This is a genomic window from Limnobacter sp. (assembly GCF_046297615.1).
Classification (GTDB): Bacteria; Pseudomonadota; Gammaproteobacteria; order Burkholderiales; family Burkholderiaceae_B; genus Limnobacter.
Genome location: NZ_JBKBHM010000006.1, coordinates 1 through 57,425, shown reverse-complemented (window position 1 = coordinate 57,425; position 57,425 = coordinate 1). Strand labels below are relative to the sequence as shown.

Annotated in this window: 54 protein-coding genes and 1 pseudogene (1 of these 55 running past the window's edge); 31 read left to right on the top strand and 24 right to left on the bottom strand. The window is 57.9% G+C overall.

Annotation, left to right across the window (positions count from 1 at the left end; genetic code table 11):
- Both ACK4FF_RS12365 and purN read right to left on the bottom strand, forming a co-directional pair.
- Positions 1-538, bottom strand: partial view of an RsmB/NOP family class I SAM-dependent RNA methyltransferase gene (locus ACK4FF_RS12365; RefSeq protein WP_409709665.1) — the beginning only. Its footprint begins 824 nt before the window's first position; only the first 538 of its 1,362 coding nucleotides appear in the window; the start codon lies at positions 536-538; the stop codon falls past the left edge of the window.
- A complete protein-coding gene (purN, locus tag ACK4FF_RS12360) occupies positions 522-1,196 on the bottom strand; it encodes a phosphoribosylglycinamide formyltransferase (RefSeq protein ID WP_409709662.1) in 675 nt (224 codons plus the stop codon). The genes ACK4FF_RS12365 and purN overlap by 17 nt, the downstream gene beginning before the upstream one ends.
- Before the next feature lie 102 nt (positions 1,197-1,298).
- On the opposite strand from purN, the gene ACK4FF_RS12355 reads away from it, so the two are divergent.
- From ACK4FF_RS12355 to ACK4FF_RS12330, 6 genes are all read left to right on the top strand, one after another.
- Entirely contained in the window at positions 1,299-2,255 is a 957-nt protein-coding gene (locus ACK4FF_RS12355) for a bifunctional riboflavin kinase/FAD synthetase (protein WP_409709659.1), read from the top strand.
- A 5-nt stretch (positions 2,256-2,260) separates the two neighbouring features.
- A complete protein-coding gene (gene ileS / locus ACK4FF_RS12350; protein WP_409709656.1) occupies positions 2,261-5,068 on the top strand; it encodes an isoleucine--tRNA ligase in 2,808 nt (935 codons plus the stop codon).
- Positions 5,061-5,582, top strand: a complete 522-nt coding sequence (gene lspA, locus ACK4FF_RS12345; RefSeq protein ID WP_409709653.1) for a signal peptidase II — start codon at positions 5,061-5,063, stop codon at positions 5,580-5,582. The genes ileS and lspA overlap by 8 nt, the downstream gene beginning before the upstream one ends.
- An 11-nt stretch (positions 5,583-5,593) precedes the next feature.
- Positions 5,594-6,826 carry a bifunctional phosphopantothenoylcysteine decarboxylase/phosphopantothenate--cysteine ligase CoaBC gene (gene coaBC, locus ACK4FF_RS12340; protein WP_409709650.1) on the top strand — a complete coding sequence of 411 codons (1,233 nt, stop codon included), beginning with the start codon at positions 5,594-5,596 and terminating at the stop codon, positions 6,824-6,826.
- Complete coding sequence (gene dut / locus ACK4FF_RS12335) at positions 6,823-7,275, top strand: dUTP diphosphatase (RefSeq protein WP_409709647.1); 453 nt, start codon at positions 6,823-6,825, stop codon at positions 7,273-7,275. The genes coaBC and dut overlap by 4 nt, the downstream gene beginning before the upstream one ends.
- Positions 7,276-7,349: 74 nt before the next feature.
- Complete coding sequence (locus tag ACK4FF_RS12330; RefSeq protein ID WP_409709644.1) at positions 7,350-8,621, top strand: GGDEF domain-containing protein; 1,272 nt, start codon at positions 7,350-7,352, stop codon at positions 8,619-8,621.
- Here ACK4FF_RS12330 and clpA read toward each other — a convergent pair.
- On the bottom strand, positions 8,528-10,852 hold the full coding sequence (gene clpA / locus ACK4FF_RS12325) for an ATP-dependent Clp protease ATP-binding subunit ClpA (protein ID WP_409709641.1): 2,325 nt from the start codon (positions 10,850-10,852) through the stop codon (positions 8,528-8,530). The genes ACK4FF_RS12330 and clpA overlap by 94 nt on opposite strands.
- Positions 10,849-11,157: an ATP-dependent Clp protease adapter ClpS gene (clpS, locus tag ACK4FF_RS12320; protein ID WP_409710193.1), complete on the bottom strand. Its 309-nt coding sequence runs from the start codon at positions 11,155-11,157 to the stop codon at positions 10,849-10,851. Before clpS ends, clpA begins: the two co-directional genes overlap by 4 nt.
- A 352-nt stretch (positions 11,158-11,509) precedes the next feature.
- Between clpS and ACK4FF_RS12315 the strand changes: the two genes are divergently transcribed.
- Positions 11,510-11,734: a cold-shock protein gene (locus ACK4FF_RS12315; RefSeq protein ID WP_409709638.1), complete on the top strand. Its 225-nt coding sequence runs from the start codon at positions 11,510-11,512 to the stop codon at positions 11,732-11,734.
- Between the two features lie 105 nt (positions 11,735-11,839).
- On the opposite strand, the gene icd is transcribed toward ACK4FF_RS12315, so the two are convergent.
- Positions 11,840-13,087, bottom strand: a complete 1,248-nt coding sequence (gene icd / locus ACK4FF_RS12310; protein WP_409709635.1) for an NADP-dependent isocitrate dehydrogenase — start codon at positions 13,085-13,087, stop codon at positions 11,840-11,842.
- A gap of 153 nt (positions 13,088-13,240) precedes the next feature.
- Between icd and ACK4FF_RS12305 the strand changes: the two genes are divergently transcribed.
- Positions 13,241-13,693, top strand: coding sequence for a DUF192 domain-containing protein (locus ACK4FF_RS12305; protein WP_409709632.1), 453 nt, complete (start codon positions 13,241-13,243; stop codon positions 13,691-13,693).
- Positions 13,694-13,758: 65 nt separating this feature from the next.
- Here the strand turns inward: ACK4FF_RS12305 and sodB are convergent, their stop codons facing one another.
- Together sodB and xseA are read right to left on the bottom strand one after the other, a co-directional pair.
- On the bottom strand, positions 13,759-14,340 hold the full coding sequence (sodB, locus tag ACK4FF_RS12300) for a superoxide dismutase [Fe] (RefSeq protein WP_409709629.1): 582 nt from the start codon (positions 14,338-14,340) through the stop codon (positions 13,759-13,761).
- A 65-nt stretch (positions 14,341-14,405) separates the two neighbouring features.
- Positions 14,406-15,776: an exodeoxyribonuclease VII large subunit gene (gene xseA, locus ACK4FF_RS12295; RefSeq protein ID WP_409709626.1), complete on the bottom strand. Its 1,371-nt coding sequence runs from the start codon at positions 15,774-15,776 to the stop codon at positions 14,406-14,408.
- A gap of 310 nt (positions 15,777-16,086) precedes the next feature.
- On the opposite strand from xseA, the gene ACK4FF_RS12290 reads away from it, so the two are divergent.
- The 6 genes from ACK4FF_RS12290 to adk all read left to right on the top strand — a co-directional run bounded on the left by ACK4FF_RS12290 (position 16,087) and on the right by adk (position 20,026).
- A complete protein-coding gene (locus ACK4FF_RS12290; RefSeq protein WP_409709623.1) occupies positions 16,087-16,740 on the top strand; it encodes a MotA/TolQ/ExbB proton channel family protein in 654 nt (217 codons plus the stop codon).
- On the top strand, positions 16,737-17,165 hold the full coding sequence (locus tag ACK4FF_RS12285; protein ID WP_409709620.1) for an ExbD/TolR family protein: 429 nt from the start codon (positions 16,737-16,739) through the stop codon (positions 17,163-17,165). The genes ACK4FF_RS12290 and ACK4FF_RS12285 overlap by 4 nt, the downstream gene beginning before the upstream one ends.
- Positions 17,166-17,169: 4 nt before the next feature.
- Positions 17,170-18,252: a tetraacyldisaccharide 4'-kinase gene (lpxK, locus tag ACK4FF_RS12280; RefSeq protein WP_409709617.1), complete on the top strand. Its 1,083-nt coding sequence runs from the start codon at positions 17,170-17,172 to the stop codon at positions 18,250-18,252.
- Complete coding sequence (locus ACK4FF_RS12275) at positions 18,233-18,412, top strand: Trm112 family protein (protein ID WP_409709614.1); 180 nt, start codon at positions 18,233-18,235, stop codon at positions 18,410-18,412. Before lpxK ends, ACK4FF_RS12275 begins: the two co-directional genes overlap by 20 nt.
- 21 nt (positions 18,413-18,433) lie before the next feature.
- Positions 18,434-19,201 (top strand): 3-deoxy-manno-octulosonate cytidylyltransferase, encoded by a 768-nt coding sequence (kdsB, locus tag ACK4FF_RS12270; RefSeq protein ID WP_409709611.1) that lies wholly within the window; start codon positions 18,434-18,436, stop codon positions 19,199-19,201.
- A gap of 171 nt (positions 19,202-19,372) precedes the next feature.
- On the top strand, positions 19,373-20,026 hold the full coding sequence (gene adk, locus ACK4FF_RS12265) for an adenylate kinase (RefSeq protein ID WP_409709608.1): 654 nt from the start codon (positions 19,373-19,375) through the stop codon (positions 20,024-20,026).
- Between the two features lie 18 nt (positions 20,027-20,044).
- Here the strand turns inward: adk and murJ are convergent, their stop codons facing one another.
- On the bottom strand, positions 20,045-21,604 hold the full coding sequence (gene murJ / locus ACK4FF_RS12260) for a murein biosynthesis integral membrane protein MurJ (RefSeq protein ID WP_409709605.1): 1,560 nt from the start codon (positions 21,602-21,604) through the stop codon (positions 20,045-20,047).
- Positions 21,605-21,678: 74 nt separating this feature from the next.
- Between murJ and rpsT the strand changes: the two genes are divergently transcribed.
- On the top strand, positions 21,679-21,945 hold the full coding sequence (gene rpsT, locus ACK4FF_RS12255; protein WP_409709602.1) for a 30S ribosomal protein S20: 267 nt from the start codon (positions 21,679-21,681) through the stop codon (positions 21,943-21,945).
- Positions 21,946-22,124: 179 nt separating this feature from the next.
- Here rpsT and ACK4FF_RS12250 read toward each other — a convergent pair whose 3' ends face one another.
- The 5 genes from ACK4FF_RS12250 to xseB form a co-directional block, all read right to left on the bottom strand.
- Positions 22,125-22,454, bottom strand: a complete 330-nt coding sequence (locus tag ACK4FF_RS12250) for a DUF3579 domain-containing protein (RefSeq protein WP_409709599.1) — start codon at positions 22,452-22,454, stop codon at positions 22,125-22,127.
- Positions 22,455-22,586: 132 nt separating this feature from the next.
- Positions 22,587-23,396 carry a GTP cyclohydrolase FolE2 gene (gene folE2 / locus ACK4FF_RS12245; protein ID WP_409709596.1) on the bottom strand — a complete coding sequence of 270 codons (810 nt, stop codon included), beginning with the start codon at positions 23,394-23,396 and terminating at the stop codon, positions 22,587-22,589.
- A 7-nt stretch (positions 23,397-23,403) separates the two neighbouring features.
- Positions 23,404-25,326 carry a 1-deoxy-D-xylulose-5-phosphate synthase gene (gene dxs, locus ACK4FF_RS12240; RefSeq protein WP_409710190.1) on the bottom strand — a complete coding sequence of 641 codons (1,923 nt, stop codon included), beginning with the start codon at positions 25,324-25,326 and terminating at the stop codon, positions 23,404-23,406.
- Positions 25,320-26,228, bottom strand: coding sequence for a polyprenyl synthetase family protein (locus ACK4FF_RS12235; RefSeq protein WP_409709593.1), 909 nt, complete (start codon positions 26,226-26,228; stop codon positions 25,320-25,322). The genes dxs and ACK4FF_RS12235 overlap by 7 nt, the downstream gene beginning before the upstream one ends.
- Positions 26,225-26,503 carry an exodeoxyribonuclease VII small subunit gene (xseB, locus tag ACK4FF_RS12230; protein ID WP_409709590.1) on the bottom strand — a complete coding sequence of 93 codons (279 nt, stop codon included), beginning with the start codon at positions 26,501-26,503 and terminating at the stop codon, positions 26,225-26,227. The genes ACK4FF_RS12235 and xseB overlap by 4 nt, the downstream gene beginning before the upstream one ends.
- A gap of 176 nt (positions 26,504-26,679) precedes the next feature.
- On the opposite strand from xseB, the gene ACK4FF_RS12225 reads away from it, so the two are divergent.
- The 3 genes from ACK4FF_RS12225 to ACK4FF_RS12215 all read left to right on the top strand — a co-directional run bounded on the left by ACK4FF_RS12225 (position 26,680) and on the right by ACK4FF_RS12215 (position 29,615).
- On the top strand, positions 26,680-27,807 hold the full coding sequence (locus ACK4FF_RS12225; RefSeq protein ID WP_409709587.1) for an aromatic ring-hydroxylating oxygenase subunit alpha: 1,128 nt from the start codon (positions 26,680-26,682) through the stop codon (positions 27,805-27,807).
- A 90-nt stretch (positions 27,808-27,897) separates the two neighbouring features.
- Positions 27,898-28,695: a GntR family transcriptional regulator gene (locus tag ACK4FF_RS12220; protein WP_409709584.1), complete on the top strand. Its 798-nt coding sequence runs from the start codon at positions 27,898-27,900 to the stop codon at positions 28,693-28,695.
- 35 nt (positions 28,696-28,730) lie between these two features.
- Complete coding sequence (locus tag ACK4FF_RS12215; RefSeq protein ID WP_409709581.1) at positions 28,731-29,615, top strand: DMT family transporter; 885 nt, start codon at positions 28,731-28,733, stop codon at positions 29,613-29,615.
- Here the strand turns inward: ACK4FF_RS12215 and ACK4FF_RS12210 are convergent.
- From ACK4FF_RS12210 to polA, 3 genes are read right to left on the bottom strand one after another with little or no spacing between them, the layout of a single operon-like run.
- Positions 29,612-30,394: a ZIP family metal transporter gene (locus ACK4FF_RS12210; protein ID WP_409709578.1), complete on the bottom strand. Its 783-nt coding sequence runs from the start codon at positions 30,392-30,394 to the stop codon at positions 29,612-29,614. The genes ACK4FF_RS12215 and ACK4FF_RS12210 overlap by 4 nt on opposite strands.
- Before the next feature lie 4 nt (positions 30,395-30,398).
- A complete protein-coding gene (locus ACK4FF_RS12205) occupies positions 30,399-31,301 on the bottom strand; it encodes a dienelactone hydrolase family protein (RefSeq protein ID WP_409709575.1) in 903 nt (300 codons plus the stop codon).
- Positions 31,302-31,331: 30 nt separating this feature from the next.
- Positions 31,332-34,148 carry a DNA polymerase I gene (polA, locus tag ACK4FF_RS12200; RefSeq protein WP_409709572.1) on the bottom strand — a complete coding sequence of 939 codons (2,817 nt, stop codon included), beginning with the start codon at positions 34,146-34,148 and terminating at the stop codon, positions 31,332-31,334.
- On the opposite strand from polA, the gene ACK4FF_RS12195 reads away from it, so the two are divergent.
- The 3 genes from ACK4FF_RS12195 to ACK4FF_RS12185 all read left to right on the top strand — a co-directional run bounded on the left by ACK4FF_RS12195 (position 34,149) and on the right by ACK4FF_RS12185 (position 36,746).
- Complete coding sequence (locus ACK4FF_RS12195; protein WP_409709568.1) at positions 34,149-34,886, top strand: TIGR00730 family Rossman fold protein; 738 nt, start codon at positions 34,149-34,151, stop codon at positions 34,884-34,886.
- 79 nt (positions 34,887-34,965) lie between these two features.
- A complete protein-coding gene (locus ACK4FF_RS12190) occupies positions 34,966-35,928 on the top strand; it encodes a homoserine kinase (RefSeq protein WP_409709565.1) in 963 nt (320 codons plus the stop codon).
- An 8-nt stretch (positions 35,929-35,936) separates the two neighbouring features.
- Positions 35,937-36,746, top strand: a complete 810-nt coding sequence (locus ACK4FF_RS12185) for a BPSS1780 family membrane protein (RefSeq protein ID WP_409709562.1) — start codon at positions 35,937-35,939, stop codon at positions 36,744-36,746.
- Positions 36,747-36,890: 144 nt separating this feature from the next.
- On the opposite strand, the gene ACK4FF_RS12180 is transcribed toward ACK4FF_RS12185, so the two are convergent.
- A complete protein-coding gene (locus ACK4FF_RS12180; RefSeq protein ID WP_409709559.1) occupies positions 36,891-39,137 on the bottom strand; it encodes a UvrD-helicase domain-containing protein in 2,247 nt (748 codons plus the stop codon).
- Positions 39,138-39,329: 192 nt separating this feature from the next.
- Here ACK4FF_RS12180 and leuS point away from each other — a divergent pair, with 192 nt between their 5' ends.
- Genes leuS through ACK4FF_RS12150 form a run of 6 tightly spaced genes read left to right on the top strand, consistent with a single transcriptional unit; the run spans position 39,330 to position 46,684 of the window.
- Positions 39,330-41,972, top strand: a complete 2,643-nt coding sequence (leuS, locus tag ACK4FF_RS12175) for a leucine--tRNA ligase (RefSeq protein ID WP_409709556.1) — start codon at positions 39,330-39,332, stop codon at positions 41,970-41,972.
- Between the two features lie 44 nt (positions 41,973-42,016).
- Positions 42,017-42,517, top strand: a complete 501-nt coding sequence (gene lptE, locus ACK4FF_RS12170) for an LPS assembly lipoprotein LptE (RefSeq protein ID WP_409709553.1) — start codon at positions 42,017-42,019, stop codon at positions 42,515-42,517.
- On the top strand, positions 42,514-43,560 hold the full coding sequence (gene holA / locus ACK4FF_RS12165) for a DNA polymerase III subunit delta (RefSeq protein WP_409709550.1): 1,047 nt from the start codon (positions 42,514-42,516) through the stop codon (positions 43,558-43,560). The genes lptE and holA overlap by 4 nt, the downstream gene beginning before the upstream one ends.
- 54 nt (positions 43,561-43,614) lie before the next feature.
- Positions 43,615-44,871 carry a glutamate-5-semialdehyde dehydrogenase gene (locus ACK4FF_RS12160; protein ID WP_409709547.1) on the top strand — a complete coding sequence of 419 codons (1,257 nt, stop codon included), beginning with the start codon at positions 43,615-43,617 and terminating at the stop codon, positions 44,869-44,871.
- Positions 44,872-44,896: 25 nt separating this feature from the next.
- Complete coding sequence (locus ACK4FF_RS12155) at positions 44,897-45,328, top strand: CopD family protein (protein ID WP_409709544.1); 432 nt, start codon at positions 44,897-44,899, stop codon at positions 45,326-45,328.
- Between the two features lie 3 nt (positions 45,329-45,331).
- On the top strand, positions 45,332-46,684 hold the full coding sequence (locus ACK4FF_RS12150) for a class I SAM-dependent RNA methyltransferase (protein WP_409709541.1): 1,353 nt from the start codon (positions 45,332-45,334) through the stop codon (positions 46,682-46,684).
- A 9-nt stretch (positions 46,685-46,693) separates the two neighbouring features.
- Here ACK4FF_RS12150 and ACK4FF_RS12145 read toward each other — a convergent pair whose 3' ends face one another.
- Positions 46,694-47,182, bottom strand: a complete 489-nt coding sequence (locus ACK4FF_RS12145; RefSeq protein ID WP_409709538.1) for a glutathione peroxidase — start codon at positions 47,180-47,182, stop codon at positions 46,694-46,696.
- A gap of 115 nt (positions 47,183-47,297) precedes the next feature.
- A pseudogene (locus tag ACK4FF_RS12140) lies at positions 47,298-48,332 on the bottom strand (type IV pilus twitching motility protein PilT).
- A 36-nt stretch (positions 48,333-48,368) separates the two neighbouring features.
- On the opposite strand from ACK4FF_RS12140, the gene ACK4FF_RS12135 reads away from it, so the two are divergent.
- Positions 48,369-49,061, top strand: coding sequence for a YggS family pyridoxal phosphate-dependent enzyme (locus tag ACK4FF_RS12135; RefSeq protein ID WP_409709535.1), 693 nt, complete (start codon positions 48,369-48,371; stop codon positions 49,059-49,061).
- A gap of 35 nt (positions 49,062-49,096) precedes the next feature.
- Entirely contained in the window at positions 49,097-49,900 is an 804-nt protein-coding gene (gene proC, locus ACK4FF_RS12130) for a pyrroline-5-carboxylate reductase (RefSeq protein WP_409709532.1), read from the top strand.
- 20 nt (positions 49,901-49,920) lie between these two features.
- Here the strand turns inward: proC and ubiA are convergent, their stop codons facing one another.
- Together ubiA and ACK4FF_RS12120 are read right to left on the bottom strand one after the other, a co-directional pair.
- Positions 49,921-50,787 (bottom strand): 4-hydroxybenzoate octaprenyltransferase, encoded by an 867-nt coding sequence (gene ubiA, locus ACK4FF_RS12125; RefSeq protein ID WP_409709529.1) that lies wholly within the window; start codon positions 50,785-50,787, stop codon positions 49,921-49,923.
- Positions 50,788-50,797: 10 nt separating this feature from the next.
- The gene (locus tag ACK4FF_RS12120) at positions 50,798-51,745 is read right to left on the bottom strand and encodes a LysR substrate-binding domain-containing protein (RefSeq protein ID WP_409709526.1); all 948 of its coding nucleotides are present in this window, start codon (positions 51,743-51,745) and stop codon (positions 50,798-50,800) included.
- Between the two features lie 182 nt (positions 51,746-51,927).
- On the opposite strand from ACK4FF_RS12120, the gene ACK4FF_RS12115 reads away from it, so the two are divergent.
- Positions 51,928-52,311: a RidA family protein gene (locus ACK4FF_RS12115; RefSeq protein ID WP_409709523.1), complete on the top strand. Its 384-nt coding sequence runs from the start codon at positions 51,928-51,930 to the stop codon at positions 52,309-52,311.
- A gap of 19 nt (positions 52,312-52,330) precedes the next feature.
- Complete coding sequence (gene recG, locus ACK4FF_RS12110) at positions 52,331-54,436, top strand: ATP-dependent DNA helicase RecG (protein ID WP_409709519.1); 2,106 nt, start codon at positions 52,331-52,333, stop codon at positions 54,434-54,436.
- Between the two features lie 47 nt (positions 54,437-54,483).
- Here the strand turns inward: recG and ACK4FF_RS12105 are convergent, their stop codons facing one another.
- From ACK4FF_RS12105 to ACK4FF_RS12095, 3 genes are all read right to left on the bottom strand, one after another.
- Positions 54,484-55,536, bottom strand: coding sequence for a DUF475 domain-containing protein (locus ACK4FF_RS12105; RefSeq protein WP_409709516.1), 1,053 nt, complete (start codon positions 55,534-55,536; stop codon positions 54,484-54,486).
- A 181-nt stretch (positions 55,537-55,717) separates the two neighbouring features.
- Positions 55,718-56,569 (bottom strand): flagellin, encoded by an 852-nt coding sequence (locus ACK4FF_RS12100; RefSeq protein WP_409709513.1) that lies wholly within the window; start codon positions 56,567-56,569, stop codon positions 55,718-55,720.
- A gap of 281 nt (positions 56,570-56,850) precedes the next feature.
- Positions 56,851-57,425 (bottom strand): flagellin (locus tag ACK4FF_RS12095; RefSeq protein ID WP_409709510.1); only part of this gene is annotated, 575 nt, incomplete at its 5' end.

Sequence of the window (57,425 nt, the reverse complement as noted above, 5' to 3'; positions counted from 1 at the left end):
GGGCGGCCTGCAGTACGGCCTGCGCGAACGACTCCGCACGCGGCTCGCCAAACTGTTCAGCCACTTTGGTGTACAGCCACTCGGGCAGACAGGTGCGGGGTTCCAGGGCCAACTGTTCGGCTGGCACCTGGATGACACGGCTCAACCATTCATTGTCGGCCTGACGACCGGCAGACCAGATGGGTTCGGGCGCACCGGACCACAACAAGGCCAGCTTGGCTTGGCGCATCAAGGGGGGGCCTTCGCCTGACTGCGCCAAATGATTGATGCGGAAACGGTAACGCAACCAGCAGTAAGCAGCCTCGGCCACCACCGGCCGGTCACGGCCACCAAGTTCGGCGTGGTCTTTGAAAAAGCGGGAAATGGTGGCATCGGCAGGGCCTTCAAACTGATTCAACAAGTCAATCAGTTGGGCCACCTGGCTCAACAAACCCACGCGCGAAACCGCGCCGGTCCTGTCCTGACGAACCGCACGCCCACGGCCTGAGCCTGACTGGGGTTTGCGAAACGGCGTTTTTTTCTCAGGCTTTTTGGCCATAGTGTTCGTCCACCAAGGGAATGTTCATGATCAGCGGCTGACTGGCTGCACCCACCATGGCCAGGCTGCCAGCGTGGGCAACCCGCCCGGCACACAGGGCCTCAATGGCGCGGGGAAACAGCCTGTGCTCCAACGCAAGCACCCGCTCTGCAAGCGTTTGGGGTGTGTCACCGTCCAGCACCTGCACCACGGCCTGGTCCACAATGGGCCCATGGTCTAGTGCAGGCGTCACCAGGTGAACAGTGGCCCCATGTACGCGCACACCCGCCGCGAGGGCTTGTTCGTGGGTTTTCAAGCCGGGAAAAGCAGGCAACAGGGACGGGTGAATATTCACCAAACGCCCGGAGTACCGTTCAACGAAGCCTTCCGTGAGTACCCGCATGAAACCGGCGAGCACCACCCAGTCGGTGGCGTACCCGTCCAACCGTTCGGCCAAGGCTGCATCAAACGCAGCCCGGTCGGTGAAGGTGGTGTGGTCCACCACCTCGACTGGAATACCTGCGTCACGTGCCAAATCCAGGCCACCGGCATTGGGGCGGTTCGAAATGACCACGGCAATGCGATAGGCGGCTGTGCGCTGCGCATGTTCAATGAGGGCCTGAAGATTGGAGCCTCGGCCAGAGATGAGAACGGCCAAGGTTGGAGTCGGTTTTCGCATGGCGCGAGTTTATCACCGGGCAGGGCAAAAAGTCCTGTATTTCTCCGCCACGGACGTATAATGGTGGGTTGTTTTGCAACCATCCACCACTTTGCCACCGGCATGAAAATCATCCGCCGCCCTGGCGCCCTTGCCCCGGGTGCCGGCACAGCCTTGACCATCGGAAACTTTGACGGCGTCCATCTGGGCCATGCCCGCCTGTTCCGTGAAGTGGTGCGCGTGGCCCGCAGCAGCGGTCTGGTGCCCATGGTGGTGACATTTCACCCCCACCCCAAGGAGTTTTTCAGCCCACACGCCAAAGTGGCCCGAATTTCCACCCTGCGCGACAGGCTGTTGTGGATGAAACACTGCGGCATTGAGGCCGTGTGCGTCCTTCCCTTCGACCACGCCATGGCCAGCTTGAGCCCTGAGGCCTTCGCGCGCGAGGTACTGGCCACGCAATTGCAGGCGAAACAGGTTTGGGTGGGTGACGATTTCCGCTTCGGTGCCAAAAGGGCCGGCGACTTCAACACCCTCAGTGAACTGGGGCAGGCCTTGGGTTTTGTGGTGCACGACCTGCCCGAGGTTCAGCACGATGGCCATCGTGTCTCCAGTTCAAGGGTGCGCGAAGCCCTGCAAGCTGGGCAGATCGACCAAGCCAAGGCGATGCTGGGGCACCCCTTGGTCTACTCGGGCAAAATCATTCACGGCAAGAAACTGGGCCGCACCTTGGGGTTTCCCACCATGAACCTGCCAATCGCAGGCCGCGCCAGTGCGCTGTCGGGCATTCTGGCCGTGTGGGTTCACGGCTTGGACGACAAACCCCTGCCGGCTGTGGCCAGCCTCGGTTTGCGCCCTACCGTGGAAGAGTCCTCGGAGATTTTGCTGGAAACCTACATTCCCGGCTGGCAAGGCAACGCTTATGGACGGTGCGTCAGCATCGAGGTCACGGCCCATCTGCGCGCCGAAGCGAAGTTCGATTCGCTGGACGCCCTGGTTGAACAAATGCATCGCGACACCGCCCAGGCCATGGCCCTGTTGGCCCAAACGCACCCCTCTTCACTTCAATCTGTACGTTGAACCCCATGGATTACAAAGACACGCTGAACCTGCCCGATACGCCCTTCCCCATGCGGGGCAATCTGCCGCAGCGCGAACCCAACTGGGTTGAACAGTGGTGCAGCAACGGGCTGTACAAGGCCATTCGTGAGGCCAAAGCGGGCAAACCGAAGTTTGTTTTGCACGATGGCCCGCCCTACGCCAACGGGGACATTCACATCGGCCACGCGGTCAACAAAATTCTCAAGGACATCATCGTCAAATCCAAATGCCTGGCGGGCTGCGACGCCCACTACGTACCGGGCTGGGATTGCCATGGCATGCCCATCGAAATTCAGATCGAGAAAACCCACGGCAAAGGCCTGCCCACGTTGGACGTTCAGGCCAAAAGCCGCGCCTACGCCAGCGAACAGATTGAGCGTCAGAAAAAAGACTTCATCCGCCTGGGCGTGTTGGCCGATTGGGACAACCCCTACAAAACCATGAACTTCAGCAACGAGGCCGACGAACTGCGCGCCTTGGGCAAGATCCTGAAACAGGGCTATGTATTCCGCGGACTGAAACCCGTCAACTGGTGCTTTGACTGCGGCTCTGCACTGGCCGAAGCCGAGGTGGAATACAAGGACAAGCAAGACATTGCCGTGGATGTCGGCTTTCCATTCCACGCACCTGCGCTGGAGAAACTGGCTCAGGCATTCAATGTGCCCTTGGCCACCTTGCAAGCCAAGCCAGGTCAACTGGTGATCTGGACCACCACACCGTGGACTTTGCCCGCCAACCAGGCCCTGAACATGCACCCGGAATTGGTGTACAGCCTGATCGACACGGGTGACAAGTTCTTGTTGCTGGCACAAGAGCGGGTTGCCGCCTGTCTGGAGAGTTATGGCCTGACCGGCACCGAGGTGGCCACCACCACCGGCGCGGCCCTGGAAAACCTGCCCTTTGAACACCCCTTCTACGACCGCCTGAGCCCGGTTTACTTGGCCGATTACGTCAGCACCGACACGGGTACCGGCATTGTTCACTGTGCCCCCGCTTATGGTGTGGATGACTTCGTCACCGCCAAAGGCTATGGCTTGAAAGACGCCGACGTGATCAGCCCGGTGATGGGCAATGGCCAGTATGTGGAATCGCTGCCGTTTTTCGGTGGCCTGCACATTTGGAAAGCCAACCCGCTGATTGTTGAAAAACTGGTTGAAACCGGCAATCTGATCAAGCAACTGAAGTTTGGCCACAGCTACATGCACTGCTGGCGCCACAAAACGCCGGTCATTTACCGGGCCACCTCTCAGTGGTTTGCAGGCATGGACGTTCAACCCCTGGACGGCAGCGGTACCCTGCGTGAAAAAGCACTGGCTGGCGTGGAAGCCACCCAGTTCTTCCCGGCTTGGGGCAAAGCCCGCCTGCACGCCATGATTGCCAACCGCCCTGACTGGACACTGTCCCGCCAACGTCAGTGGGGTGTGCCCATGGCCTTTTTGGTTCACCGTGAAACCGGCGAACTGCACCCCCGCACACCAGAACTGATCGAGCAAGTGGCCGCTCGCATTGAGCAAGAAGGCATCGAGGCCTGGCAACACCTGAAGGTCGAAGACCTGATCGGCGACGAAGCCCGCCACTACGAAAAAAACACCGACACCCTTGATGTGTGGTTTGACTCGGGCACCACCCATGAAACCGTGTTGCGCGGCAGTCATGCCCAGGAAAGCCAATTCCCGGCCGACCTTTATCTGGAAGGTTCAGACCAGCACCGTGGCTGGTTCCACTCCTCCTTGCTGACCAGTTGCATGATCAACGGCGTGCCCCCTTACAAAGCCCTGTTGACGCATGGTTTCGTGGTGGATGGCCAAGGCCGCAAGATGAGCAAATCCGTGGGCAACGTGATTGCCCCGCAGGAAGTCACCAACAAAATGGGGGCGGAAATTCTGCGCCTGTGGGTGGCCAGCACCGACTATTCCGGCGAGCTGACCATCTCTGACGAAATTCTGAAGCGAGTGGTTGAAAGTTATCGACGCATCCGGAACACGCTGCGTTTCCTGTTGGCCAACGTGTCCGACTTCGATTTCGACCTGCAGGCCCTGCCCGTGGAAGACCTGGCTGAAGTGGACCGCTATGCGCTGGTTCGGCTGGCCAACCTGCAAGCTGAATGTGAAGCCCACTACAACCGGTATGAATTCCACCCGGTGGTCAGCAAATTGCAGATCTTCTGCTCCGAAGACCTGGGCGCTTTTTACCTCGACATTCTCAAGGACCGGCTCTACACCACAGGCGCGCATTCCAAAGCACGCCGCAGCGCCCAAACGGCGTTGGTGTACATCACCGAAGCACTGGTACGACTGATGGCTCCTGTGCTCAGCTTCACCGCCGAGGAAGCCTATGAATGCCTGGGCCATGCGGCGCGTACAGGCCAGCCCTCCATTTTCTGTGGCGAGTTTGCACCGACTATCGAGATCGACGGTGCGCAGGCACTGAGCGACCGTTGGGACAGCCTGCTGGGCCTCAGGGCCCGCGTGGTGAAAGAACTCGAAGCGGTTCGCACACAGGGCTTGATCGGCTCGTCCTTGCAGGCCAGCGTCAGCCTCGCCCTGCCTGAAGCACTTTACAACATCTGTGCAAGCCTGGGCGACGACCTGAAATTCCTGTTCATCGTGTCCGAAGTCAAACTCGCCCAAGGCGATGTTGAACTTATTTCGGTAACGCCTGCCGAAGGCAAGAAATGCGAACGCTGCTGGCACGTGCGCACCGACACCGGTGCCGATGAAAACCTGCCAGACATCTGCGGTCGCTGTGTCAGCAATTTGTACGGTGATGGCGAGGAACGAGAACATGTCTAAACCCCAACAAGGACGACTGTGGATTTGGCTATGGCTGAGCCTGACCTGGATCGTTCTGGATCAGATCACCAAACTGTGGGTCCAGGCCCGGCTGGAATTCGGTGCCGTGGTGGAAGTGACCTCCTTTTTCAATCTGGTTCATGTGCTCAACCCCGGGGCTGCATTCAGCTTCCTCGCCAATCAGGAAGGCTGGCAACGGCATTTCCTGTCCGTGGTGGCCGTGGTGGCTTCCATCGTGATTGTGGTGCTGATGCGTGGCTCACGCGGCAAACCGTTTGCCCTGTTTTGCCTGTCCAGTATTCTGGGCGGCGCCATCGGCAACCTGATTGACCGGGTGATGTACGGCGCGGTGGTCGATTTCCTGGACTTTTACTGGCAGACTGTCCACTGGCCAGCCTTCAACGTGGCCGATGTGGCCATCAGCCTGGGCGCTGTTGGCCTGATTGTGAATGAACTGTTCTTCACGCGCACTGACTCGCCCACCAGCAAGGCAGCGCCCCGCAAGAAAGCCTGAGAACCCGAGGGATGATGTCCAACGACCTGCCCCAACTGCCCGGCCTGAAAGGCACACGCATTGTTTTGGGCGTGTGTGGTGGCATTGCGGCCTACAAATCAGCCGAACTGGTTCGACTGTTGACCAAACAGGGCTGTGCTGTGCAGGTGGTGATGACCCCCTCGGCCACCCAGTTTATTGCGCCACTGACCTTTCAGGCACTGTCTGGCCGTGCGGTGGCCGTGTCCCAGTGGCCCGAAGGCCAGGCTGACCGTGGCATGCCGCACATCGACATCAGCCGGGCCTGCGACCACCTGTTGATCGCCCCCTGCACCGCCAACTCACTGGCCAAGTATGTGCACGGTATTGCCGACAACCTGTTGGACAACCTGGTGCTGGCCCGCAATTGCCCGGTGGCTATTGTGCCGGCCATGAATGTGGAAATGTGGAACAACCCGGCCACACAGCGCAATGTTGAACAAGCCCGGCGAGACGGCCTGCAGGTGTTTGGCCCAGCCCACGGCGAACAAGCCTGTGGCGAAGTGGGCCAAGGCCGCATGCTGGAGCCTTGGGAGATCGTCTGGGAACTGGCCAAAGCCCGAAGCACTCAAACATTGACCGGTCAACATGTGGTGGTGTCCGCAGGGCCCACCTTCGAAGCCATCGACCCCGTACGCGGCATCACCAACCGGTCCAGCGGCAAAATGGGCTATGCCATTGCCCAAGCCGCCTGGCTGGCTGGTGCGAAAGTTACTCTGGTGAGCGGCCCCACCGCCCTGGCTACTCCGTATGGAGTTCAACGCGTGAACGTGCAAGGCGCGCGCGACATGCACAGCGCCGTGCTGGGCTTGGTGCCCCAAGCGCAGGCTTATGTGGGCGTGGCAGCGGTGGCCGACTACGGAATACTCAACCCCAGCACCCACAAGCAAAAGAAATCCGACGCATCGCCCACCGGCTTGAACATGGAGTTCACTCTGAACCCGGACATTCTGGCCGAGGTTGGGCAATGGGCCACCGAACACAGCCCACGTTTCAAGGTGATTGGCTTTGCCGCCGAAACCCAAAACCTTGCGGACTACGCCCAGCAAAAACTGGTGCGCAAAAAGGCCCATGCCATTGTGGCCAACTTCGCCCAAGAGGTGTTGGGTGCAGACGAAGCCACCCTTCAGATTTACCGCACAGACCTGCCGCCTGTGACCATTGAGCGCAAGCCCAAACTCGAAGCGGCCCTTGACCTCATTCACCACCTTTTTTCACACCCATGACCATTCCTGTTGAAGTCAAGATTCTGGACCCTCGCATGGCTGAATGCCTGCCTGCGTACGGCACTCCGGGTAGCGCAGGTGTCGACCTGCGTGCCGCACTGAACGAGCCCTTGACCCTGAAACCCGGTGAGGCTCAACTGGTACCCACAGGCCTGTCGATGTACATCGGCGACCCCAACTATTGCGCCACCATCCTGCCCCGCTCCGGCCTTGGGCACAAAAAAGGATTGGTACTGGGTAACTTGGTGGGTTTGATTGATTCAGACTACCAAGGGCCACTCATGGTGTCCGCCTGGAACCGAAGCAGCATTGATGTGGTGATTGAGCCCATGGAACGGATTGCCCAGTTGGTCATCCTGCCTGTGGCCCATGCCGACTTCAAAGTGGTCAGCGAATTTGCCCCGTCTCAACGCGGTGCAGGTGGGTTTGGCAGCACAGGCACCGCCTGACCCAACCAGCAGGGGAACTGTCCCCAACCAGACCACCACTCAAAGGCGTTCTTTCTCTTTGGGTTGCCTTGGCCGTGGACAATTCCCCAGTACATTCCGCTTCCAGCCCCATGGGGGGCTTGGCTCGATGGCCGCTGACCCAGTGGGTTCAGTTTCTGCTGTGGGTGTGCACCCTGGCCCTTTGCGCACTCAGCCTGTTCCAGGTGTTCCGGCTGGGCCACGAAATGCAACGCCAGCAAGTGCTGAACCTTGCTCAGCAAGACTTGGTCCTTCAAAGCCGCCATCTGCATTGGCTTTCAGACCCGCGCACCGGCTTGGCCAACAACACCTTGAGCGTGCATGGTTACGCCACCCCAATGCACCTGCTTGACCAGTTGCACGCCAGGCTATCCGTGCTGGAGCAACTGGCAACCGACAACCGTGAAAGCCAGGAACGCCTTACCGAACTGGCAGGCCTGCGCAAACAACTGGAGCGGCTGATCGACCGCCACAACAACCAGAATTCCGTACTGGCCAACCCGCAAAGCCTCATCGCCAACCTGCAGGACATCGCGGGCTGGCAAAACAGCCTTTACCGCTGGATTCAAACAGCCCCGCCCACCCGCATTCGTGACTTGAGCACCGTCTGGACCCTACTGGCCTTGGCAGTCAGTGCATTGGGCGTCGGGGCCTGCCTTGTGGTGCGGACCGCGTGGTTTGCCCGCCTGACCGACCGCAAAGCCAGACGGCGCCGCCGCTACAGCATGGACCCACTGACGGGCCTGCTGAACCGGGACTCATGGATGAGCCACCTGAAAACCACGCTTGAAGAGGCGCGCCTGCAACCTGGCTCCAAACAACATGGGGTGGTGGCATTGATTCGTGTAGAACACCTCAAGGCCTTTGAGGACACCTACGGGCCCGAGCAAGCCCAGACCCGTCTCGTGCATTTCGCGGAAACCATACAAACCCTGCTTCGGCCCAGCGACCGCCTGGGCTGGATCAACCAAGGGGAGTTTTGTGCCCACCTGAAAGCCTGTTCAGTGGCCACCGGCAAAACCATCATTGAACGTTGCTTGCGGCAGCTCAATGGGTTTGAAGTGAGTTATGGGATTACAGAGATCAAGGGCGAACATACCCCTGAGAGAACCATGGCCTGCGCCGACTTGGCCATGTATGAACAGCACCAAGGCCGCAGCCAAACGCGGCAGAAGAAGCTGGAATTCAGCCGGGGCTCAGAAACCCCGGCCGGTTTCGGCTTATATTCCAGCCATCACTCCACAGCCACTTCAGCACCGCTTTCAGACTCTTCGCCCTTGGTGCCTTCGGTGAATGTGAGGTTGACCCGGTCGGCAGGCTCGTCGTAATCCACAGTGACGCGGCCGCCATTGACCAACTTGCCAAACAGCAATTCATCGGCCAAGGCCTTGCGAATGGTGTCCTGAATCAAGCGCTGCATGGGGCGTGCACCCATCAAGGGGTCAAAGCCTTTCTTGGCCAAGTGATGGCGCAGCTCATCCGTGAAGATGGCATCCACTTTCTTCTGGTGCAACTGCTCTTCCAGTTCCATCAGGAACTTGTCCACCACACGCAGGATGATTTCTTCATCCAGTGCACGGAAGGAAATGATGGCGTCCAGACGGTTGCGGAATTCAGGCGTGAACATACGCTTGATGTCTTCCATCTCATCACCCTGAACTTTGGCTTCCATGAAGCCAATGCCCCGCTTGGTCAGGGCTTCAGCGCCCGCGTTGGTGGTCATGATGATGATGACGTTGCGGAAATCGGCTTTCCGACCGTTGTTGTCGGTCAGGGTGCCGTTGTCCATCACCTGCAACAAAATGTTGAACACATCCGGATGGGCTTTCTCAATCTCATCCAGCAGCAACACGCAGTGTGGCTTCTTGGTGATGGCTTCCGTCAACAGGCCGCCCTGATCAAAACCCACATACCCGGGGGGCGCACCAATCAAGCGGGACACCGCATGGCGCTCCATGTATTCCGACATGTCAAAACGCAGTAGCTCAACGCCCAAAATGAACGACAGTTGCTTGGCCACCTCGGTTTTACCAACGCCGGTTGGGCCACTGAACAGGAATGAACCGATGGGCTTGTCCGCCTTACCCAAGCCAGCACGGGCCATTTTGATGGCCGCCGACAAGGCCTCGATGGCCGGGTCTTGACCAAACACAGTGGCTTTGAGGTCACGATCCAGCGTGGCCAGCTTGTTACGGTCGTCTGTGTTCACAGACTGAGGTGGAATGCGGGCGATTTTGGAGACGATGTCCTCAATGTCGGCCTTGGTGATGGTTTTGCGCTGTTTGCTCTTGGGCAAAATGCGCTGGGCCGCGCCGGCTTCGTCGATCACGTCGATCGCTTTGTCGGGCAGATGGCGGTCATTGATGAATTTGGCGGACAACTCAGCGGCGGCAGTAATGGCGCCCGCCGAGTATTTCACACCATGGTGTTCTTCAAAACGGCTCTTCAGACCGCGCAGAATTTCGATGGTCTGCTCCACAGTGGGCTCGGCCACATCAATTTTCTGAAAGCGACGAGAAAGAGCGTGGTCTTTCTCGAAAATGCCACGGAATTCGGTGAACGTGGTGGCACCAATGCACTTCAACTGGCCCGAGGACAGCGCTGGCTTAAGCAGGTTGGACGCATCCAGAGTGCCGCCCGATGCAGAACCCGCACCAATCAGGGTGTGGATTTCATCAATGAACAACACTGAATCGGGGTTGGCTTTCAACTGTTTGAGTACTGCTTTCAAGCGTTGCTCAAAGTCGCCACGGTACTTGGTGCCCGCCAGCAAAGCGCCCATGTCCAGAGAATGCACTTGGGCAGTCTCCAGGATCTCGGGCACATCGCCCTTGACGATGCGCCAGGCCAGGCCCTCAGCAATGGCCGTTTTGCCCACACCGGCCTCACCCACCAACAGCGGGTTGTTTTTTCGGCGGCGGCACAGCACTTGAATCACACGCTCCACTTCAGCCTCACGGCCAATCAGCGGGTCGATCTTGCCGTCGCGCGCCAAGGTGTTCAGGTTCTGGGTGTACTGGTCCAGCGGCGATTGTTTGTCGCTGGCGGCCTGCCCACTTTCTGACTCCTGCTCCTGATTCTCGTTCTGCTGGGCCTCGGGCTTGGGTGCCGGGGCTTGGGGCGTCTTGGTAATGCCGTGGGAGATGTAATTGACCACGTCAAGGCGTGTAATGCCCTGCTGATGCAGGTAATACACGGCGTGGGAATCCTTCTCGCCGAAAATGGCCACCAGCACATTGGCACCGGTCACTTCCTTTTTGCCATTCGATGTGCTTTGCACATGCATGATGGCCCGCTGAATGACCCGCTGAAAGCCCAAGGTGGGCTGGGTGTCCACTTCGTCCTGACCAGACACCACCGGGGTGTTGTCCTTGATGAACGTCTGCAGGTTCTTGCGAATTTCTTCAATGTCGCAGGAACAATTTCTCAACACTTCGGCGGCCGAAGGGTTGTCCAGAAGTGCCAGTAGCAGGTGTTCAACCGTGATGAACTCGTGCTTTTGTTGACGTGCATCAACAAAGGCCATGTGCAAACTGACTTCCAACTCTTGCGCAATCATGTTTCCTCCATCACGCATTGCAGCGGATGTTGATGCTGCCTCGCGAAACCACTCACCAACTCAACCTTGGTTGAGGCAATATCTTTGGGGTAGACCCCGCACACGCCCTTCCCTTCGCGATGCACCTTCAGCATGATCTGGGTAGCCTGCTCACGGCCCTTGCCAAAAAACTTCTGCAAAACAAGCACCACGAACTCCATGGGCGTGTAGTCGTCGTTCAAGAGTACGACTTGGTACATCGGGGGAAGCTTGGCTTTCTGGGCCTGAGATTCCAGTACTGTTGATGGGCTGTTTTGCGAACTCATGACTTTATTGTAATCACTTCCAAAGCGGCTGCAACACGGATTAGCGTGCATTACACCAGCTTAATTCCACGCTGTCGGCAAACAGGCACGAGCCAACATCGACGACTTGGAAAAGCGTTCGAAGAATCAGCACTTTGCAGGTGGGGGAAAACAGGCGTCAATCACTCAGGGCAGCGAGAAACCGGGGTGGGGGTGGGTGAACACTGGGTAAACCCTGAATTTGTATTAAATGTATTGTTGACCCAGACAGGAAGTAAACCAACAATAAGCCTTAAGCCACTCAGACTGGCGATTGGTCGGAAAGTTCAAACAATATCCGGCAGAAGTGTGATTTTTGGAAGGAGGTCTCGCAATGGCGACCGGTAAAGTAAAATGGTTTAACGACGCAAAGGGTTTCGGTTTTATCACTCCCGACCCTGAGTTCGGCAGCGAAGAGCTGTTCGCACACTTCTCGGCCATTCAGGCCTCAGGCTTCCGCTCTCTGAAAGAGGGCCAGGCCGTGACTTTCGACATCGTGAATGGTCCGAAAGGCAAACAAGCCCAGAACATCGTGGGTGTCGAGGCTGAAAACGCCTGAGGCAACCCGCACCACTCAAACACTTCAAGTGTTTGAGTGGCCATAAAAAAAGCCAGCATTTGCTGGCTTTTTTTATGGCTGGGCCCGCCAAGCGGGCCATGGCACTTACATATTGCTGATCATGACCTTACCGAAGCCGGAACAGCTGACTTGGGTCGCGCCGTCCATCAGGCGGGCGAAGTCATAAGTCACCTGCTTGGAGGCAATGGATTTCTCCATGGAGGTGATGATCAAATCGGCAGCCTCTGTCCAGCCCATGTGGCGCAGCATCATTTCAGCCGACAGAATCTGTGAACCCGGGTTCACGTAATCCTTGCCAGCGTACTTGGGCGCTGTACCGTGGGTGGCTTCGAACATGGCGATGGAATCGGACAGGTTGGCACCGGGGGCGATACCAATACCACCCACCTGTGCGGCCAGCGCGTCAGAGATGTAATCGCCGTTCAAGTTCATGGTGGCGATGACGCTGTACTCGGCGGGGCGCAGCAGAATCTGCTGCAGGAAGGCGTCCGCAATCACGTCTTTGATGACGATGTCGCCATGGGCCGCCTTGATTTTCATCCAAGGACCGCCATCCAGCAATTCAGCGCCGAACTCATTCTTGGCCAAAGCATAGGACCATGAAGCAAACGCGCCCTCGGTGTACTTCATGATGTTGCCTTTGTGCACGATGGTCACGGAAGGCTTTTTGTTGTCGATGGCGTACTGAATGGCCTTGCGGAACAGCCGCTCGGTGCCCTCTTTGGAAATGGGCTTGATGCCGATACCAGAGGTTTCAGGGAAACGGATTTTGGTCACACCCATTTCTTCGCGCAGGAACTTGATCAGTTTCTGGGCTTTGTCAGTCTGGGCTTCGTATTCAATACCGGCGTAGATGTCTTCGGAGTTTTCACGGAAGATCACCATGTCGGTTTTGTGAGGTTCTTTGACTGGGCTGGGCACACCCTGGAAGTAACGCACCGGGCGCAGACAGACGTACAGGTCGAGTTGCTGACGCAGGGCCACGTTAATGGAGCGAATACCGCCACCAACCGGGGTGGTCAGCGGGCCTTTGACCGACACCACGTACTCTTTGAGCACTTCCAGGGTTTCTTCAGGCAACCAGACATCGGGGCCATACACTTTGGTGGATTTTTCACCAGCGTAGATTTCCATCCAGCTGATTTTGCGCTTGCCACCATATGCTTTGGCGACAGCGGCATCCACCACATCAATCATGACGGGCGTGATGTCAAAACCGGTGCCATCACCTTCGATGAAAGGGATGATGGGCTGATCGGGCACGTTCAGTGAAAAGTCACTGTTCACGGTAATTTTCTGGCCAACGCTGGGCACTTTGATGTGCTGATACATGCTCTCTCCAAGTGTTCTTCGAGTTAGAAGAAGGGCTCTATTTTAGCTCCTCGGGTCGCAATCGACTACGTTTATTTCATGATGTGAAAGCGTATTCCTTATTGCGCTAAAGCCTATGATACTCTCTTCTTCTTTCAGTTCTCTGACTTGATCATGAAGTGGCGCCTGTTTTACTCAGCAGTTTTACTGATGGCCAGCGGCTGCGCATTCAGCCAGAGCGCCCCCCTTCCCTCGCAGTCAGGTCTGCCCCAAGCAACGGTGGACTTGGGCGGCCAAAGCATTCAGGTTGAGCTGGCCAACACGTTTGACAGCCGGCGCATCGGCTTGATGGGGCGACCCAACCTGCCAGACAACGGCGGCATGCTGTTTGACTTCGGCGAGGACAGCACCCAGTGCATGTGGATGAAAAACACCCTGATTGACCTGGATGTGGCCTTCATTGACAAGCAGGGCCGAATCCTGAACATTGAGGCCATGCGCGCGGGCACCACGGACATTCATTGCTCAGTCAAACCGGCCCGATATGCCTTGGAAATGAACCTGAACTGGTTTGCCAACCGGGCCATTAAGCCGGGGCGAACCCTGAAGATCACGTCCAAGCCTTAACTTCCCCCACCGCAAACAAAAAAGCCACCCGAGGGTGGCTTTTTGCTTCAGTACCGCCCAAGTGATCAGGCAGCGAAGTTGGCTTCTGCAAACTTCCAGTTCACCAAGTTGAAGAAGGTTTCAACATACTTGGCGCGCAGGTTGCGGAAGTCGATGTAGTAGGCGTGTTCCCACAGGTCGCAGGTCAGCAAAGGCACATCAGCCGTGGTCAGGGGTGTTGCGGCATTGCTGGTGTTCACAATGTCCACGGAGCCATCAGGCTTTTTGACCAGCCATGTCCAGCTGGAACCGAAGTTACCGATGCAAGACTTGGTGAAGGCTTCTTTGAAGGCTTCAAAGCTGCCGAACTTGGCATTGATGGCATCGGCCAGTGCACCGCTGGGTGTACCACCGCCGTTGGGGCTCAAACCATTCCAGTAGAAGGTGTGGTTCCAAATTTGGGCTGCGTTGTTGAACACGCCGCCAGTGGATTTCTTGACGATCTCTTCAAGGGTGGCGTTTTCAAACTCAGTGCCTTTGATCAGACCATTCAAGTTGGTCGCATAGGCTTGGTGGTGCTTGCCGTAGTGGTACTCCAGCGTCTCTTTGGAGATGTGGGGGGCCAGTGCGTCCATGGCATAAGGCAGTGGGGGCAACGTGTGTTCCATTTTTTGATTCCTCTCGCAGCAACAGTGAACAGCCGATTCTAACGTGAAAAAGCGACAAGACCGAGTCAGGAACCAGGTTTGGTGAACGGATCGGGGTCTGCGCCTCCGTGTTTCTTCACTGCTGTCACGCCCAAGCTCAAATGCCCGTCTTTCAAGGTGGCTTTCACAGCCTGACCGGGTTGGGCCTGCGCCACCGAACTGAGCACACAGCCTTCGGTTTCGTCTTGAAGGTAAGCAAAGCCGCGTTCCAGCGTGCGTTGGGGGGAGACGGCCTCCAGCACCTCGGACCGGCGCACCAACACGGACTCTGTGTGCTGTAAGGTCAGCGCCAGACGGGTCTTCATGGCCTGTATGTTGACTTGAAGCTGGCTGTCGGCAACTTGAGACCCCTTGCGGCCCTGCTGACTGAGACGCTGGGACCATTGGGCCAATGAGTGGCCCACCGACTGAAGATGTTGATTCAAGGGTTGGGCCAAACCACGGGCCAACGCATCCAGCCTGCCGGCCAGGCGATCCGCATAATGGCGCGGAGTCACCAAGCCGAATTCCGCACGGTCAACCTGCTGCTCGAGCCGACTCAAGCGCTGTCGCAGTGATTGGCCCATCGACAGGGCGTGACTGGCGACAGCATCCAGTAAATCCATCGTGGGTGGGCAAATCAACTCAGCGGCCGCGGTCGGTGTGGCTGCCCGAAGGTCAGCGGCAAACTCGGCCAGCGTCACGTCAGTTTCATGCCCCACGCCAACCACAATCGGTGTTTGGCAAGCCGCCACCGCACGCACCACTACCTCGGTGTTGAAACACCACAGGTCTTCAAGGCTGCCGCCGCCGCGGCACAGGATCAGCACATCGTGCCCTGCAGAATCAGCCCGCCGCAAGGCCTGACGAATCTGCAACTCGGCCCCTTCGCCTTGAACCTGGGTGGGATACACACAAAAGGCCAGGTGCGGCGCACGCCGCGTCAAGGCTTGACGAACGTCAGCCAGGGCGGCCGCTTGCAATGAGGTCACCACACCGACACTGAAGGGGACGGCAGGCAAAGGCTGTTTGCGGGCAGCATCGAACAAACCCTCTTGCGCCAATTTCGCTTTCAAGGCCAGAAACTGCTCGTAAAGATTGCCCTGCCCGGCTTTTTTGAGCACATCGACCACCAATTGAAGGTCGCCGCGGGGCTCGTACACCGACAATTGGGCCAACACCTCCACCTTGTCGCCCAACACGGGGGTAAAACCAGCGAGTACGTTGCGGGCGCGAAACATCACGGCCTTCAACTGCGCCTGGTCATCTTTGAGTGTGAAATACCAATGGCCTGACGACGCCTTGGTGAAGCTGGCCAGTTCGCCCTGAATGCGCACAGAAGGCCAGGCCGACCGCAGGGAATCGCTGAGTAGCCGGGAAAATTGGCTCACTGTCAAAATGTTTTTCGAGTCAATCATTTAGCGGTGTGTTCTGTGAAGCAAAGCCTGTTTATCCACAGGCGCTAGCAAAAACAATCATGGCTTGCAACACTTCCGAAACAATCGAAAATACGTACAACCTCATGATTTTATGTATATTTCCCGACAATCAACTTTTTTCAACAAGCTCCGGAGAGACAAATTCCTGATTTCCATCATCTCACTGGATCACTTTTCCCCAAAGTTATCCACAATGGAGCATTCACCGCCAAACCCCTGAGTTCACTCCGGATTTGAATTGCGTGGAAAACTTCGCTAGAGTGCCGTTCTCATTGAACAGGAGTCTACTGTGTGGGCAATCGTGACCGCCGCCGGCTGGCCAATCTGGCCGCTGATTTTTGCATCCATCATCGCTTTGGCGATTGTGATTGAACGCGTCCATGCCTTGAGGGCCGAGCCCCTCTTTCCCAAAAACCTGATCGAAGAGGCCTGCAAAACGCCAGCCCTGTTCAAGGACGCCAATAATTTGGCCCGGCTGAAAGCGCACAGTGCCTTGGGCAGTATTTTGGCCAGTGGCTATGCTGCGGCTTACGCCGGGGGTGCGTGGTCGGAAGCCATGGACGACGCCGCAGCCCAAGTTCAACGCAATATGGCCAAACACTTGGACCTGTTGTCGCTGATTGCCAGCGCGGCGCCTTTGATGGGCCTTTTGGGCACCGTGGTGGGCATGATCGAGATATTCGCCGTCCAAGGCGCTGCCAGCCAAACACCGGAGAGCCTGGCCAGCGGTATTGCAGTGGCCCTGTACAACACGGCATTTGGCCTGATGGTGGCCATTCCTGCCTTGGTGGCCTATCGCCTGCTCCGTTTGCGCATCGAAACCCTGCTGAACCGGCTGGAGGTGCAGTTAGAGCCTTTTGAAGGTTTGGCACGCCAGATTGCCGCAGCCAGCTCGGGCACACGCAGGGTGAGCAAGACCCGCAGCGAGGAAGCCCGACCATGAAATTGAGGCGACTGGACACGGGCGAGCCGCCTGACATCAACTTCATTCCACTGATTGACGTGTTGTTGGTGATCGTGATTTTTTTGGTCTGCACCACCAGTTTTGTTCGCCAGAGCCAGTTGAAAGTGGAATTGCCGGGTACACGGTCCGGTGAAACGGCCAAAACCGACGATTCAGTGCTGCGAATCAGGGTTGGGGTCGACGGCAACTTCACTGTGGACCAATCCGCCGTTTTGGACGCCAACGGCCTTCGTCGGGAACTGAAATCGGCCTTGACCAAACTGGGCACAGGCCCAGCCACGGCCCGCGCGGTGATTGAAGCTGACTCCAAAGCATCCCACCAGTCTGTGGTGGTGGCCATGGACGCCCTGGCCTCACTGGGCGTCGCCCGTGTGTCCATCGCCACGGCCGGCGGCCGCCGCTGAACCGATGTCAGCCATCACCCGGCGGGCTCGCCTCGAACAGTGGTTGACCGGGGTCTGGTACCGCGGTAATCCGGCGGGCTTCTGGGCGGGCCTGTGCTTGAGTGCCCTCACCGTCTTGCACCACCTGTATCGTCGCTGGGCCGGACTGCAAACCCGGTCACTGGCTGCCCGGGTGCCCTACACCCAAGGCCCGCTGGTGGTGGTCGTTGGTAACCTGATTGCCGGTGGCGCCGGAAAAACACCGTTGGTACTGGGTTTGGCCCACTCGTTGACAAGCAAAGGTTACCGGGTGGGTTTGCTCAGCCGAGGCTACGGGCGCTCAGGCCAGGCTGTGGCCGTGCTGTCCACCATGGACGAGCCCCCCCACCAACTCAGCCAAACCTGCGGTGATGAACCGGTTTACCTGCATCAAATGTCAGGCTGCCCCGTGGCTGTCGGGCGGGACCGAACTGCAGCCTTGGCGGCATTGCTGGGTGAGTTTCCCCGGCTGGATGTGGTGATCTCCGATGATGGGTTGCAACACCACAGACTTAAACGCCACGTGGAATGGCTGGCTTTTGACGCCCGGGCTGCGGGCAACCGCCGTTTGCTGCCTGCCGGCCCCTTGCGCGAACCCTTGGAGAGGGCCAACGCGGTCGATGCCATCGTTTGCAGCAACTGCGAACCCGCTCAGATTGCCCAGCAGACAGGCCTTCCCCCCGACACCCGCTGGCACGCGGTGACCGTCCGCCTGAGTGGATTCGTACAGGCCAGCAGCGGACTCACCATGACCGTTGAGCAGGCCGTCGCCCAGTGGAGTACATCCACCGTCGCCGCATTCACAGGCTTGGCTGAACCAGACAAGCTCTTCGCTTCCCTGCGCCAAGCTGGTCTGAACCTGACCCACACCACCGCGCTGCCCGACCACGCCCAGTACCCGATCGATTTTTGCGAAAGCCTGCTGGGCCAAGTGCTGATTACGACCGGCAAAGATGCCGTAAAATTGAACACGGACGACCCCAGATTGTGGGTTGCGGAAATTGCCGTGCAGTTGCCTCAGGCACTGATCAACCCCATAGAGGACCAACTTGGACCCCCAACTGATTGATGTGCTGGTGTGCCCCTTGTGCAAAGGCCCGCTCGAAAAACGACTCAGCGACGGCGCTCTGCTGTGCCACGCTGACAACCTGGCCTTTCCCGTGCGTGATGGCATTCCCGTGATGCTGGTTGAGCAGGCTGTGCCCATTCAATCGGCCAACCCGGCCTGAGCCCCGTTCCAGGTCACTGTCATGTTCAAAGCCGTTATTCCTGCCCGCCATGCGTCGACCCGCCTGCCCGGCAAACCCCTGCTGGACATTGAAGGCAAGCCCATGGTGGTGCGTGTCGCAGAACAGGCGCTGAAAAGCGGCGCATCCGAAGTGGTGGTTGCCACTGACCACGCTGAGATTGCACGTGTGTGCGAAGCGGCGGGCCTGCGAACCTTGATGACCCGGGCGGACTGGCCCACGGGCACCGACCGTTTGTCCGAAGTGGTTCAACTGTGCGGCTGGCCAGACGACACCGTTGTGGTCAACGTACAAGGCGACGAACCCCTGATTGACCCGGCCCTCATCGACCGCGTGGCCCAGGCGCTTTTGCAGGGCGACCAAGACATCGCCACCTGCGGGCATGGCATTGAGGACTGGACCGAGTTCAAAAACCCCAACGTGGTCAAGATTGCCCTGCGCGAAGACCATGAGGCTTTGTACTTTTCCCGCGCACCCATTCCCTATCCACGCGACCATTTTGCATCGGAAACCAAGCCAGCAAGTTTGGGCGAACAAGCACTGGGCATTCGGCACATTGGCCTGTATGCCTACCGGGCGTCGTTCCTGAAGAAGTACCCAAGCTTGGCCCCCAGCCCGCTCGAAACCCTTGAATCGCTTGAGCAACTGAGGGCTTTGGCCCATGGGTTCCGCATAAAAGTGTGTATGATTCAGGAATCCCCCCTACCAGGGGTAGACACTTCGGATGACCTAGAGCGAGTCCGCAAGTTGGTCAGATCCCGTCAGGGCTGAACGTCCCGGTTTGAATTCCCATCGATCCCGCAGGTAAGTTTTTTGCAAGTTGCAGGGCATAGACTGGTGTTGAATTCGACTGGGCTATTGGCCCAGACACGTGCTCACGGTGCAGCACCTTATTACGCGCGCGCTGGAGCAAGCCAGATTACAAAAACTCTTGAGGCAATTATGCGTTTGATTCTTTTGGGAGCGCCCGGTGCAGGCAAAGGCACGCAGGCCACATTCATCAAAGAGAAATTCGGGATTCCCCAGATTTCCACTGGCGACATGCTGCGTGCCGCCGTCAAGGCTGGGACCCCGCTGGGGCTGGAAGCCAAAAAGGTGATGGACGCAGGTGGCTTGGTGTCTGACGACATCATCATCAACTTGGTCAAAGAACGCCTGAAGGAAGCCGACTGTCAAAATGGGTACCTGTTTGACGGTTTTCCCCGCACCATTCCCCAAGCGGAAGCGATGAAGCAAGCCGGCGTGAAAATTGACTTCGTGCTGGAAATTGACGTGCCCCACAGCGAGATCATCGAGCGCATGAGCGGCCGCCGGACCCACCCCGCCTCAGGCCGTACCTACCATGTGCGTTTCAACCCCCCAAAAACGGAAGGCGTTGATGATGTGACCGGTGAGCCCTTGGTTCAGCGCGACGACGACAAAGAAGAAACAGTGCGCAAACGCCTGGACGTGTATGAAAACCAGACACGCCCCTTGGTGGACTACTATGGCCAATGGGCAGCCACTGGTGACAGCGTGGCCCCGCAATACCGCAAAATTGCGGGCGTGGGCTCAGTGGACGAGATCCGCACACGCGCCTTCGACGCATTGAAATAAACCAACGCTGTGCCGCGCCTAGCCCTGCGGCCTTTTCAGCAGGGTGCGCGGCTTCAAGCCCATCAAGGCCAAAGCGCCAAAATACACCACCCCACACAGCGCGATGACGGCCAGCACTGCGGCCATACGAAGTACTGGGGTGGCACCCATGGCCACCCAATCCATGTGCTGATTGGCCAACACCAAGACCACGGACATCACAGCGCAGGCCACCAGGCATTTTCCCCAATAAGGCAGCCAGCCCGCGCTGGGCGAGTACAGGCCACGACGCCGCAAGCCCCAGTACAGCACGACCGAGTTGATGAGCGCCCCGACACCGATGGACAACGGCAAACCCACATGGCCTAACCAAGGCACGAACACGATGTTCAGTAGTTGAGTGGCAATAACCACAAATATTGCAATTTTAACGGGCGTACGCACATCCTGACGGGCATAAAAGCCCGGCGCCAACACCTTCACCAGCACAAGGCCTGTCAAGCCAACGCTGTAAGCCATCACGGCCTGGCTGGTCATGTGGACGTCGTGGGCATCAAACCGGCCATAGTGAAACAGCAAGGCCACCATGGCGTCGCTGAACAGGCCCAGCCCCACAGCGGCGGGCAGCACCAACACCACGGTCAAACGCAGGCCCCAGTCCAGCAAACGGGAGTATTCTTCCGCACTGCGTTGGGCGGCTGCGGACAAGGAGGGCAACAGCACCGTGCCCAAGGCCACACCCAAGAGGGCCGTTGGAAACTCCATAAGCCGGTCACCAAAAGAAATCCAGGACACACTGCCCGCCTCCAGATGCGAGGCAATGTTGGTGTTGATGATGAGGCTGATCTGCGCCACCGACACCGCCAACGTGGCCGGCACCATGTTGGTCAGGATGGTGCGAACCTGCGCGTCGGCCAAAGCGGCTTTGATGGCCGAGAAACCGGCAAAAGGGTTGATCCAGCAACCCGTACGCCACAAACCAAACCACAACAGCAGCACCTGCAATACCCCGCCGACCATCACTGCAATGGCAAAAGCCTGTGAGATTTGGTCCACATAAGGCGCCAACACCACCGCACCGGCAATGAAGCTGACATTCAGCAAGACAGGCGCAAAGGCCGGCAGCGCAAAAGACCGGAAGGTATTGAGCAAGCCTGAGGCCAAAGCCACCATGGAGATCAGCAGGAGATAAGGAAACATCCACTGGGTCAACTGCACGGTGAGTGCGTACTGGGCCGAGCCGGGCTGCAAGCCACTGGCCATGCCAAACACCACCCACGACGCGCCTGCCGTGCCTGCCACCACAACAACCAACAGCACCAAGAACAACAATGACGCAGCTCGGGCTGCCAACGACACTGCTGCGTCACGGCCATGGGTTTGGGCAGTTTGGGCCAGCACCGGGATGAATGCCTGAGAAAAGGCACCTTCGGCGAACAGACGCCGCAGGAGATTGGGTATGCGAAAGGCGATGAAGAAGGCATCGGATTCGCCACCAGCCCCCAGCAAGCGGGCGGTGATTGTCTCCCGGGCCAGGCCGGTGATGCGTGAAAGCATCGTCATGGCGCTGACTGAGGCTGCCGATTTCAATAAATTCATAGAAGGATTGTGAAAAGGCGGTGTATTTGTTAAGATAGTGGGTTTCCGAATTCTACACCTTGGATTAGAGCAACATGGCTAACACCGCACAGGCGCGCAAGCGCGCTAAACAAGCCGCTAAACTGAATGCGCACAACTCTGCGATTCGTTCAGCGATGAGAACTGCTGTCAAGAAAGTACGCGCCGCTGTGGCCGCCGGTGACAAGGCTGCTGCACAGGCCGTTTACCGCGAAACCACCAGCGTGCTGGACCGCGTGGCTGACAAACAGATTATCCACAAGAACAAGGCTTCCCGCCAGAAATCACGCCTGTCCGCTTTGGTCAAAGGCATGGCTGCTTAATTCAGCTCAATAGGTTGGCTTACGTTGGGCCCTAGTCCGACAGCCTGAAACTGCCCTTTGGGGCAGCTGATCAGCGCAAGCTAACAAACGCAAGCTACGAAACAAAAACCCCGCAATGCACAAGCAGCTTGCGGGGTTTTCGTTTTTCTTGGTGCAAAAGTGGCCAGGGCCAGGCAGCGCTAGGCCGCCGGTGGGTCAGGCAACAAGCAGGCATCCAGCACTTGCAGGTCGTTGTCTCGGGCAAAGTTCAATACGAAATTCAAGGCCATGGGCTCAATTTCCTTGAGCCGCTCATTCACCACAACGCATTTGATGTTGTTGATGACAATCGGCAGGCAATAGGGGCTGTAAGCCAAGTGCTGCTGACCAGATTGTCGGCCTGGAGGTTTGAACTGGGCCATCACGCCACAGAGGCGCTCGGACCAATCGGAGGGGCGGAACACCCTGCCGGTCGAGGTTTGACCGACAATGAAAATTTCCTTGGGCTTGACCTTGGGTGGCTCAGCCATGTGTGCGGTGCTCCATTGCGCGTGCTCAAAGCGGCATTATCGCGAAACCGGCATTGTGTGCCGGCAACCTTACAGGGGCCTGAAGTGTTGGGTTCGTTCAGGCCCCGCCTTACTCACCACTGCAACCACACCTTAAGCACGGTCGATGCGAGCGTAGGCTGAGTGGTTGTGAATGGACTCGAAGTTCTCTGCTTCCACGGTGTAGTGGCCGATTTCCTTGAATTTATTCAGGGCAATGGCTACATCACGCACCAAGTCTTCCACGAACTTGGGGTTGTCGTAAGCACGCTCGGTGACATACTTTTCATCAGGACGCTTGAGCAAGCCATACAATTCGCAAGACGCCTGCTGCTCAATGCTGGAAATCAGCAAAGCGATGTCCAGGTCCTCTTTCAAGAGCACACGGGCTGTGACATGGGAACGTTGGTTGTGGGCACCGTACTCCGAAATTTTCTTGGAACAGGGGCACAGGCTGGTCACGGGCACCACGACGGTCAGGTAGATGTCCTCACCAGCGGCGCTGGCACTGCCGTCCAGGGTCAATTGGTAGTCCATCAGGCTGGACACCCCGCTGACAGGGGCAATCTTCGACAGGAAGTAAGGCAACTCCATCTTGATACGGCCAGAGGGCGCATCAAGGCGGTTCAGCATGTCCTTCAACATGGCACGGAAACCCGCCACTGTGAGCGTGGTGCCTTGTGACTCTTCAAGCAGTGCCACAAAGCGGGACATGTGGGTGCCCTTCTGGTCGGCTGGCAAAAACACGGTCATCTCAAACTCAGCCACGGAGGGCATGGGTTTCTGGCCGGACAATTCGATCAGGACCGGGTATTTCACAGAGCGGATGCCCACGGACTGGATCGCAATGTGGCGTGTGTCGATGGAACTCTGTACGTCTGGAATGGCCACGGCGGACTCCAAACCCTTGTCGCGTGTATTCATAACTTCCTCATTGGTGTGCAGTCCGGCTTGAAACATGCCGAACTACATTGGTGTGGCGGCCAAACAGGTCGCCAAAGTGCTGCTCAATCGAGGCCTGAATACCCGAAGCATCCAGTCCAAGGTTCTTTAACAAAAGGGCGTGGTCCCCATGATCAATGAATTCATCGGGCAAACCGAGTTGCAACACGCGGTTGGTCAAACCATGGGCATGCAGCACCTCGGTCACGGCCGAGCCTGCCCCACCCATGATACAGCCCTCTTCCACGGTCACCAAACAGTAGCGCTCTTCCGCCAGACGCTTGATGAGCGCTTCGTCGATGGGTTTGACCCAACGCATGTCGACGACCAGCGCGCCAAGGGCACGCCCCGCAGTCAACGCTGGTTCTAACATGGAGCCAAAAGCCAGAATTGCAAGCTTCAATTCGCTGCTTTGCGGTGTATGGCGCACCACGGCTTTGCCGATTTCCACGGAATCCAGTGATTCATCAGCCACTACGCCAGGGCCGGTGCCCCGTGGGTAACGCACCGCTGCGCACCCCGGGTGACGGTAGGCGGTGGACAGCAGTTTTCGGCATTCATCTTCATTGGATGGCGCAGCCACCAGCATATTGGGGATGCAACGCAGGTAGGCCATGTCGTAATTGCCGGCGTGCGTCGCCCCGTCGGCCCCAACGAGGCCCGCGCGGTCCAAGGCAAATGTGACGTCCAGGTTTTGCAAGGCCACATCGTGAATGAGTTGATCGTAAGCGCGCTGCAAAAAGGTGGAGTAAATGGCCACAACCGGCTTCATGCCTTCGCAAGCCAAGCCAGCAGCAAAAGTCACTGAGTGCTGCTCGGCAATGCCCACATCGAAATAGCGGGACGGAAAACGACGCTCAAACTCCACCAAGCCTGAGCCTTCCCGCATGGCCGGGGTGATGCCGATTAATTTGCGGTCAGAAGCGGCCATGTCGCACAGCCACTGGCCAAAAATCTGGGTGTAGGTGGGCGGTTTGGGCCCGGTGGCTTTCTGGATCCCCACGCTGGGGTCGAATTTTCCGGGGCCGTGGTAAAGGATTGGGTCCTGTTCAGCGAGTTTGTACCCGGCGCCTTTTTTGGTGATGACATGCAGGAAAATCGGGCCGCGCATGGCCCGCAGGTTTTGCAATGTGGGAATCAAGGCGTCCAGATCGTGCCCGTCAATCGGGCCGTAGTAATTGAAGCCGAACTCTTCAAACAGAGTGGCTGGGGTGACCATGCCTTTGACATGCTCTTCAAGCCGATGGGCGAATTCCACCAGCGGGGGCGCAACACCCAACAGGCCTTTGCCCACTTCTTTGGCGGTGTTCATCATGCGCCCGGACATGAGTTTGGCCAAGTGCTTGTTCAGCGCCCCAACGGGTGGGGAAATGGACATGTCGTTGTCGTTGAGGATCACCAGCAGGTCGATGTCGGGTGTTACACCGGCGTTGTTCATCGCCTCGAACGCCATGCCCGCAGTCATTGAGCCGTCGCCAATGATGGCCACGTGCTTGCGGTTCACACCCAGGTTGCGCGAGGCCACCGCCATGCCCAGCGCAGCAGAAATGGAGGTGCTGGAGTGCGCAGTGCCAAAGGCATCGTATTCGGATTCAGAGCGCTTGGGGAAGCCAGAAATACCACCGTATTGGCGCAAACCAGGCATGGCATCGCGACGACCAGTCAGAATTTTGTGGGGATAGGTTTGGTGACCAACATCCCACACCAAACGGTCGTTCGGGGTGTTGAACACGTAGTGCAAGGCCACCGTCAATTCGACGGTGCCCAGGTTGGAAGACAGGTGCCCGCCAGTTTTGGAGACTTGTTCAACAATGTAATTGCGAAGCTCGTCAGCCACCTGGGGCAATTGGCTTGTATGCAAGCGGCGCAGGTCGGCCGGGCTGTCAAGACGTTTTAACAAGTCGCTCATGATGATCGCTCAGTGATCAAATCCACCAGGGTGCGCAAGGGCGCCGCCGCATCGGGTTCAAATGGCGCCAAGGCGGACAGTGCCTGGGCCTTCAAGTCAGACATCAGTTGTTTGGCCGCTTCCAGGCCCAGCAGACTGACGGCTGTGGGTTTGTTGTTCAATGCATCTTTGCCCGAGGTTTTGCCCAAGACATCGCTACTCGACTCAACATCCAATATGTCGTCTATCACTTGATACGCCAAGCCCAAAGCCTTGGCAAATCCTTCTAATCGCTCCTGCAAGCCGAGGTCCAAGTCGGGTTGGCTAAGGTAGCCCAAGCGGATGGCCGCGGCAATCAGGTCCCCGGTTTTACGGGCGTGCATGCCAGTCAACGACGCCCAATCCATGGATTTACCCACATGAGCCAAATCGATGGCCTGGCCTGCGGCCATGCCCATGGGCCCTGAAGCCCGCGCCAAAGCCGCTATTTGCTTGACCTGAACCGACGCAGGAAGTTCACCGGGCAGGGCCAGCCAGTCAAAGGCCAAGGTCTGCAGGGCATCGCCAGCCAACAAGGCGGTGGCTTCCCCGAAGCGAACATGGCAGGTCGGTTTGCCCCGGCGCAGTACGTCGTTGTCCATGCAGGGCAGGTCGTCATGCACCAGGGAATACGCATGCAGGGCTTCGATGGCGCATGCCGCTGCATGCAGGGATTGCGCAGGGGTACCGACAACATGGCCGCTGGCATACACCAACAATGCGCGAAGCCGCTTGCCACCATCGAGAAGCGCGTATTGAACCGCTTCATTCAAGGACTCGGACGGCCCGGCAGAGCGTGCCAGATGGTCTTTCAGCTGGGCTTCCAGGCTGTGACGCGAGTCCTGAACCCAGGATCGCTCGGTCACTCCGGCCACAAGGGTGCTCAAGACAGGGCTCCGTCGCCACTGCCGGGCTGGTCAAGCAGACCGGCCTCAATGCGGGCTACTTCGCCACGGACTTGGCTTAGGCGGTCGCGACAATAACGCACCAAATCAGCCCCTCGGCGATACTGGGTTAGCAGTTGGTCCAGGCCCAACTGGTCTGAATCCATGGATTTCACCAAGCCCTCCAGTTCGGCCATGGCTTCTTCAAAACTGGCTGGCAAGCCGGCTGAGCCTTCAGGCGGCTGGGCAGTAGTCTGGGCCGTTTTTCGGCTGGTCATAGAGATGCAATCCATTACACATTGGACGAACCTTGTATTTTACTGTGACTTTCGCAAAACGCGAAAAGTCTTTGGCGGGAATGTCGATCCGGGGGTACAATCCCGTTTCTCTTTGTGTTCAACCACTTATTTTCAGCAGCGCGAACGATGACGCTGTGGGGGAGGCACCCGGCATCATGTCCGATTTGAGTGATTTGTCGATTTTGTCGCAATCTGGCCTGCAGCCTGGTGCGTCGACCTACTTTGATGAACGCGTACTCAAAGCCGAAATTGATCGGCTCTATCGTGACGGACCGGGCTATGTCGGCCACACCCATTGGGTGCCTGAGGCTGGCGACTGGCGCTCCCTGCCTTGGGAAGACCACGGCCGACTGCTGGTGAACAACGCCGGTCAGGTTGAATTGCTCTCCAATGTCTGCCGTCACCGCCAGGCCATCATGCTCAAGGGCCACGGCAACTCCCAAAACATTGTGTGCCCCCTGCACCGCTGGACCTATGACCTGAACGGCGAGTTGCTCGGCGCGCCGCATTTCAACCAGCAACCCTGCACACGACTGCAAAACTATGGCCTGCAAAACTGGCGCGGGCTGTTGTTTGACAGCAAATCCAATATTGCAGCGGAATTGGCGCAGGTGCCCTTTCTGGATGAAATCGACTTCACGGGCTACCAACTGGACTCGGTGAAAGTCAGCACCTTGCCGTACAACTGGAAAACCTTCATCGAGGTGTACCTCGAGGACTACCATGTCGACCCGTTCCACCCGGGCTTGGGGCAGTTTGTAGACTGCGCCAACCTGCAATGGCACTACGGGCGCAACTGGAGTGTGCAATCCGTGGGCATCAAAGCCGGGCTTCGCAGACCGGGAAGTCGGGTTTACAAACAGTGGCACGATGCTGTCATGAAGTTCTCGGACGGCAAAGAACCCAAGTACGGCGCCATCTGGTTCTGCATGTACCCCAACATCATGGTGGAGTGGTATCCGCACGTGCTGGTGGTGTCTACCCTGCACCCCAAAGGCCCACAGGAAACCCTGAATGTGGTCGAATTTTACTACCCAGAAGAAATTCGCCTGTTCGAGCGCGAATTCGTGGAGGCTGAACAGGCCGCCTACGCTGAAACCGCCGTGGAAGACGATGAAATTGCCACGCGCATGGACGAGGGCCGCCGGGTGTTGATGAATCGGGGTGAAACCGATGCAGGCCCCTACCAGAGCCCCATGGAAGACGGCATGGTGCACTTCCACACCTGGTATCGCCAGGCCATGCTTCACAAGGAAAGTCAGCCCAGCTTGAAACTGGCCTGACCCCCCCGGGGTGGTCATGGGTTTTGTTGTCCAAGGTTTTTCTGCTACATTGGTTGGACAACAATAAAACTCTTGACCTTTGGTTCCTCTATGAATCAGACAACCCCGGCCTCAGCCCAACGGGTGGAAGGCCATATGCCTGCCTATTCCCGAATCAGCGATACACTGATTCGGGAAATTCGCAATCAGCAGTGGTTGCCGGGCTCGCCCCTGCCCAATGAAAAGAAATTGGCGGAACGTTTCGGGGTGTCCATCGGCACGGTTCGAAGGGCCGTCGAGCATCTGAGCAACTTGGGCTTGGTCAGCAAACGCCAAGGGCTGGGCACTTTTGTGTCGCCCCAAATTTCAGTGCCGCCGAACAACCACAATTCACCAGCACCTAGCCCCGCACCTCGACCTTTCAACATCAAAACAAGCCCTACGGGAAACGCACCCCAGGCAGCCAACGTGCGCACGGAAGTTCTGGCCCTGAACGAAAGGCAGGCCAGCGAGGTGGAAGCCAAGGCCTTGGGGGTCATGCGGGGTTCAGCGGTGTGGGAAGCCCAAATACGGCACTGGCTGGGCGAGCAGCCCGTGGTCCTGGAATGTCTGTGCCTGGCCCAAAGTGTGTTTCCCGCACTAACCTTGGCGCAATTGCAGGCCTGCCATGGCGACCTGTACTTGCTGGCCAAAGGTTTGTTCGACACCCGCATTCTCGAAGTGAAGGATGAAGTGAGTGTGGAGCCGCTTGATCACCATGCAGCCATGCTGCTGAACAAGGACCGCAGCCAACCCGCACTTCGGGTGCTGCGCGTGACACGCGATGTTGGACACACCACCCTTGAGCACCGAGAGGTGTGGATGGACCCGGCCCATGCGCATTACCTGTCCCGTTCTGGCGTGAGCTGACCAGCCCCCACCCCCAAAGCCGATAGACTGTCGGCATGCAAGCGCTCTGGATGTTGTTGGCCTGTGTGTGTTTCGGCACCATGGGCATGATGGTTAAATTGGTGGCGGACGATGTGAGTTTGGCCACAGTGGTGTTCTTCCGGGGCGCTGTACCCTTGTTGCTGTTGGCCACATGGGCCATGGCCCGGGGCCACAGCCTGAAAAGCCCGGTGCTGCATTTGCATGCCAAACGCAATGGCGCAGGTATAGTGGCCATGTGGTGCGGGTTCTACGCCACCTCACACCTGCCGCTGGCCACGGCCACCACCTTGTTGTACACCTCTCCAATTTTCATTGCGCTGATCATGCGCCTACGCCGCCCAAGCAGCCAGGCGGTGGATCAAGCCGCCGCCAAACAACAGACGGCCATGATTGTTCTTGGCTTTTTGGGCGTTGTGCTGGTGCTGCAACCGCATGTGTCAGCAGGCTTGGGGGTGTATGCGGCCATCGGTTTGATTGCGGGTATGGTGTCAGCCGTGGCTTACCTGCAGCTCAAAAGCTTGGGCAATGTGAACGAACCGGAATGGCGCACAGTGATGTACTTTGCGGTGACCGCAGCATTCACCAGCCTTTTGGCCATGCTGGCCACTTCAGACCCGATGATTCACGGGGCTTTTCTCGAGCTCGGCGCCTGGACTTGGTTGTGGTTGATTGGCCTAGGTTTCTTCGGCGGCGCTGGCAACCTGGCATTGACACGCTCGTTCGGCAGTGGCTCAACGTGGATGTCCGCTGCTTTACAGTACATGACCATCGTGGTGTCTGCCGTCTACGGCTGGGCGGTGTTCAACGACGTGCCTAACCTGGTCAGCTGGATTGGCGGCGCCGTCATCATGGCGTGTGGCGCCCTGTCGGCTTACCACACCCACAAAAACAAGGCTTAATGCTGGTGCAGGAAAGTCGCCAGATAGGCCACCATGACCACGCCCAGCGCAATGGTCACCACTTGGCTTAAGCCAGCCTTGAAGGCAACGCGCTGCTGCATTTGGGGAATGAGGTCAGCCACTGCCACATACAGGAAACTGGCGGCGGCCAGCACCAGCGCGACTGGCAACACCTGAGACATCTGCGAGAACAGTGTGTATCCGAGGTAAGCACCCAACACGGCAGCCAAACCCGCCACCACCATTAAACGCAAGGCCTTGGCGCGGGAAAGCCCGGCATTGACCAGCACCAGGTAATCCCCGGTTTGTTGCGGGATTTCATGCAGAACAATGCTGAGGGTGGTCAACATGCCCAAGGTGTGGTCCACCAGGAAAGCACTGGCGATCAGCAAACCATCGGCAAAGTTGTGGATGGAGTCGCCCACCACGATGAGCAAGCCGCCTCGGCCAGCCTCGCGTTCATCGAAACCGTGGTCGTGATGATGGCCATCGTGTTCGTGATGATGGCTGTGGCGAAACAGGGCGAATTTTTCAAGTACAAAGAAAAACAGCAGCCCGCCGAGCAGCCAGGCAAACAGGGCATGGTGGTCCATGCCTTTGTCCAAAGCCTCGGGCAGCAGGTGCAAAAGTGACGCGCCCAACAGCACCCCAGCCGACAGGCTGACCATGGGTTCAAGGGCTTTGGCAATGAATCGGGAGGTGAGCAAACCGGCAGCCACGATGGCCAAGCCGGTGCCCATGGCCGCAGCCAGGAGCACCCACGGAAGGTCTACATGCACGTTGTCAGATCAGGCCGCGCCCGCGTAAAAACTGAAGTGCCTGATTGTACGCCTGTTTCGCAGCAGCGGCGTTGTAAGTCGGCCGGTAGTCGGCGTGGAATCCGTGCTGGGCGCCCGGATAAACTTCGATGGTTGACTGCGCAGCATTGGGATTGTTGGGCGCTGCATCCTTCAAGGCGGCGCGCATGCGCTCAACAGTGTCCAAGGGAATACCAGTGTCTTCAGCGCCATACAGGCCCAACACCGGGGCCTTTAAGTTGGCGGCGATGTCCACAGCGTGCTTGGGGGTCATGGCGTTGTTGGGGCCCACCAGTCGGCCATACCAAGCCACCCCGGCTTTTACGGCAGGGTTGTGCGCACTGTACAGCCAAGTGATTCGACCACCCCAGCAGAAACCGGTGATGGCCAGTTTTTGGGTGTTTGCGCCTTCCTTGGCGGCAAATTCCACGCAGCGGTCGAGGTCGCTCATGACTTCTGAGTCGGGCACTTTGGACACCACGTTTTGAATGATTTCAGCAGCAGTACCGTACTGGCCTGGGTCGCCGTGGCGGGAAAACAGCTCTGGGGCAATGGCGTAAAAGCCGGCTTGAGCCAGGCGGCGACACACGTCCTCAATGTAGGCGTGAATCCCAAAGATTTCCTGCACCACCAAAATGACGGGCGGGTTTTTCACACCGACGGGGCGCACGCGCTGGGCGAATATTTCATCGCCATCGACTGGCACCAACACCCGCCCTTCCTGCAATCCTGTGGACGGTGTGGTGATGGCTTGCGCCAACAGAGGGTTGGCCGCCATGGCAAACCCGCCCACCGTCAAGCCTTTGAGTACGGTTCGACGGTCCAGCGCCTGCTGCCCACCGCCGGTGAGTGCTTGAAGGTCGCTGACCTGTTGCTCGTGTTCATTCATCGCTTGCCTCCAGAAAGTACTCGGTGATGCTCAGTGGGCTTCATCCCAATTGGAGCCCACCCCACATCCGACCTCCAGCGGTACTTTCAGTTCCGCCACTTGGGTCATGATCTCCGGTACTTTGACCTGAATCAGGGGCAATTCGGAATTGGGGACTTCGAGTATGACTTCGTCATGCACCTGCATGATCATGCGGGATTGCAAGCCTTCGTCACGCAACCACACCCGGAGGCGGTTCATGGCCATTTTGATGAGATCGGCCGAGGTGCCCTGCATGGGTGCGTTGATGGCTGCCCTTTCCGCAGCAGCGCGGCGCGGCCCGTTGGGGCTTTTGATTTCAGGCAACCACAAGCGCCGCCCGAACACTGTGCTCACGTACCCTTGGGCCTTGGCCTGGGTGCGGACGTCTTCCATGTACCGCGCCACGCCGGGGTAACGGGCAAAATAACGGTCGATGTATAGCTTGGCGGCATCGCGGGTGATGCCTAAATTGCCCGCCAAACCGAAGGCGCTCATGCCGTAAATGAGGCCAAAGTTAATGACCTTGGCAGTGCGGCGCTGGTCACTGGTGACCTCGTTCAAACCCACACCAAAAATTTCACTGGCTGTGGCCGAGTGAATGTCCAAGCCGTTTTTGAAGGCATCAATCAAGGCCTGATCGCCGCTGATGTGCGCCATGATGCGCAATTCGATCTGGGAATAATCGGCCGATACCAACACATGGTCTGCGGGTGCTATGAAGGCTTCGCGCACACGCCGCCCTTCGGCGGTGCGGACGGGAATGTTTTGAAGGTTGGGGTCGTTGCTGGCCAAGCGGCCAGTGACCGCGACAGCTTGGGCGTAATTGGTGTGCACACGGCCTGTGCGTGCATTCACCATTTTCGGCAGCTTGTCGGTGTAGGTGCTCTTGAGCTTGGCCAAACTTCGGTGCTCTAGCAGTTTGGCCGGCAAGGGGTAGTCCTCGGCCAGTTTGGTGAGCACCTCTTCATCGGTGGACGGTGCGCCACTGGCGGTTTTCTTCACCACGGGCAAGCCCAGCTTGTCGAACAGCAATTCACCAATCTGCTTGGGGGAATTCAGGTTAAAGGCGCCACCGGCCAGCTCAAACGCTTGCGATTCAATGTCCTTGAGCTTCTCGGCGATTTCTGCGCTTTGGGTATCCAGGCGCAGGCTGTCAATCAACACACCATTGCGCTCAACATCAAACAGGGTTTGCGCAAAAGGCAACTCGACGTTTTGGTACAAGTCCAGCAAATCGGGGCTTTGGGCCAGTTGCTCACGAAGCACATGCGCCAAGCGCAAGGTGACTTCAGCGTCTTCGGCGGCGTAGCGGGTGGCCGTGGCAATTGGCACCTGCTCAAAGCCAATCTGACTGGCTCCCTTTCCGGCCACTTCTTCGTATTTGATGGTGTTGTAGTTGAGCCAGCGCAAGGCCAATGCATCCATGCCGTGCGGTTTGTGGGCCTCCAGAATGTAACTGGCCAGCATGGTGTCATCGACCAAACCTTGCACGGCAATACCGTGGTTGGCCAGCACATGGGTGTCGTACTTGGCGTTCTGGGCGATTTTGCCCGCCTTCGGGTTTTCAAACCAGGGTTTGAACAATGCCAGGGTTTCATCCAAAGGCAGTTGGGCCTCAGCGGTCAAGTCCTGATGGGCCAGTGGCAGGTAGTAACCGGTGCCCGGCTCAAGCGCAAAACACAAGCCCACTACCCTTGCGTTCAGCGGCTCAAGCGAATCGGTCTCGGTGTCAAATGCAACCGGTTGACCTTTTCGGGCTGCATCGCTGAGGCGTTCAAGCAAAACAGCCCGTTGCTCAACAGTCATCACACACTCGGTGACAATTGAACTGGCGTCTTGTGTGGGTGCGTCGAACAATTGATTGGGGCCGGAAGGCAAGGCCGAGTCGGGTTCTGCGAACAGGTCGCCAGTTTGGCCCGTGGCCTTGGGCTGAGTTGTTGGGGCCTCGTCGGCCGCCCCACCCAGGGCCCTGAACCACGTCTTGAATTCGAAACGCTGAAACAGTGTTTTCAACACATCCGGGTTTTCGGGTTGGGCCTGCAGGGCACTGCTGATCTGATCCCGTTCGTTGAATTCGCAGTCAGTTTTAACGGTGACCAAAGTTTTGCCGGTGGGCAACCAATCCAGGGCTTTTTTCAGGTTCTCGCCGACTTTGCCGCCGATGGCATCCGCATTGGCCACCACCCCATCCAGCGTGCCGTACTCGGCCAGCCACTTGGCGGCTGTTTTAGGGCCGACTTTGTCCACACCCGGCACGTTGTCGACTGTGTCGCCGACCAACGTGAGGTAATCCACAATTTGTTCGGGGTAGACGCCAAATTTTTCGAACACCGTCTCGCGCGTCATGACCGAATTTTTCATCGTGTCGACCAAGCGCACATGGTCATTCACCAACTGGGCAAGGTCTTTGTCGCCAGTGGAAATCACCACCTCTTCAAAACCTTGAGCCAGCGCGGCATGGGCCAGGGTGCCGATGACATCGTCGGCTTCTATGCCGGGCTCGGCGATGATGGGCCAACCCAGCGCTCGGGTGACCTCGTAGATGTGAGGGATTTGCAGGGCCAAGTCCTCAGGCATGCTGGAACGGTTGGCCTTGTACTGCGGATAAATGTCGTCACGGAAGGTTTTGCCCGGTGCATCAAAAACGCAGGCGATACAATGGTCCGGCCCGTCGTCAGTGACATGATCGGCGCGAAGGCGACGCAGCATGTTGACCATGCCGTAAATAGCCCCGGTGGGTTCACCGGCGCGATTGCGCAGGTCGGGCATGGCGTGAAAGGCGCGGTAGAGGTAACTGGACCCATCGACAAGGAGTAAGCGCTTCATATGACTAGCAAAAACAAGAACATTCCGACCTTGCGACACCTGCCCTCCAAGGAACAGTCCACCACAGTGAAGGCCCGGGAGTCGTGGCATGTGCTGGGGATTATGGCAGAGTTCATCGAGGCGACCGAGAAGCTCTCGGCAATTCGCCCCTCGGTGTCCATCTTCGGTAGCGCCAGGACCAAACCAGACCACCCTTATTACCTGCTGACCGAGGACATTGCGCGCGCCCTGTCCGACGCGGGTTTTGCCGTGATCAGCGGTGGGGGCCCGGGCATCATGGAGGCCGCCAACAAAGGGGCCCATGCCGGGGCTTCACCCAGCGTGGGCCTGAACATTGAGTTGCCCTTTGAACAACACGGCAACCCGTACCAAAATATTTCGCTAACCTTCCGGCACTTTTTTGCCCGCAAGGTGGCTTTCGCGAAGTACGCCAGTGCCTATGTGGTGATGCCCGGCGGGTTTGGTACGCTGGATGAGTTGTTTGAAGCGCTGACGCTGATTCAAACCAACAAGGGACGACGCATTCCGGTGCTGTTGGTTGGCCACGCATTCTGGAGCGGCCTGATTGACTGGGTGAAAAGTCATTTGCTGGGTGAGGGTATGATCAGCGAGTCCGATCTGGACCTGTTCGAGATTGTTGAAACCCCTGACGAGGTGCTGGACCGAATTTTCCGTTTCTACGAAAAACGCACCTTTGGCCCATCCGACAGCGAGACCGAGATGCTTCTGGACCTGTAATCCAGGCACAAAGTGCGGTTAAAATCGCGGGGTTTGCTCTCGAGGGCAAACCCCGTTTTTCTTGTCAACAGGACCTGACATGGCCGTATTCACCCGCATCACCCATGAGGAACTGAGCCTCTGGCTCAAGGACCGCGCCTGCGGGGAGCTGATCAGCTTCGAAGGCATCTCGTCCGGCATTGAAAACACCAACTATTTTGTCAACACCAGCGCTGGGCGCTATGTGCTCACGATTTTCGAGAAACTGCGCGCCGAGGACCTGCCCTTTTACCTCGGCCTGATGGGGCACTTGGCCCAAGCGGGCCTTCCGGTGCCCGGCCCGGTGGCTGACTCGCATGGGCGAGTGCATGGCGACCTGAAAGGCAAACCCGCCACCTTGGTGAACTGCCTGAAGGGTCAATCCGTGATTGACACCAACCCGGCCCAATGCGCGGCAATCGGTGAGTTTTTGGGCCGTGCCCACAGTGCTGTGCACAACTTCGACGGCCAAACACCCAACCCACGCGGCCTGGAATGGATCAGTGAATCGGCTAAAACGCTGGCAGCCTACCTGCCGGAAACGCTCTTGCGTCTGCTGAACAACGAAGTGGCGCACCAACACGCCGTACAACACAGCGACACCTACGCCAAGCTACCCCGAGGGGCGGTGCATGCGGATTTGTTCCGCGACAATGCGCTGATGGTGGGTGACGAACTGGGCGGCGTGATCGATTTCTACTTCGCCGGCGTGGATACATTTCTGTTTGACTTGGCAGTCACCGTGAATGATTGGTGTATCAACCTGACCAGTGGCGAACTTGACGCAGCACGCGTCAACGCGCTGACTCAGGCCTACATGAAGGCGAGGCCCTTAAACGGTTCTGAACGCGCCTTGTGGCAGGATGCCCTGCGGGCTGCCGGCCTTCGATTCTGGACCTCGCGCCTGATGGACTACTACCTGCCTCGAGACGCCGAAGTGCTGAACGTGAAAGACCCGAGCCACTTTGAACGGATTGTGCTGGCCCGCCGCCAAGGCATTCCCCCACTGCCTCAGCAAGGTTGACCCAAGCCATGGCGACCCATCTGCATGTTTGTACACCCAGGGACGGCTGGAATTGGCTGATGCAAGGCGTGGCGCTGTTTCGCAAGCGCCCTGCAGACCTGTTTATCTTCGGCAACACCTACCTGTTTGTCATTTTGTTTGTCGGCATTCTGATTCCCTTTTTAGGCGCAGCACTGGTCACCCTGTTGACCCCGGCCATGGCCTACGGCATCAACCTGGCTGGCAAAATGGCCAACTCGGGGTTGAGAATCACCCCCGCCACTTTGTTCGCAGGCTTGGGGCCTGACAACCGGCGTTACCTGAACAAGCTGATGATGCTGGGTGTGGCCTATACCGCTGGGTTTGCGGTGGCCAAGCTGATCGCGCATTTGGTGATGGGGCCTCAGCCCGACATTGATTTGGCCAATCTGCGCAATCTGCCCCCAGAGCAATTGGCCCAAGTGACTGAATTCATGATGCAGTCAGCCGCGCTGACCATATTGACCACCATTCCAGTGATTCTGGCCTTCTGGTATGCACCGGTGTTGGTGGTGTGGCATGACATGCAACCCGGCCAGGCTATTTTCTCCAGTTGGGTGGCGGTGTGGCGAAACAAAGGCGCATTCGTCATCTACGGCATGGGCTGGTTGCTGCTTAGCTCCATGCTGAGCGGGCTAATCGTCGGTGTATTCAGTCTGCTGGGTCTGCCCGCCGCCTTGCTGGGCGCGCTGAATATCATGACGCTGGCCCTGATCATGGCCATTTCCTTGGCCACGGTTTACTTCTCCTACACTGCGGTGTTTGAGCATACGGACGAATTGGCTATTACGGGAGACTGATCGAACCGCAAAAGTGGTTGTTGTGGAACTTGGTCTAGCCGGGTACCGCAACCTTTGCGGGTTCAGTGCGTGTTGGCGGAGGCCTTGGGTTTGTCTTGAGTGCTGCCGTTAACCAAAGATTTGAAATAAGTTTGAGTTGATAGCTCACGTTGGCTCCAGCTTGGCCAAACTCAGCATTAACCATTTCATCCCTTGACGGCCAAAGTTGATCTGTATTCTTTGGTCGTCACCCTCACCTTCATAAGCCACCACCACACCTTGACCAAACTTGGCATGGGCCACACCAGTGCCAATGGGATATGGCCGCTTGGCCGCCGATTGGGTGGAAGTGCTGTAACTGCCTTTGGACCACGCCGATGAACCACCGCCCCAGCTTTTGGCGTCCAAATTGTCCCAACCCGACGTGGCAATGTGTGCACGCCGTGGGGTGAGCCATTTCAGAACATCGTCGGGCAGCTCATCCAGAAAACGTGACCTTAGGTGGTAACGAATTTGCCCGTGCAACATGCGCTGCTGTGCATAGCTGAGGAACAATTGCTCGCGCGCCCGTGTAATGGCCACGTACATCAGGCGGCGCTCTTCTTCCACCGCCTCAACGGAAGTACCATCACCCGCCTCCACGGTATTGCCCACACTGTTCTCGTGCGGAAACAAGCCTTCTTCAAGGCCGGTGACAAACACACAACGGAACTCCAAGCCCTTGGCCGCGTGAGCCGTCATCAGTTGAACAGCCTCTTCACCGGCCGCTGCGCCGTTGTCACCAGCCTCCAGAGAGGCGTGCGACAAAAAATCCGCCAAAGGCGAAATCAACTTTTCAGGGTCCACCTCGGTGGCCGCGGTGTCCTGGAAATGCCCCTCAGCGACTGCGAATGACGCGGCCGCGTTCACCAGTTCTTTCAAGTTTTCAACCCGGTCTTCGCCGTCTTTGTCCAACTCGAAATGAGCCAACAGACCGCTGTCTGTGACCACCTTGTCGACCAATTCAGGCAAGCCCATGCCGCGGGTTTCAAACCGCAACCGCTCGATCAACTGGGCAAATTTCTGCAAAGCAGCCTGGGTGCGGCCTTCCATCAAACCAATCGCCCGGTAAAGCGAGAGGCCCTGGCCGGTGGCCACGTCCTGCAATTGCTCCACGGTGCGGGCTCCAATGCCCCGCGTTGGAAAGTTCACGACACGGGCAAAGGAATTGTCATCGTCCGCGTTGTCGAGCAGGCGCAGATAAGCCAGCGCATGCTTGATTTCAGCGCGTTCGAAAAAGCGCAAACCGCCGTACACGCGGTAAGGAATGGACGCATTGAACAAGGCCTGTTCAATGACCCGAGACTGGGCGTTGGACCTGTACAAAATTGCGACCTCGGAACGCCCCAAACCTTCCTCGGTGGTCAGCTTGCGGATTCGATCAATGATGAAGGAAGCTTCATCCTGATCGCTGACGGCCTCGTATACGCGAATGGGCTCGCCTTCGCCGGTTTCAGTCCACAAGTCCTTGCCCAAACGGGCTTTGTTGTGCGCAATCAGCACGTTGGCGGCTTTTAGTACATTGCCCACCGAACGGTAGTTCTGTTCCAGCTTGATTCGGTTCTGCACGTTGAATTCGCGCTCAAACTGGCTCATGTTGGCCACACGGGCACCGCGAAACGCGTAAATGGACTGGTCGTCATCACCCACCGCAAAAATGCAGCCCTCGGGGCCAGACAGTCGTTTCAACCACTGATACTGCAGCGTGTTGGTGTCCTGAAACTCATCCACCAGGATGTATCGGAAGCGTGCTTGGTAGTGCTCACGCAAAGCCGGGTTGGCGCCCAGTAACTCGAAGGAACGCAACAGCAGTTCGGCAAAATCCACCACCCCTTCGCGCTGGCATTGGGCCTCGTAGGCCTCGTAAAGGCGCACCAACACACGGTGGTAGTCGTCAAAGGCCTCAACATCTTTGGGCCGCAAACCTTGTTCTTTGGCCGACCCTATGAAGTACGCCAACTGTTTGGGCTGATACTTCTCGGGGTCGATGTTCAACACCTTGTACATGCGTTTGATGGCCGACAGTTGATCCTGAGTATCGAGAATCTGAAACGCCTGCGGCAAACCCGCCTCACGCCAATGGGCGCGCAGCATGCGGTTGCACAAGCCGTGGAAGGTGCCCACCCACATGCTGCGGGTATTGATGGGCAGCATGCTGGAAATACGGTGCAGCATTTCCTTGGCGGCCTTGTTGGTAAAGGTGACGGCCAGCACCCCGTTGGGGCCCACTTGCCCGGTCTGGATCAACCACGCAATACGCGCTGTCAGCACCTTGGTTTTACCGCTGCCCGCCCCTGCCAAAATAAGGGCTGATTCGCGCGGCAGAGTGACTGCTGCCAATTGTTCAGGGTTCAGTTGATCGAGCAAGGACACAGCGCGGGTTTCACCATCATGGAAATGCTGTTGATTTTAACAGGGGTATTGCCCATTCACGCCGCGCCTGTGCGCCCCGATGCCGTCTGGCCACGGTCATGCGCAGGCGCAAGCCCGGTATAATGACGGATTGCCCCTAATTTGCCTGTGTAGCCCTGTTTTTGGGGCGCAGGCCCTCATGCAACACCAGCCATGCACACGACCTACAACGCGCAAACCCTCGAAGCCGACATTCAATCGGCCTGGAAAACCACCGACGCCTACCGCGCCGAGGCGTTTGCCAAAGATGCCCAAGGCCAGGAAAAACCCAAATACTACTGCGTGTCCATGTTGCCTTACCCCAGCGGCAAGCTGCACATGGGCCACGTGCGCAATTACACCATCAACGACGTGATGATTCGCCAAAAGCGCATGAAGGGCTACAACACCCTCATGCCCATGGGCTGGGATGCATTCGGCATGCCTGCTGAAAATGCAGCCATGGCCAACGGCAAACCACCCGCGGCGTGGACGTACAGCAATATTGCGTACATGAAAAAGCAGATGGAATCCATGGGGCTGGCCATTGACTGGTCCAAGGAAGTGACCACCTGCAAACCCGATTACTACAAGTGGAACCAGTGGTTGTTTTTGAAGATGCTGGAGAAAGGCATCGTCTACAAAAAAACAGGCACCGTGAACTGGGACCCGATTGACCAGACCGTACTGGCCAACGAACAGGTGATTGATGGCCGTGGCTGGCGCTCCGGCGCCGTGGTCGAGAAACGCGACATTCCCATGTACTACATGGCCATCACCGATTACGCCGATGTGCTGCTGGATGACCTGAAAGACCTGAACTGGCCAGAACGGGTCAAGCTGATGCAGGAAAACTGGATTGGCAAATCAGTCGGCGTGCGTTTTGCCTTCCCCCACACCATCGCCGATGACCAAGGCCAGTTGGTGCAGGACGGCAAGCTGTACGTGTTCACCACTCGGGCTGACACCATCATGGGCGTGACCTTCGCCGCTGTGGCTGCTGAACACCCTTTGGCCACCTTGGCCGCACGCAACAACCCTGAACTGCAAGCCTTCATCGCCGAATGCAAAGCTGGGGGCGTGGCCGAGGCCGACATGGCCACCATGGAGAAAAAGGGCATGCCCACCGGGCTGACTGTGAAGCACCCCATCACAGGTGCTGATGTGCCCGTGTGGGTGGGCAACTATGTGCTGATGAGCTACGGCGACGGCGCGGTGATGGGCGTGCCTGCCCACGATGAGCGTGACTTTGCCTTTGCCTTGAAGTACGGCATTGAGATCAAACAAGTCATTGATGTGAAAGGCCAAGCCTTCGACAACACCACCTGGGCTGACTGGTACGGCGACAAAGAAAACGGCGTTTGCATCCACTCGGGCGAATTGAATGGCTTGAACCACAGCGCAGCAGTCAACCACGTTGCCGAGCTGATGGCAGCCCAGGGCTTGGGCGAAAAACGCATTCAGTTCCGCCTGCGCGACTGGGGCATTTCACGCCAGCGTTACTGGGGCACCCCAATTCCCATCATTCACTGCGACACCTGCGGTGATGTGCCGGTGCCTGAACAAGACCTGCCCGTGGTGCTGCCCGAAGATTTGGTGCCGGACGGCAGCGGCAACCCCTTGGCCAAAAGTGAAGCCTTCCTGAGCTGCAGTTGCCCCAAGTGTGGCAAACCTGCGCGCCGTGAGACCGACACCATGGACACGTTTGTGGACTCAAGCTGGTACTTCACCCGCTATGTGTGCAACGACGCTGACACCATGACCGACGCGCGCAGCGACTACTGGATGCCGATGGACCAATACATTGGCGGCATTGAGCATGCCATCCTGCACCTGCTGTACTCCCGTTTCTGGACCAAGGTCATGAACGACCTTGGCTTGGTGAAATTCCGCGAGCCTGCCACCGCCCTGCTCACGCAAGGCATGGTACTCAACGACACCTTCTACACTGAAGAAGCCAACGGAAAGAAAACCTGGATCAACCCCGACGAGGTTGAAGTGGCTTTTGATGATCGCGGCCGGCCTGTGTCGGCCAAGCTCAAAGGCACCGGCAGCACGGTTCAGATTGGTGGTGTGGAAAAAATGTCGAAGTCCAAAAACAACGGCATTGACCCACAAGCGTTGATTGACCAATACGGCGCAGACACCGCCCGCCTGTTCACCATGTTTGCAGCCCCACCCGAGCAAAGCCTGGAATGGAGCAGCTCGGGCGTGGAAGGGGCACACCGGTTCCTCAAGCGGGTCTATCACTTGGGCCTGAACCAGCAAGCCACACTGTCCGCCCAAACAGGCTTGCCCGGCGAGTTGGGCAAAGCCGCTCAGGACGCCCGGCGCGATGTGCACGAGATTCTGAAACAGGCCAATTTCGATTACGACCGCAACCAGTACAACACCGTGGTGTCCGCAGGCATGAAACTGCTGAACACGCTGGAAGCCCACGCCACAGCCCTGACTGAACAGGACGGACAGGCAGTGCTGACTGAAGGCTTCGGGATTCTGCTGCGTGTGCTCTACCCGATTGTGCCGCACATCACCGCCTACCTTTGGGACACCTTGGGCTACGCCAAGACGCACGGCAACCTGCTGGACGCCCCTTGGCCCGAAGTGGATGAAAAAGCCTTGGTGCGCAGTGAGCTGACCTTGATGGTGCAAGTCAACGGAAAACTGCGGGGCAGCATTGAAGTGCCCGCCTCAGCTGACAAAGCGGCCATTGAAGCCGCTGCGTTGGCCAGCGACGTGGCCGCCAAGCACATGGAAGGCAAGCCTGCCAAGAAGGTCATTGTGGTTCCCGGCAAGCTGATCAACATTGTGGTGTAAGCTCAAGGCAACGTTCTCGTGTTCAAGACTCATCAGGTGAATTCATGATTCGCATCCGCTCTCTGCTGCCCTTGCTGTTTGCCGCCGCCCTGCTGTCGGCCTGCGGTTTTCAGTTGCGTGGCCAGTACACCTTCGACTTCAACCGAATCGAATTGAGGGGCATGGAGAAAAGCGAGATGAGCCGCAACATGGATTTGCAGCTTCAAACGCTGGACCTGAAAGTCAACCCAGCAGAGGGTGCCCCCCTGAAACTCACGCTGATCAAGGAAAAACGCGACCGCAGCGTGGTCACGTTCAGCGCCTCTGGCCGTGCGCGTGAAGTGCGTCTGACCTACGAATTGACCTACCAGGTCACTGACCGCAACGGCGATTTCCTCATTGCCACCACAGCGGTGCAGCAGCGCCGTGAGCTGACCTACAGCGATGATCAGGTGCTGGGCAAAGAACAGGAAGAGGCCAGCTTGGTGACGGAAATGCAGCGCGACATCGCACGGCAGATCACAGGCCGACTGGCCGCCCTTAAAGTGAACAACGGGAAATCGTGAAAAGCATCGCACTTGAGCAGTGGCTGGAGCAAGGGCAACGCCCTGGCGCACCCCTGCCCCAATTGCTGACCGTATTCACCGATGAACCGCTGTTTCTGGTGCAAGCAGCCGACCTGTACCGAAGTTTGGCGCGCAAGCAGGCCCAATCGGAACGCACCGTGGTTGACCTCGACCGGCAATTCGACCCTCAGGCTTTTTTAGCCCTGTTTGCAGAAGTCTCCCTGTTCGGGGACGTTAGCCTGATCGAAGTGCGGCTGACGCAACCCAAAATGAACAAGGAACAGGCGCATGCGATTACCCAGGCGGTGCAATGGATTGCACAGGGGCAAAGCCCTCACCTGTTGCTGGTTACCGGCCCCAAGCTAACCAAAACACTGGAAAAAAGCGAGGGCTTTTCGGCGTTGCTGGCGCAAGGCACTCAGATAAGTTGCAAACAGGTAGGGCCTGAAAACATGGCCCAATGGGTGGCCCAAACAGCCCAACGCAAAGGCCTTTCGATGGGCCGAGAAGCCTGCACCTGGCTGGCCGAGAACACGGAAGGCAACCTGCTGGCAGCGCACCAAGCCATTGAAAAGCTGGCCCTTTCAAAAAATGGGCCGGTGACCCTGGACGATGTTCAGAGCCAGGTCTCCAATTCGGCCCGGTACAATGTATTTGATTTGGGTGCGGCCGCTTTGGCCGGGGACACCCGCCGCGTGGGCCGCATGATTGAAGGGCTGCAAGCAGAGGGTGAAGCCGCCACGCTGGTGCTTTGGGCTTTGCAGGAAGAAATTCGCGCCATACGTGACACCCAGGCAGCCATGCGAAGAGGGCAAAGCCTGATGGATGCATGCCGCCAAAACAGGGTGTGGGGAACCCGGCAGAACTTCATCGGTCAAGCCATGAAACGTCACGGTGCAGACAGCCTGAAAACGCTGACCGCCTGGTGTTACACCGCCGAAAAAACCATCAAGGGCATGCAGACTGGCAACCCGTGGACTGCGCTGGAGATCATCGGCCTTGGGCTGGCAGGCCTGCCGCCGCCGGCCATGCCCGCAGTGTAATCATTCAGCGACATCATTCAGGCCAAGAACGGCCAGCGATCACGAGAGAAACACATGAGTATCGAACAAGTCATCCACAGCATCGGTCAACGGGCCAGACAGGCCTCTGCGGCCATGGGGCGGGCCAACACAGGCGCCAAAAACACTGCGTTGCTGGCCACCGCCCGGCTCATCCGCCAGCAGGCTGCACAAATCAAGGCAGCCAATCAGGCTGACCTGGACGAGGCCAAGGCCAAAGGCCTGGAGCCTGCGTTGCTGGACCGCCTTGCCCTGAGCGACAAAGCCATCGACACCATGGCCGAGGGCCTGGAGCAAATTGCCCAACTGCCCGACCCCATTGGTGAAATGACGGATTTCAAAAACCGGCCCAGCGGTATTCAGGTTGGAAAAATGAGGGTGCCCTTGGGGGTTATTGGCATCATTTACGAAAGCCGTCCCAATGTGACAGTGGATGCGGCAGGGCTGTGCATCAAATCCGGCAATGCCACCATCCTTCGGGGTGGCTCGGAGGCCTTCCGCTGCAACCAGGTGCTGGCCAAATTGGTGGCCCAAGGCTTGGAGGAAGCGGGTTTGCCTGCTGCCGCCGTGCAGGTGATCGACACCACCGACCGCGCTGCGGTGGGTGTGCTCATCACCATGACCGAGTACGTGGACGTGATTGTGCCCCGGGGCGGCAAAAGCCTGATTGAACGAATCTCGCGTGAAGCCAAGGTACCCGTGATCAAACACCTGGACGGCATTTGCCACGTGTACGTGGACGAGTCCGCCAGCATTGATGACGCCGTTCGAATTGCCGACAACGCCAAAACCCACCGCTACGGCACCTGCAACACCATGGAAACGCTGCTGGTGCATCAGCATGTGGCCAAGCCAGTGCTCAGCGCGCTGGCTGCCATCTACACGGCCAAGGGTGTTGAATTGCGTGGCTGCGGACGCACCTTGGCGCTGCTGCCCAAAGCCGTGCCCGCCACCGAGGAAGACTGGGGCACTGAATACCTCGCCCCCATCCTGTCCATCAAAATTGTGGACAGCCTTGACCAAGCCATCGAGCACATCAACCGGTACGGTTCGCACCACACCGACAGCATTCTGACTGGCAACCATCAACATGCGATGCGCTTCATTCGCGAGGTTGATTCTGCGTCAGTCATGATCAATGCCTCGACCCGTTTCGCAGACGGTTTTGAATACGGTCTGGGTGCGGAAATTGGTATTTCAACCGACAAAATCCACGCCCGTGGCCCCGTGGGGCTTGAGGGGTTGACCAGCCAGAAATGGGTGGTGTTCGGTCACGGCGAAATTCGTCAATAACCCGTCACATTTTCAGGAGTACGCCATGGACGGCTATTTGTGGGTGAAGTCCTTTCACATCTTGTTTGTGGCCAGTTGGTTCGCAGGCCTGTTTTACCTGCCCCGCATTTTCGTGAACCTGGCCATGGAAACGGAACCTGCGGCCACCGCCCGCTTGCTCACCATGGCACGCAAGCTCTACCGTTTCATGACCCTGCTGGCCATTCCAGCCATGTTGCTGGGGTTTGCCTTGGTGGGTGTGTACAAAATCGGCATTGGTGGCCAAAGTGGCTGGCTGCACGCCAAAATTCTGGTGGTGCTGTTGATTGTGGGCTATCACCATGGTTGCGGGCGTCTGCTGCGCAAATTCGAAGCTGGCCAGAACACCAAAACCCACACCTTCTACCGATGGTTCAATGAATTCCCGGTGGTGATGATGGCCATCGCAATCATTCTTGTTGTCGTCAAACCCTTCTGAAGCATGCCCAAACCCAATTTCCCAAGACGACCTGCCTCACCCCCACCCGCCAACCGGCCCAGCCCAGTGCTGCCCGTCAAGCCGGTGGCCAACAGCACCAAACAAAGCACATTCACCTGCTTTGCCAGTTGCCCTCGCGGGCTTGAGGAGGCTTTGTCCCGGGAATTGCAAACCATGGGGGCCTCCGAATGCAAGGCCGTCCCCGGTGGCCTGCATTTCAAAGCCAGTTGGCGCCAAGCCATCCGGATGACCTACTGGAGCCGTTTGGCAGGCCGTATCGGTCTTCAGGTGTTGAAGTCCCCTTGCAACAGCGATGACGAATTCTATGCGCTGGCCAAGCAAGTGGACTGGCACAACTGGTTCAAGCTCAGTCACACGTTCCGGGTTGATTTGAACAACCTCGGGGCGGACGTCAACAGCCTGCGCTTTACCCAACTGCGGCTCAAAGACGCCATCTGCGACCATTTCATCGAACGGTTTGATGAACGCCCCAATGTGAGCGTGGACAAACCTGATGTGCGCGTCTTTGGGGCCATCAGCCCCAATGAAGTGGTGTTGTATGTGGACTTGGCCGGGGAAAACCTGTTCAAACGTGGCTGGCGGCTGGAGCATGGGCAAGCGCCCTTGAAAGAAAACCTCGCCGCCGGGCTGTGGGCCATTGCCAGCCAAGGTGTGGCCCATCAGGCGTTGCTGCAGGAAACACCCGTGCATTACCTCGACCCGTTCTGTGGCAGTGGCACCGTGGTCATCGAAGCCCTGTCGGCTTTGTGCAACCGCGCCCCTGGCCTTGAACGCCGTTTTGCATTTGAAAACCTGAAGGTGTACGACCCGGCGCTGGGCGATGAAATGCAGGACGACGCCAACAAGCGCTTCAACCAAGGGCTGGATGAAGCGCTGGGCAAAAAGCACTTTCAATGGCACGCCAGCGACATCACCGAACTGCTGGTGACTATGGCCGTAGAAAACTGTCAACGCGCCGGGTTTGGGGAATTGATCGATGCCGGATTGGTTCAGTTCCATCAACGCGATGCGCTGACGGTCATGCCCCCTGCACCAACTGGCATTGTGCTGAGCAACCCGCCCTACGGCGAGCGGGTACGGGCCAAGGGCGCTGATGTGCCTGAGGACGAGGCTTACACCCGCTTGTTCAAGGCCTATGGCGATTTGCTCAAGCACCACTACGCCGGCTGGACAGCCTTCTTGTTCTCAGGTGATTTGGACATCAAACACAGCCTGGGTCTAAGCCCCAAGCGCAAGGCGCCGTTGTACAACGGCACCATTGAATGTCGCTTGTTCGAGATTCCACTGACGCGTGGGGTTTACCGACCTCGGGCGGAATCCACCGACCCCGCCTGAAAAGGCTTCTTACTCAGCCAGCAGTTTTTGAATGTTGGCCTTCAGGGCGGCCGGTGTGGTGGTGGGCGCGTAACGGTCGAACACCTCACCGTTTTTCCGGATCAGGAACTTGGTGAAGTTCCACTTGATGCCTGAGGTGCCCAAAATACCCTTGGCCTCTTTGGTCAGGTATTGATACAAGGGGTGGGCGTTGGCGCCATTGACATCCACTTTCTCGGACATCAAAAAGCTGACACCGTAGTTGCGCTGGCAGAACGCACCAATTTCAGGCTCGGCACCGGGCTCCTGTGAGCCAAATTGGTTACAGGGAAAACCGATGATCACCAAGCCTTCCTCAGCCAGCTCATCGTGCAAGGCCTGCAGGCCAGCGTACTGGGGCGTAAAGCCACATTTGCTGGCGGTGTTCACAATCAACAGCACCTTGCCTTGAAAGTCGCTCAGTGCAAGTGGTTGACCGTCCAGTGTTTTTGTAGAAAATTCATACACGCCCGCAGCCATGTGGTTCTCCCATTGTTGTGTTGCCCGGCCAACGATGGGGGTTGGCCCTGCAAGGTTTGAATGGGTTTGAGTGTACTGTTTTCTTGGGTGGGTTGATCCACCAGTCGTCCGAATATCATGATGCGTTCACCTTGGACATGATGCTCATTGCGGTTTCACGGGAAATTTTGCCGGTCACCAACAGACGTTGCACAGACTGTTCCATGGTCTGCATGCCGTGTTGTGCACCAGTCTGGATCGCGGACACCATCTGGGCCACCTTGCCCTCACGGATCAGGTTGCGGATTGGCGGCGTGGCCAACATGATTTCATGCGCGGCCACACGCCCCCCACCCTGACGTTTGAGCAAGGTTTGGCAGATCACGGCCCGAAGCGATTCTGACAACATCGCCCTGACCATGCCTTTGTCACCCGACGGAAAGGCATCGACGATACGGTCGAGTGTTTTTTGGGCCGATGAGGTGTGCAAAGTGGCAAAAACCAAATGACCCGTCTAAGCCGCGGGCAAGGCCACGCTGATGGTTTACAGGTCTCGCATTTAACCCCCCCGAATAACATACGGGTCTTCACGCAATGCCGCGCGCAAGGCTGCGCCGAAGGTGTGGGTGTGCTCGCCCAGCTCCCGTTGGTTGACGATGCAATTCATCGGCTGGTGCACAAATTCAATGGGGTCTTCAATGGTCAGAATGTGACCCTTCTGGTGAGTGTTGACCTCGTGCACCATGGCCGCCAGCGTCGTGCTTTTACCGGAACCTGTTGGCCCTGTCACCAACACAATGCCGTTGGGTTCACGGGCAATGGTTTTGAACACTGCCGGGGCCTCCAGCTCATCCAGGGTACGAACCCGGTTGGGCACCACACGAAAGGCAGCCGAAGGGCCACGTGCCTGAAGAAAAGCGTTCACCCGGAAACGCGACAGGCCCGAAATCTCCCAACTGAAGTCCAACTCCAGTTGCTCTTTCCATTGGGCTTGCTGGCCCTCATTCATCGCGCTGGTGACGAGGTTCATCACCTCACGCGCATTCAGCACCGCGTCGCTCAGCCGCCTCACATCGCCATCGACACGCACCATCGGCGGCATGTCTGCGGACAAATGCAAATCGGACCCCCGTTGCTCCACGGTCCAGCTCAGCAATTCAGTCAGGGTCATGAGACAATGCTCCGGTGTGTATGGAATTTTCGCGACATGAGTGCCACGCAATCGCTTCTAGCCGTTCAGCAGCGCATTGAGCAGGCCTGCCTTCAGGCTGGCCGACCGCTGCAGGACGTCCGCCTCTTGGCGGTCAGCAAAACGTTCCCTGCGGAGCGCGTGTTGGACTTGGCCAAGGCCGGTCAACAGGCCTTTGGTGAAAACTACCTGCAAGAGGCGCTGGACAAAATCACCCGGCTGGACGGGATTGACGGCCAACCCCCACTGGAGTGGCATTTCATTGGCCCCATTCAAAGCAACAAAACCCGCCCCATTGCCGAGCACTTCGCCTGGGTACACAGTGTTGACCGGTTGAAGATTGCGCAACGCCTTTCCGAGCAACGCCCGCCCCACCTGCCCCCGCTGAATGTACTGGTGCAGGTGAACACCTCCGGCGAAGCGAGCAAGTCCGGGGTAGCTCCGAATGAAGTGGTCGCTCTTTGCCAGGCCATCGCGCACCTGCCCCGACTGAACCTGCGTGGGCTGATGACCATTCCAGCCCCCACCGACAATGAGGCACAGTTGAAATCCGAATTTCAAACCTGCGCCACCCTGCACCAACAACTGAACCAGATCGGCTTACCCGTAGACACACTCTCCATGGGCATGTCCTCGGACCTTGAACTGGCCATCGCCTGCGGGTCAACCTGTGTGCGGGTTGGCACGGCCCTGTTTGGCAGCCGCGGCTGATTGTTGCCCTTGACCTCGACCGGACCTCTCTCACCATGAATCGAATCCTCTTTCTGGGCGCAGGCAATATGGCCTACGCCATCCTGGGCGGCCTGCTCAAATCAGGCGTGGACGCAGCCGATTGCCGGGCCATTGACCCCAGCGCTCAAGCCCAAACCAATATGCAAAACCTGGGCATCCAGTGCAGCGAGTTGTGGCCTGATGACTTTGATGCAGACGCTGTGGTACTTGCCGTAAAACCACAATTGATGAAGGACGTGCTGAACACGCATGGTGGCGAGCTTGAAGGCCGCTTGGTGATCAGCATTGCCGCGGGCGTTTCCGTGGATCAAATTCGCCAGTGGAGCGGACAGCCCGATGCCCGAGTGGTGCGGTGCATGCCCAACACTCCAGCCTTGGTTGGTCAGGGCCTCAGTGGCCTGTACCTGACAGACAACTGCTCCACCGCGGACCGCAGTTCGGCCGTCCGCCTGTTTGAAACCTGCGGACAGGTGCTGGTGCTGAATCAGGAAGACCAGATCAACGCCATCACAGCCATCTCCGGCAGTGGCCCGGGGTACGTGTTTTATTGGATGGAAGCACTGGCGCAGGCTGCGCGCGACTTGGGCTTTGACGACGCTTCGGCCGACCTTCTGGTGCGCCAAACCCTCTTGGGTTCGGCCACATTGGCCAGTCAAAGCACTGAAGCACTGTCCACCCTGCGCGAGCGTGTCACCTCCAAAGGCGGCACCACCTTCGCAGGCTTGGAGGCCATGCGCGCAGCGCAAGTAGGGCCCGGTATTGTGCAAGGTGCGCAGGCGGCGATGGCCAGGGCCATCGAACTTCAAAACGGCAGCTAAGCCTTAGGCCAAGCAAGTCCTCAAGCGGCTTGGCCCAACACCAAGCCTGCGAACAACACGGCCCCCACCCAATTGTTGTGCAGGAACGCCTTGAAACATTTGGCGCGGTCACGCTCACGAATCAGGGTGTAGTGGTACACCGCAAGGCCAGCAGCCACAGCCAGCGCCACCCAAAACGGCCATTGCCAACCCTGTAACGCCGCCAGCCACGCCCACAAACCCAGACTGAGGGCATAACAGGCCATGATGCCGGCGACATCAAAACGCCCCAAGGTAATGGCCGAGGTGCGTATGCCCAACTTCACATCGTCCGGCTTGTCCACCAAAGCGTATTCCGTGTCGTACGCAACCGTCCAAAACACATTGGCAGCAAACAACAACCAAGCCTGCACAGGCACGTGCCCCAACACAGCCACATGCGCCATGGGAATACCAAAGCCAAACGCCAAGCCCAAATATGCCTGGGGCATGGGGAAAAACCGCTTGGTGAATGGGTAAGAGCCCGCCAACACCGCAGCAGGCACACTCATCGCGATCACTGCCCAACCCAAGGGCAAAGTAATTAACAGGGCGACCAACGCCAGCACAGCAGCCACCGCCACGGCTTCACGCGGTGCAATTCGCCCAGCCGTCAATGGCCTGTCGCGGGTGCGCTCCACATGGCGGTCAAAATCGCGGTCTGCATAGTCGTTGATGGCACAGCCCGCTGAACGCATCAGCACCACCCCAGCCACAAACACCAGCAGCACAGGCACCGGGGGCAACCCACCTGCTGCCATCCACAAACCCCACAGGGTGGGCCAAAGCAGCAGCAAAATACCAATGGGCTTGTTCAGCCGGGTCAGCAGCACATATTCCCGCAGGCGGGCACGGTTCAGGGCAATCATATTGGCGGGCTCAGGCCCTTGGCGGGGTTGGGGACGACACGAATTCTACGCCATTGAGCCTGCACTTCAGAATGCTGGCTTTCAACGCGTCCACCGCCTCGCGCCGCCCGAAGCTTTTGCGCCAAACCAGCGCCACCGAGCGTTTGGTGTCGCCCTCATCCAGCGGGATGTAAGTCAACAAAGACGACTCCGGAACAGGGTCAGGCACTGAACTGGATGGCAGCACGGTGATGCCAATGCCCGACGCAACCATGTGCCGAATGGTTTCCAGCGAACTGCCTTCAAACGTGCGTTGTATACCTTCCGACGATTGGGAAAACCGCGACAGCTCCGGGCAAACTCCCAAGACTTGGTCCCTGAAACAGTGACCAGCCCCCAGCAACAACATGTTCTCCAGCTTCAATTCATCAGGGTGTATGCGCTTTCTCGCTGCCCAAGGGTGGGTTTTGGGCACCGCAACCACAAAGGGCTCGTCATACAGGGGTTCGATGGAAAAACCAGACTCATTGATGGGCAGTGCCAGCACCGCCACGTCCAGCTCGCCCTGCTTGAGCAGTTCCAGCAGGCGCACCGTGAAATTCTCTTGAAGCAACAAAGGCATGTCCGGGTAGGACTCAATCATCCGGGTCACCAAGCCCGGCAACAGGTAGGGCCCGATGGTGTAAATCACGCCCACTCGCAACGGCCCGGTCAAGGGGTTCATGCCTTGTTGGGCGATGGATTTGATCGATGCGGCCTCTTCCAGCACGCGCTGGGCCTGAACCACAATGCGTTCACCCACAGGGGTCAAGGACACCTCGCTGGAACCCCGCTCGAACAAAGACACATTCAGTTCTTCTTCCAGCTTCTTGATGGCCACCGACAGGGTGGGCTGACTCACAAAACAGGCCTCGGCTGCGCGTCCGAAATGCTTCTCACGGGCCAGCGCAACAATGTATTTGAGTTCCGTCAGGGTCATTGTGATTACCTATTAAAAACGGTGCACTGATTATTGCAAGCCAACCCCTCACGCGCAAGCCCAACATTGCGTTCAAAAAACGCCAGGCACAACGCCCCGACGCGGTGCGACGGGCGGTATCATCCAGCAGATTGGGCGCCAGCCCTCGCCGATTGAACATCATTCACATTCACGGACCCACCATGAGTAACGCCACTGTTGTTTCCACCCCCAACGCCCCTGCCGCAATCGGCCCTTACAGCCAAGCCATTCGCTTGGGCAACTTTGTGTTCACCTCCGGGCAAATCGGCTTGGTGCCTGCCACGGGTGAACTGGTGGGTGAAACCACCCAAGAACAAGCCCGTCAGGCTTTCTCCAACCTCAAAGCTGTGGCCGAAGCCGCAGGTGGCAGCCTGGCCAACGTGGTCAAATTCACCCTGTTTCTGACCGACCTGAGCGAATTCGCACAGGTCAACGCCATCATGCAGGAATATGTGTCCGCCCCATTTCCGGCCCGCTCCACAGTCGGAGTGGCCAGCCTGCCCAAAGGCGCCCGCTTTGAAGTGGAAGCCATCCTGGCCCTGTGAGGCACCTTGAGCCTGCACATTGAGCCAGCAACACCCCCCAGAGTTTCCGGAACTTCACCCGCTGCCCGACACCATTGTTGAGGCGGTGGGCGACCTGTTGCCCGCAAAACACTGGATGGGGCTTGCGCTGCATTTTCCACTTCGGTTTGAAGACCTGGCGTCCATCACCGCCATGGACGCGCTGACGCCGGGACAGAAAGCGAACCTGCAAGCCACCGTTGTTGGGCAGGACGTTCAGTACCGCCCCCGCAAGCAACTGCGGGTGTGGGTGGAAGACGGCTCCACCCAACTGCTGCTGCGCTGGTTGCATTTTTACCCGGGCTTGCAGGACAAACTCAGCGAAGGCACCAGGCTGCACATCAGTGGCCAGGTGCGCCAAGGTTACGGCACGCTGGAAATGGTGCACCCCCAGGTGCGGGTGTTGCCGCCCCAAGAATGGAGCAGCCCTGCGGAAACGAGCGCAGACCCGACCGCGGCCTCCAACCCTGAAGGCCCCCTGTCTCCGGTGTATCCAAGCACAGGCGCAGTGAAACAAGCCGACTGGCGGCGCTGGATGAAACGGCTTCCTGCCGCCTGCCAAGACGACACCCTGCCCCAGGCCCTGCGCACCCGACACCGCCTCTTGCCTTGGGCTGAGGTCATCAACACCTTGCATGGGCAGGCCGCCACCAGCGACCTTCCAGCGCTGAATGGGCGTACCCACCCTGCATGGCTACGGGTGAAAGTCGATGAACTGTTGGCCCAGCAACTGCAATTGCGCCAATACCGTGAACACCGCCGCCAAGAACGGGCCTTGCCGATGACAGGCGCCCCACTTCGCCAATTGGTGACCCCCTTCATGGAAGGGCTACCCTTTGAACTCACAGGTGCGCAAAAGCGCGCATGCGCAGAAATTGCACAAGACCTGATTCAAGCCCACCCCATGCAACGCCTGCTGCAAGGGGATGTGGGCAGTGGCAAAACCTTGGTGGCGGCGCTCAGTTGCCTGCGCGTGGTAGAGCAAGGCCACCAAGCCGCCATACTCGCCCCCACGGAAGTGCTGGCCGCGCAACACCACCACAAACTCAAACCCCTGTTTGAACAGGTTGGGGTGCGCTGCGGCCTGTTGCAAGGCGCCTTGAAACGCAAAGACAAGCGGACAGTGTTGGAGCAGTTGACCACTGGCGAACTTGATGTAGTCATCGGCACCCACGCTTTGGTGCAAGACCACGTCGCTTTTAAATCGCTGGCTTTGGTGGTGGTGGATGAGCAACACCGGTTTGGCGTTGCTCAACGACTAAGCCTGATTGCCAAAGCAGGAGAAGGCCTGCTGGCCCACCAACTCATGATGAGTGCAACGCCTATCCCGCGAACGCTGGCGCAAACCTATCTGGCCGACCTTGCCGTGTCCAACCTCGATGAAAAGCCACCGGGCAGGCAACCGATTGTGACCAAACTGCTCTCCCAACAAAAGCGGGATCAACTGGTTCAAGCCATTGAACTGGAAATCGACAAGGGGCAACAGGTGTATTGGGTGTGCCCGCTTATTGAAGACAGCGAAACGCTGGACCTGCAAGCGGCCGAGGCCACCTTCGAGCATCTCAAAAGCCTCATGCCACAGCGCAGAATCGCCCTGTTGCATGGCCGGCAGGACAATGCCCACAAACAGGCCACCATGGCTGCTTTTGCATCGGGCGAAGTGGACCTTTTGGTGTCCACCACCGTGATTGAAGTGGGGGTGGACGTGAGCAATGCCAGCCTCATGGTGATTGACCAAGCCGAACGTTTTGGTTTGGCCCAACTGCACCAGTTGCGTGGCCGTGTTGGCCGGGGAAGCCTGCAAAGTGTCTGTGTGCTGCTGTACGGCAGCCCATTGTCACAGACCTCAAAAATGCGTTTGAAGGCCATGCATGAAAGCGACGACGGCTTTGTACTGGCCGAGAAAGACCTGGAAATTCGCGGGCCGGGAGAGTTACTGGGCAAGCGGCAGTCCGGTCTGCCCATGTTGAGGTACTCCGACCCACTCATTGACCGGAACTTGGTTGAACTGGCCCGAACACTGGCCAGCCAAATGCCGCTGGACAGCCCCTCGACCCGGCGCCATATATTGCGCTGGACCGAGGAAACACCGTGGTGGTTGAGCTGAACCCCAGGCTCAACGGATGAGCCTGAGGCAAATCACGCCATGTACGTTCAGGCAGCGGCTTCAGCCTTGCGGTGTTTCACAGAAGACAGGTAGGCGGCCAGAATGAAGGCGATACCGATCAAACCGGTGATGACTTCAGGAATGTGAACCTGTGTGCCCACAAACATGATGCCGGCCAGCACACCGATCGCATAATGCGCACCGTGTTCAAGGTACACATACTCCTGCAACACCCCACGGCGCACCAAGTCAATGGTGATGGAACGCACGAAAATAGCGCCAATGGCAAGGCCCAGCATGATGATGACGACATCACGAGTCACCGCGAACGCACCCACCACACCGTCGAACGAGAAACTGGCGTCCAGCACCTCAAGGTACAGAAAAGCCGAGAAGCCCATTTTGCCCACGGTCGAGGTCAGGTCGCTTTTGGCGGATTCTCCAGTCATCTCTTCCATGCGCTGTTCAAACAACTGGTCCAGCGTGCTGATGGCCACAAACAAGGCCACGCCGGCAACGCCACTGAGCAGCACCTTGAACTGCAACGCTTCATCAATCGCCAACGATGTGATGACCACCACAATCAACGCAATCAGTGCAGTCACACTCTCCAGCTTGCCAAGGGCAGCCAGGCGGCGCTCAATCGGCTCCAGCCAGTGAATTTCGCGCTCGGGGTCGAACATGAAGGCCAAAAACACCATCAACAAAAAGGAACCACCAAAGGTGGCAATCATCGGATAAGCGTCTGTCAGCACCTTGCCGTAACGGTCGGGCTCGTTCAGCGCCATCTGAATCACATCCATATTGCTCATGCCGGTGATCACAGACACAATCACAATCGGGAACACCAAACGCATACCAAACACGGCAATCAAAATACCGACTGTCAAAAACATTTTTTGCCAGAACTCGGTCATGTTGCGCAGCACGGCCGCATTCACAACAGCATTGTCGAACGACAGGGAAATTTCCAGAATGCCCAACACTGCTACCAGCCACAGGGCGGCCCAAACCCCCATCCCGGAGTGATGACCCCACATGAGGGCTAAACCGGTGCACACCACCGAGAACACAATCGAGAAGCCGTAAGTTTTAAGCACAATTGCTCCGCTGAATTCATGAAAACGCAGCCAGTGTAGCGATTTAGAACAACCCGTCAACTTAGACAAACTACTTAGCGGCCTATTCCTGAGAATGAAAAACCCCCCGAAAACACCTCAAACACGGGGTCTGGGGTTCTCGGGGGCTCAGCGTCCGGGGGCAAGCCCCCGTTCAGCCGGTTTAGCGCAGCAGGCTCAACACGTTGTTGGGCAACTGGTTGGCCTGGGCCAGCATGGCAGTGCCAGCCTGTTGCAGAATCTGCGAACGGGTCAGGTTCGCAGTTTCCTTGGCGAAGTCTGCGTCCATGATGCGGCCGCGGGCTGTGCTCAGGTTGGCGCTGTTGGTTTCCAGAGAAGAGGCCACCTGTTCCAGACGGCTCAGGCCAGCACCCACTGTCGCACGCAGGTTGGTCACCGTGTTGATGTTGGAATCAATGTTGGTGATCGCGGTGGTGGCGTTGGCCACAGAATCAATAGCACCGAATGCTGCGCCCGCGGTTCCGAATGTGGTGGTCAAATCATTGCCGCCAGCGGCACCGGTGTCGGTCAGGTTGATCGCCAAGGTGTCAGTGGTCGCATTACCAGCCCCCACTTGCAGGCTAACGGATTTGTTGGCTGCGGCAAAAACGCCGTTGCCGTTGAAGGACGTACCGTCCACGATACGGTCTACTTCAGAAGCCAGCTCCTGATATTCACGGTTCAGGTTCGAGCGGTCTGTCGCATTCAAAGTGCCGTTTTTGGCCTGAACAGCCAGTTCACGCATACGCTGCATGTTGTCGCCAATCTTGCTCAGCGCACCGTCAGCCACTTGAAGCAGAGAAACGCCATCGTTGGCATTGCGGGAAGCCACATCAAAGCCCTTGATCTGGGCATTCATGCGCTCAGCAATCGCCAGGCCAGCGGCGTCGTCTTTGGCGCTGTTCACACGCAGACCGGAAGACAGACGTGCAATTGAGGTGTCGAGGGAACCAGCAGACTTGCTGAGGTTCATTTGTGCGCCCAGTGAGGGGGTATTGGTATTGATGCCTAACATAATGTCACTCCAACAGAGTTGATTGAGTTCATCAAAGGAGTTGTCCTTTGTTCAGTTCGGCGAGCTTTGTTCCGCCGATGATTAATTAACGAACCCGTTTGGGTTAACTTGAGGGGTGAGTTTTAAAAAAATCGGCTGATTTTCATTTGTTTTCAATTGCTTAAAACCAACTTCCAAACAAAAAAAGAGGCGAGTAAAGACTCGCCTCTCTAAAACAACCGGTAACAGGAATCAGGCCGGCTGCTGCTTGGTCAATTCAGTTCAATTCAATTCAATTCAAATTACTTCAACAGGCTCAGCACGTTGTTGGGCAACTGGTTGGCCTGGGCCAGCATCGCGGTGCCGGCCTGCTGCAGAATCTGCGAGCGGGTCAGGTTGGCCGTTTCCTTGGCGAAGTCCGCGTCCATGATACGGCCACGGGCTGTGGACAGGTTCACGCTGGACAGGTCGGCAAAGGCCGCCACCTGCTCCAGGCGGCTTTGGCCCGCACCCACCACCGCACGGATGCCGGTGATGTCGTCCAAGGCCGCGTCAATCGAGGTCAGCGCGTTGGCCGCGTTGGCCACCGCCGTGATGTCACCAAAGTTGGTGGCAATCGCACCGGCTGTGTTGCCGCCCAGAATGTTCTGCAAATCGTTACCACCCGCTGCACCGGTGTCAGTCAGGTTCAGGGTCAGGGTGTCGGTGGTGGCGTTGCCGGTGCCCACCTGGAAGGACAGGCTCTTGTTGGCGGCAGCAAACACCGAGTTGCCGTTGAAGGTGGTGCCCGTGGCAATCCGTTCCACTTCGTTGGCCAGTTCCGTGTATTCACGGTTCAGGTTCACACGGTCGGTGGAGTTCAGGCTGCCGTTTTTGG

Bases quoted from the DNA above. Each gene is read 5' to 3' on its own strand.
- lptE (WP_409709553.1), top strand. From the start codon at position 42,017: ATGATTCGCATCCGCTCTCTGCTGCCCTTGCTGTTTGCCGCCGCCCTG.
- lpxK (WP_409709617.1), top strand. From the start codon at position 17,170: ATGTCAGCCATCACCCGGCGGGCTCGCCTCGAACAGTGGTTGACCGGG.
- lspA (WP_409709653.1), top strand. From the start codon at position 5,061: ATGTCTAAACCCCAACAAGGACGACTGTGGATTTGGCTATGGCTGAGC.
- ACK4FF_RS12205 (WP_409709575.1), bottom strand. From the start codon at position 31,301: ATGAATGAACACGAGCAACAGGTCAGCGACCTTCAAGCACTCACCGGC.
- polA (WP_409709572.1), bottom strand. From the start codon at position 34,148: ATGAAGCGCTTACTCCTTGTCGATGGGTCCAGTTACCTCTACCGCGCC.
- coaBC (WP_409709650.1), top strand. From the start codon at position 5,594: ATGATGTCCAACGACCTGCCCCAACTGCCCGGCCTGAAAGGCACACGC.
- ACK4FF_RS12215 (WP_409709581.1), top strand. From the start codon at position 28,731: ATGCAAGCGCTCTGGATGTTGTTGGCCTGTGTGTGTTTCGGCACCATG.
- rpsT (WP_409709602.1), top strand. From the start codon at position 21,679: ATGGCTAACACCGCACAGGCGCGCAAGCGCGCTAAACAAGCCGCTAAA.
- kdsB (WP_409709611.1), top strand. From the start codon at position 18,434: ATGTTCAAAGCCGTTATTCCTGCCCGCCATGCGTCGACCCGCCTGCCC.
- ACK4FF_RS12135 (WP_409709535.1), top strand. From the start codon at position 48,369: ATGAGTGCCACGCAATCGCTTCTAGCCGTTCAGCAGCGCATTGAGCAG.
- ACK4FF_RS12120 (WP_409709526.1), bottom strand. From the start codon at position 51,745: ATGACCCTGACGGAACTCAAATACATTGTTGCGCTGGCCCGTGAGAAG.
- dut (WP_409709647.1), top strand. From the start codon at position 6,823: ATGACCATTCCTGTTGAAGTCAAGATTCTGGACCCTCGCATGGCTGAA.
- proC (WP_409709532.1), top strand. From the start codon at position 49,097: ATGAATCGAATCCTCTTTCTGGGCGCAGGCAATATGGCCTACGCCATC.
- ACK4FF_RS12305 (WP_409709632.1), top strand. From the start codon at position 13,241: ATGAAGTGGCGCCTGTTTTACTCAGCAGTTTTACTGATGGCCAGCGGC.
- ubiA (WP_409709529.1), bottom strand. From the start codon at position 50,787: ATGATTGCCCTGAACCGTGCCCGCCTGCGGGAATATGTGCTGCTGACC.
- sodB (WP_409709629.1), bottom strand. From the start codon at position 14,340: ATGGAACACACGTTGCCCCCACTGCCTTATGCCATGGACGCACTGGCC.
- leuS (WP_409709556.1), top strand. From the start codon at position 39,330: ATGCACACGACCTACAACGCGCAAACCCTCGAAGCCGACATTCAATCG.
- ACK4FF_RS12160 (WP_409709547.1), top strand. From the start codon at position 43,615: ATGAGTATCGAACAAGTCATCCACAGCATCGGTCAACGGGCCAGACAG.
- ACK4FF_RS12250 (WP_409709599.1), bottom strand. From the start codon at position 22,454: ATGGCTGAGCCACCCAAGGTCAAGCCCAAGGAAATTTTCATTGTCGGT.
- clpS (WP_409710193.1), bottom strand. From the start codon at position 11,157: ATGAGTTCGCAAAACAGCCCATCAACAGTACTGGAATCTCAGGCCCAG.
- folE2 (WP_409709596.1), bottom strand. From the start codon at position 23,396: ATGAATACACGCGACAAGGGTTTGGAGTCCGCCGTGGCCATTCCAGAC.
- ACK4FF_RS12355 (WP_409709659.1), top strand. From the start codon at position 1,299: ATGAAAATCATCCGCCGCCCTGGCGCCCTTGCCCCGGGTGCCGGCACA.
- ACK4FF_RS12115 (WP_409709523.1), top strand. From the start codon at position 51,928: ATGAGTAACGCCACTGTTGTTTCCACCCCCAACGCCCCTGCCGCAATC.
- ACK4FF_RS12195 (WP_409709568.1), top strand. From the start codon at position 34,149: ATGACTAGCAAAAACAAGAACATTCCGACCTTGCGACACCTGCCCTCC.
- xseB (WP_409709590.1), bottom strand. From the start codon at position 26,503: ATGACCAGCCGAAAAACGGCCCAGACTACTGCCCAGCCGCCTGAAGGC.
- ACK4FF_RS12155 (WP_409709544.1), top strand. From the start codon at position 44,897: ATGGACGGCTATTTGTGGGTGAAGTCCTTTCACATCTTGTTTGTGGCC.
- ACK4FF_RS12100 (WP_409709513.1), bottom strand. From the start codon at position 56,569: ATGTTAGGCATCAATACCAATACCCCCTCACTGGGCGCACAAATGAAC.
- ACK4FF_RS12285 (WP_409709620.1), top strand. From the start codon at position 16,737: ATGAAATTGAGGCGACTGGACACGGGCGAGCCGCCTGACATCAACTTC.
- ACK4FF_RS12185 (WP_409709562.1), top strand. From the start codon at position 35,937: ATGGCGACCCATCTGCATGTTTGTACACCCAGGGACGGCTGGAATTGG.
- icd (WP_409709635.1), bottom strand. From the start codon at position 13,087: ATGTATCAGCACATCAAAGTGCCCAGCGTTGGCCAGAAAATTACCGTG.
- ACK4FF_RS12190 (WP_409709565.1), top strand. From the start codon at position 34,966: ATGGCCGTATTCACCCGCATCACCCATGAGGAACTGAGCCTCTGGCTC.
- ACK4FF_RS12150 (WP_409709541.1), top strand. From the start codon at position 45,332: ATGCCCAAACCCAATTTCCCAAGACGACCTGCCTCACCCCCACCCGCC.
- purN (WP_409709662.1), bottom strand. From the start codon at position 1,196: ATGCGAAAACCGACTCCAACCTTGGCCGTTCTCATCTCTGGCCGAGGC.
- ACK4FF_RS12220 (WP_409709584.1), top strand. From the start codon at position 27,898: ATGAATCAGACAACCCCGGCCTCAGCCCAACGGGTGGAAGGCCATATG.
- adk (WP_409709608.1), top strand. From the start codon at position 19,373: ATGCGTTTGATTCTTTTGGGAGCGCCCGGTGCAGGCAAAGGCACGCAG.
- ACK4FF_RS12225 (WP_409709587.1), top strand. From the start codon at position 26,680: ATGTCCGATTTGAGTGATTTGTCGATTTTGTCGCAATCTGGCCTGCAG.
- clpA (WP_409709641.1), bottom strand. From the start codon at position 10,852: ATGATTGCGCAAGAGTTGGAAGTCAGTTTGCACATGGCCTTTGTTGAT.
- murJ (WP_409709605.1), bottom strand. From the start codon at position 21,604: ATGAATTTATTGAAATCGGCAGCCTCAGTCAGCGCCATGACGATGCTT.
- ACK4FF_RS12145 (WP_409709538.1), bottom strand. From the start codon at position 47,182: ATGGCTGCGGGCGTGTATGAATTTTCTACAAAAACACTGGACGGTCAA.
- xseA (WP_409709626.1), bottom strand. From the start codon at position 15,776: ATGATTGACTCGAAAAACATTTTGACAGTGAGCCAATTTTCCCGGCTA.
- ileS (WP_409709656.1), top strand. From the start codon at position 2,261: ATGGATTACAAAGACACGCTGAACCTGCCCGATACGCCCTTCCCCATG.
- ACK4FF_RS12315 (WP_409709638.1), top strand. From the start codon at position 11,510: ATGGCGACCGGTAAAGTAAAATGGTTTAACGACGCAAAGGGTTTCGGT.